The following is a 47228-nucleotide window of genomic DNA, read 5'->3' as shown; positions in this document are numbered from 1 at the left end:
TCTACCTGCTCGACTACGGACAGTTTAAAGGACAGTGGGTAATCACGTTGAGTGCGCTTACGCCTTGCTATTGTTGGCTTGCCCATAATAGGTCTCCAATGTGTAAACCTATTTCAGGACGGGACACACAGTCAGAAAAAAGGTTGGCCTCGGCCAACCTTTTTTTATGGCACTGGTTCAGTGCTCAAACGCCCTGAGCTTGAGCTGATAACGCTCCTTCTCGGTGCGTGGTGCCAACTTGATGGCATCGGTGAGGGCCCGCTGGCTGTCATCCAGCTGACCCAGTTGGAAATAGGCCCTGGAAAGCCCGAAATGAAACTCATGATGATAATCGGCGAGTTTTACCGCTTTACGGTACTGGCTTAGGGCCTGGCTAAAATTGCCTCGATTGTAGGACGCTTCCGCCATATCGAAGTAGTAAAAGGGGTTATCCAAACGACTCAACTCTATCTGGCGATGCAGCTTGGCCCACTCGGTGAGCCGCCCCTGAGAGGCGAGCAACACCGCCAGATTGTGCATGCTGTGCAGAGGATCGATGCCCAGCTCCATCACATAGCGATACACCTGCTCCGCTTCCTCCTCCATCCCCTGACGCTTGTAGAGCACCCCAAGGGTATTCCAGGCGGCGCTCATCTGCGGATCGAGCGTCAGAGCCTGCTTCAAATAGTGGTAAGCATGGTCCGGCTTCTCCTCCACCATATGCTCCGCCGCCAGGTTGCTGAAGAACCGGGCCAGAACCTCGGGTTCGGACAGTTTCACCACCCGGTAGCCACGCACCTGGCTGCTGGGCAGAAAATCGATCACCTTGCTGTTTCCCCCCAGGGGAGACCAGTCACCGGGCTGAGGCGGAGCCTCGAGCTTGATGTTGACGTGATCATTGACCAGGTAGATGCCACCACGACGATCCCAGATGGGGGGGGACTTGACCAATTGGTACTCAACCTCAAGGTGAAGCTCTTTGGCCAGTGCCGCAGTCATCACCACCAGCGACATGCAATTGCCCGAACGTAACTGGTAGGTCTGAGACGCAATCTGGGTGACGCTGTTGTCGTACTCAAACCCCCGATTGACGCTGACCAGCTCCGCCAACATGTCAATGCGCATCGCCTTGCTGCTTGAGGTGCGGCTGGCCTTACCCGTGAACCTGAGCATATCCCGGTCCAGGGCAAAGAGTTGCTCAGGGGTGATCACATCCACCACCTCGACAAAGGCGGCATCCGCCAGCACAGGCGCAGGCACCGTGGGTTGCGGCGTCGACATGCACCCACAAAACAGCACGGTAATGAGGCCGAGCATCAAAGATCTCATACCCCTAATGCTAGTCCGGCCCTGATGCGTTAACAAAACCGACCACAACTTTGTTACAAATTGGTGTCAGCAAGATTCAGTTACTCAATTGATTCAGCCAGTGCTAAAAAGCCTTTGTTCCAGCCCTGACGACCCCCTAGGATAGAGACCCTCCTCTTATTTTTGGATAAGGCCCGCGATTTTGACTCCCTCCCGCCCGCAACTGCTGCTGATGATGACCTTTATCATGTCCCTGGTGTTTGCCGTCTGGCAGGTGCTGCTGAACAACTTCGTGGTGGAGGTGGCATCATTTACCGGCAAAGAGATCGGCCTGCTGCAGTCTCTGCGAGAGGTCCCGGGTTTTTTGGCCTTCACCGCCATCCTGGTGTTGCTGGTGATCCGGGAGCAGAGGTTTGCCCTTATCTCCCTGCTGCTGCTCTGCGTTGGCGTGGCGCTGACCGGCTGGTTTCCCTCGGTAGTGGGGCTCTACTGCACCACGGTGCTGATGTCCGTCGGTTTTCACTACTATGAGACCTGCAACCAGTCCCTGACACTGCAGTGGCTGCCCAAGGGGGAAGCCGCCGCTTTCATGGGACAGGCGCTGTCGGTCAAAGCCGCTGGCGCTCTGCTTGGGTACGGCAGCATCTGGCTGTTGATGACCGGCCTGAATCTGCCCTACGAATGGGTCTACACCCTGGTGGGCGGGCTGGGGCTGTTGATGGTGCTGTTCTGCATGGCGCGCTTTCCCCAGTTCACCGAAGACGCCCCGCAGCAGAAGCGACTGCTGCTGCGCAAACGCTACAGCCTCTACTACCTGCTTACCTTCCTCTCCGGTGCCCGCCGGCAGATCTTCATGGTGTTTGCCGCCTTCATGATGGTGGAGAAGTTTGGCTACAGCGTCACCGAAATCACCGCCCTGTTTCTGATCAACTACCTGTTCAACCTGCTGTTTGCCAAGCGCATCGGTCAGTGGATTGGCCGAATCGGTGAACGGCGTACCCTGATGATTGAGTACATCGGCCTGATTCTGGTGTTTGTCAGCTACGCCAATGTGGAGCACCCCACCCTGGCCGCCGGCCTCTACGTCGTCGATCACCTGTTCTTCGCCATGGCCATCGCCATCAAGACCTACTTCCAGAAGATTGCCGATCCGGACGAGATCGCCGCAACCGCAGGAATCAGCTTTACCATCAACCACATCGCTGCCGTTGTCATCCCGGCTCTTCTGGGACTTGTGTGGCTACACTCTCCGGCTCTGGTGTTTTATATTGGGGCGGGGATCGGCCTGTGCTCCTTGCTGGCTGCCCTGAGCCTGCCGGCGACCCCTGCGCCGGGCAATGAGACACGCTGGGGTGCCCTGTTCCCCGCCACACAGACCAGAGCCTATGACTGACAAGATCATGGCCGCCCCGCCAAAGCGGGAAAGCAGCCGCACTGCAAGACAGCAAGCCGTTACCCTGGCACGGCGCATCGGCCTGACCGGCAATGACGCTGAGACCGCCGGCGCCCTGGCCCAACGCACAGAGCTCCGTCTGAAAAACTGGCAGGAACAACGTCAGCAAAACCTGGAAGCGGTGGTGAAACAGGCCATTGGCCTGGCAGGCAATGCGGTGAGCAACAAGGAGCTGGACCCGGACTGGCAGTTCCAGTTTTGTCAGATGGCGGAGCAGATCCATAACGGCAGCATGCAGAAACTGTGGGCTCAGATTCTTGCTACCGAACTCAGCCTTCCCGGCAGCTTTGGCCTGAGAACCCTGGAAACTCTGAAGGGGATGACCCAAAGAGAGGCGATCCAGTTTGCCCGAACCGTGGCCATCTCCTGCCAGCTCAATGGGGACGCGAGCCACAAGGTGATTCTGGGCTACCGTCGGGAAGCGGGCTTCGGCGGCTTCAGCTCTGCCCGACAGGAGACACTCAACCTCTCCGGTCAGGGGCTACCCTACTCCACAGTGCTCACATTGAAGGATCTTGGCCTGCTGTTTGCCACCGAACTGGAAACCGGGCCCCTGCCCGCGAAACAGCCTCTGCTGATCCGCTGTCAGGGACATGCGATGAAATTTCTGCCCAAGAGCGCCCGACTCAGGCTGAGGTACTACCGCTTTACTCAGGTGGGGGATGAGCTGGCCCGGCTGATCACCGAGCCTGCCAATGAGGAGTATTGCGAATCGTTAACCAAACTGCTGTTGGACGACTTCCTCCCCCAGTAGCTCGGCGCTGAACCACTCCAGTGAATGGTGCAAAGACACCACGTCACCCACGATCAATGCCGCCGGTGTCTGCACCCGGGGATCGGTGGCCAGTTGTTCCAGGGCGTCGAGACGGCCAGTGACCACAGTCTGCTGAGGCTGGCTGGCACGACTGACGATGGCCACCGGAGTGTCACCGGACAGGCCCCCCTCCATCAATCCCGTCGCTATGGTCCCGGCGCGGGCCACGCCCATGTAGATCACCAGAGTATGGTGGCTGAGCGCCAGCTTGTGCCAGTCGGAGATGGGCTCACCGCCCATGCCATGACCGGTGACGAAGGTCACCCCCCGGGACAGGGTCCGGTGGGTCAGGGGGATGGCGCCATAGGAGGCACACGCCGTGGCGGCGGTAACACCAGGCACCACCTCATAGTCGATGCCCGAAGCACGCAGGGCCTGCATCTCTTCACCGCCACGACCGAACATCAGCGGGTCGCCTCCTTTCAGGCGCACCACCGCACGGTCACCTGAGGCGGCTTTAGCCACCAACAGCCGGTTGATCTCCTCCTGAGACATGGAGTGACGGCCGCAGCGCTTACCCACGGCAATGCACTCCGCCTCCGGATTGATCAGCGCCAGAATCGGCTCACTCACCAGCGCATCGTAGAGCACCACGTCGGCCCCTTGAATGGCGCGCAGTGCTTTGACGGTCAACAGCTCAGGATCGCCGGGGCCGGCGCCCACGATGGACACCCTGCCGGTGCGGTTGGGTAAAGTTATCAGGCTCACCAGATTCTCCCTTTTCAGCATCGGAACAGCTTAGAGCCACTCTTAATAACCACAAAGAATCATTTTGGAACTTTTAATGCCATTATTGCATATAAAGTTAACCCTTTCAGAACATCGGCCTGTAAATTAGCCACTTGACCAAATTTCCTTAAAGAGCGCTTGCGCATCCTAAGAAAATCGCTATCATAGGCCGCCGTTGAGTTCGGTAACCGAGCGAAACGAAATCGGTGATTAGCGCAGCCTGGTAGCGCATCCCCGGTTTTGGGTAAGAGCAGGACCAGAGCTGGTCCGAAACAACTCAAGCTCAGAACGAAACAAAAATTTGTCGGTGATTAGCGCAGCCTGGTAGCGCATCTGGTTTGGGACCAGAGGGTCAGAGGTTCGAATCCTCTATCACCGACCACCTTACGAAGCCCTGCTCTCTGAGCGGGGCTTTTTCGTATCTGAAGCACAACTGCGTTGTGCGGGTCAGAGGCCTAGGCGCCCCCGTACTAATCCTCTATCACCGACCACCTTACGAAGCCCTGCTCTCTGAGCGGGGCTTTTTCGTATCTGAAGCACAACTACGTTGTGCGGGTCAGAGGACTAGGCGCCCCCGTACTAATCCTCTATCACCGACCACATTCAAGAGCCCTGTTCGCGAGAACAGGGCTTTTCTCGTTTTAGAGGTGCTGCGCACCTCGGGTCAGAGGCCTAGGCGGCCCCACCTGCGCGGCCCGGAACTAACTCCTCTATCACCGACCACCTTACGAAGCCCCGCTCTCTGAGCGGGGCTTTTTCGTATCTGAAGCACAACTGCGTTGTGCGGGTCAGAGGCCTGGAACCCCGCTTGGGCGAAACGTCCGCCGCCCAAAGGAAGAATGAGGCGACAGAGAGAAAACAGACTGAATTTCAGTTCTTTGGGTAAGAGCTATACTCTTGGTAAATCAGAGCTATACCCATCATTCAATCAAGGACAGACCATGATCGACTTTCAGGAATCCTCCGTCTTTAAGCTCAAGCCCATAGAGATCGCCGACGCCAGAGAAGACTTTCACAAGTTCATCATCGAAGGCGAGTCCATCTTCGCCGCCTTCAAGACCATTCGCGATCAGGTGGTGTTCACCAACAAACGCATCATTGCCGCCAATGTGCAGGGCCTCACCGGCTCCAAGGTGGACTACACCTCCCTGCCCTACAGTAAGATTCAGGCGTTTTCGGTGGAATCCTCCGGTACTCTGGATATGGATTGCGAAATTGAGGTCTATCTGAGCGGCCTGGGACGGGTACGCTTCGAGATCCGCGGCTCCTTCGATCTGATCGCATTCAACAGGTACATCAGTGAGTGCATCCTCACCTAGCAGGACTGACCTTCCCCCCGGCAACGCCGGGCAAAAAAAGAGGCTGCCTAACGCAGCCTCTCCCGGGCAGATCAGATATCGTAATGAAGTCCGCACTCCCGGCGGAAACCGGAGAAACGGCTGTCCTCTTCGCTCATTCCCAACTCCATGGGGCGGCTGGTGTGGATGTCCCCCACCGAGGCGTAGCCCTGATGCCACAGGGGGTGGTAGGGCAGGCCTTGCTCTTCCAGGTAGTAGTGCACATCTTTGTTGGTCCAATCCAGGATGGGCAGCAACTTGAACCGGCCCGAGCGGATCTCCAGAAACGGCAGATCCGCCCGGGAGCTGGCCTGCTGCCGACGCAGCCCGGCGAACCAGGTGCCCACATTCAGCTCGTTGAGCGCCCGCTGCATCGGCTCCACCTTGTTGAGGCGATTATAGTGGTTCAGTCCCTCCTGTCCCTGCTCCCACAGCTGGCCGAAACGGGCCTCCTGCCAGGCCGGGTTCATCTCAGACCGGTACACCTTGAGATTCAGTTTCAGCTTGTCGGTGAGCTCATCGATAAAGCGGTAGGTCTCAGGAAACAGATAGCCTGTGTCGGTGAGCACCACGGGGATGTCCGCCCTGGCCTGGGTCACCAGGTGCAGCATCACCGCCCCCTGAATGCCAAAGCTGGAGGAGAGGATCGCCTCCCCCGGCAGGTGTTTCAATCCCCAGGCGACCCGCTCCTGGGCGCTCAGCGCCGCCAGGGTGTCATTGGCCTGGGCCAGCCAGGCCTGATGCGCCTCTAGCTCTGGGTTAGCCGCCACGGCGGCCAGGTCGATGTCAGCCATGAAAGTCCACCTTCGCTTTGATCACCTCGGGCACCACCTGGGCACGGATCAGGAAGTCACCGAAACCCTCTCCCTGGTGACGTTCGCCCACCCAGCGGCCCACCAGTTGGTCCAGCTCGGCCAGGATGCTCTCTTCGTCCAGGTTTTCCTTGTACATCTTGGGTATCCGGGTGCCTTCACGGTTGCCCCCCAAGTGCAGGTTGTAGCGGCCCGGGCCCTTACCCACCAGGCCCACCTCCGCCAACATGGCACGGCCGCAGCCGTTGGGGCAGCCGGTGACACGGAAGATGATCGACTCATCACCAATGCCATGGCTCGCCAATACCCCCTCGATGCGGTCCACGAAGCCGGGCAGGAAGCGCTCCGCCTCCGCCATGGCCAGGGGACAGGTGGGCAGGGAGACACAGGCCATGGAGTCCTTGCGCTGATTGGAGACACTGTCATCCATCAGCCCATGCTCCCGCGCCAGGGTCTCAATCTGCGCCTTGTCCTGCTCCGCCACACCGGCCACCACCAGGTTCTGGTTGGCGGTCATGCGGAACTCTCCCTGGTGCACCTGGGCGATGGCCGCCATGCCGCTCTTCAGGGGCTTATCGGGGAAGTCGAGGATACGACCATTTTCGATAAACAGGGTCAGGTTGTGCTTACCGTCAATGCCGGCGGTCCAGCCAAAGCCGTCGCCTCGGTCGGTCAGCTCATAGGGGCGAATGGGCTCGAAGCGGATGCCGGCGCGACGCTCCACCTCCGCCTTGAAGGTGTCGACCCCCACCCTGTCCAGGGTGTACTTGGTCTTGGCGTTCTTACGGTTCACCCGGTTGCCCAGGTCCCGCTGGGTGGCCACCACCGCCTCAGCCACCGCCAGGGTGTGCTCCAGAGGCAGGTAGCCAAACTCATCCGCCTTGCGGGGATAGGTGCTGGTGTCGCCATGGGTCATCCCCAGGCCACCGCCCACCAGCAGGTTGAAGCCTACCAGCTTGCCGTTGTCGGCCACGGCGATGAAGTTCATGTCGTTGGCGTGGATGTCCACGTCATTATGAGGGGGCACCACCACGGTGGTCTTGAATTTACGGGGCAGGTAGGTGCGACCGAGGATCGGCTCCTCCTCCTGGGTGCTCTCCACCTTTTCACCATCGAGCCAGATCTCTGCATAGGCCCGGGTTTTGGGCAGCAGGTGCTCGGAGATCTTCTTCGCCCACTCGTAGGCTTCGGCATGCAGCTCCGACTGCTCCGGGTTGGAGGTGCACAGCACATTGCGGTTGACGTCGCCGGCGGTGGCGATGGAGTCGATGCCGATGCTGTTCAGCATCTGATGCATCGGCTTGATGTGACGCTTGAGCACGCCGTGAAACTGGAAGGTCTGACGGGTGGTCAGACGGATGCTGCCGGCGTGGGTGTTGCTGGCGGCAAACTCGTCGATGGCCAGCCACTGCTGCGGGCTGATCACCCCGCCGGGCATACGCGCCCGCAGCATCACGGTGTGCAGCGGTTCCAGCTTCTGCTCGTTACGCTCGGCGCGGATGTCACGGTCATCCTGCTGATACATGCCGTGGAAACGGATCAGCTGGAAGTTATCGGCGGTGAAGCCACCGGTGAGGGGATCGGCCAGATCCGCTTCGATGGTGCCCCGGAGCAGATTGCTCTCCCCCTTGAGGCGTTCGTTGTCCGCCAGCTTACCCTGCACCTGCAGTTCGCTGAGATCTGGGGTTTTCTGGTCACTCATCAGTACACATCCTTCTGGTATCTCTTGCTTGCACGCAGCGCCTCAAGATATTGCTCGGCCTGCTCGCGGCTCTTGCCACCATGTTCGGTCACCACTTCAATCAGGGCGGTTTCCACATCGACGGCCATGCGCTCGGCGTCACCACAGAGGTAGAGGTGAGCGCCCCGCTCCAGCCACTGGTACAGCTCGGCCCCGGCTTCCCGGACCCGGTCCTGGACATAGATCTTGTGCTCCTGATCCCGGGAAAACGCCAGGCTGATGCGGCTCAGCAACCCGCTCTTCACATACCCCTGCCACTCCACCTGATAGAGGAAGTCCTCGGTAAAGGTGGGGTTGCCGAAGAACAGCCAGTTGTCCCCTTCGGCGCCCTGGGCCTCCCGCTCCTGCATGAAACCGCGGAAGGGGGCGATGCCGGTTCCGGGACCGATCATGATCACCGGAGTGTCGCCGGATTCGGGCAGACGGAAGTTCTGGTTGGGCTCCACATAGACCTTCACCTCATCCCCCTCCTGCAGGCGACGGGCAAAGGCGCCGGAGACGGTGCCCAGTCGAGGTTCGCCGTCGCGCTCCGCTTCCACCAGGGCCACGGTCAGGTGCACCTCCTCCTCCACTTCCGCCTGACTGGAGGCGATGGAGTAGAGGCGGGGGGTCAGCTTGCGCAGCAGGCCAACCAGGGGCTCGGCGTCCGGTTTGGCCGGATAGCGTCTGGCCAGGTCCAGCAGCTGGTGCTGATGGATAAACTGCTTGAGTGCGTCGCCATCGTCGGCGATCTGGGCCAGTTCAGCGCTGCCCGCCAGTTCGGCCCAACCCTTCACCAGGGCTGGGTGCAGCAGGGTCAGCTCAAAGGTCTCGGTGAGTGCCTGGGACAGAGGCACGCTGACCTCCTTAACCTGAACACTCTCCTCACCACTGAGACCGACCGCTGCCAGAATCTCGGCCACCAGGGCAGGATCGTTGTCCATCCACACCCCCAGGGCGTCACCGGGCTGATAGCGGATGCCGGACTCCTCCAGGCTCAGCTCCACATGGCGGGTGTCCTTGATGGAATCGCGGCCGGTGATCTTCTGGCTGGCCAGGAGAGTGGCCTTGAATGGATTGCTGCGGCTGTAGCTGCTGACGCCGGTGGCCTGGGCTGGCGCTGCTACAGAGGCGGTGGCCGGAGCCAGATCCGCCAGCTTGACCAGAGCCTGGGCGATCCACGCCTCGGCGCTGTCTTCGAAGTCCACATCGCAGTCTGCTCGCTCGAGCAGGCGGCTGCCGCCCAGCTCCGCCAGCCGGTCATCGAACTCCTTGCCGGTCTGGCAGAAGTGCTCGTAGCTGGAGTCCCCCAGGGCCAGCACCCCAAAGTGGACCCCATCGAGCTTGGGCGCGCGATTGGAGAACAGGAATTTGTGCAGAGCAATGGCGTCATCGGGCGGCTCACCCTCGCCATGGGTGCTGACCACCACCAGCAGTTGCTGCTCCTCCTTGAGTCGCTTGGGCTTGTACTCAGACATGGAGACCAGTGCCACCTCCCTGCCCTGCCCCTTGGCAGCGTCCGCCAGTTGCTGAGCCACTGAGCGGCTGTTGCCGGTCTGGCTGCCGTAAAGGATGGTCAGTGAACTGGCGGCCGGTGCCACCGGCTGCGGCTGACCGCCGGCAAGATTGGCGGACGCGGCCAGGTAACCGCTGACCCAGGCCAGCTGAAGGGGGGAAAGATCGGAGGTCAGCTGCTGTAACTGGGACAGCTTGGCCGGTTCCAATACCCCGGCCCCTGCGTGTAACTCGGATAACTGCATGCTCTGCGCTCGTGACTGTGGACAATTGCAACAGGGTAGGCGCCGGGCTTCTTTATAAAAAAGAATTAAAAAATTTTTTTTATACGATAAATGAATATGCGGTGATCGACGAAAAACTGTTCACATTTCACAAAAAATGCATTAAATGTAATAAGGCCGGAATATTTGATAAAAATGTGACCAATAACAGAGAGGTTGGTGACGCCAGTGTGATGGAGGTCTTTTTGACACCAGCATACTCTGCCATAAATTCCGGCGGCAACGGCGCAATGACACAACGACCTCCATTCATTGAGACGATTGTGGTGATTCAATAAATCGACTTAGCATTGGATTTCTAATAGTCCACAATGCTCAGTGATTTACGCTTTGGTATCACCAAGATAGAACCGATAAACCTAATTCTGCTAGAGGATAGCGTTGTGAAGATCGCCGTGATCAAGGAGCATCTCGTCGGGGAGACCCGCGTGGCCCTGTTACCCGCCAACGTTGCCAGGCTCGCCAAAGCGGGCTGTGTGGTAACGATTGAAACCCAGGCCGGTTTTGAAGCCGGTTTTACCGATCAGGACTATCTCGACAGTGGAGCTCGAATCGGTGCTGACCGCGCCCAGACCATAGAGGGCGCCGAGCTGGTGCTGACTCTGCACGCCAAGGGCGAAGAGTTTGACCAACTGCTTAAAGATCTGAATCAGGGCCAGACCCTGATGGGGATGATGGATCCGCTGATGCACCCGGAGAACGCCCAGAGGGCGGCCGAGCTGGGCATCAACACCGTCGCCCTGGAACTGATTCCCCGCATCACCCGGGCCCAGAGCATGGATGTGCTCTCCTCCAACGCCACCATCGCCGGTTACAAGGCGGTGATTCAGGCCGCGGAACTGACCCCCAGACTGCTGCCGATGATGATGACCGCCGCAGGCACCCTGAAACCCTCCCGCACCTTTATCATGGGTGCCGGTGTGGCCGGCCTGCAGGCGTGCGCCACCGCCAAGCGCCTGGGCGCCGTGGTGGAAGCCTACGACATCCGTCCCGCCGCCCGGGAGCAGATCCTCTCTGTGGGCGCCCGTCCGGTTGAGCTGGAAATCGAAGATGCCGACACCGAATCCAGCGGCGGCTACGCCAAGGAGCAGTCCGCCGAATTCATCGCCAAGCAGCAACAGGCGATGGCCAATGTGCTGGCTCAACAGGATATCGTCATCACCACCGCCGCCATTCCCGGTCGCAAGGCCCCGACCCTGATCACCAAGGAGATGGTGGCTCAGATGAAGCCCGGCTCGGTGATCGTCGACCTAGCCGCGGAAACCGGCGGTAACTGCGAACTGACCCAGCTGGGTGAGGTGATCAACGTCAATGGCGTCATCATCTCCGGCCCGGCCAACATCGTGGCCTCCACCGCCAACCACGGCAGCCAGATGTTCGGCACCAACCTGGAAAACCTGATCCGTCACCTTATCGACGACGAAGGCAAGTTGGTGTTCGACTTCGAAGATGAGATTGTCCACGACACCGTCACCGCCTATCAGGGCGCCGTGGTGAACCCCCGCATCCGGGATCTGCTCGGACTCAACGCTGAAGTGAAGGAGGAGGCGTAAATGGAAACCCTGCTGTTACTGCTCACCCTGTTCGTGATCGCCATCTTCCTGGGCGTAGAGCTGATCACCAAGGTACCGCCCACACTGCACACCCCGCTGATGTCCGGCTCAAACGCCATCTCCGGCATCACCCTGGTAGGTGCCCTTCTGTCCGCGGGCAGCGGCTCCGGCATTCTGGTGAATGTTCTGGGCTTCATCGCCGTGACCCTGGCCACCATCAACGTGGTGGGCGGCTACATGGTCACCAACCGCATGCTGGGTATGTTCAAGAGGAAGTAACCGACCATGAATACTGCTGTAATTTATCTGGCCTACCTGGTGGCCGCGGTCTTCTTCGTGCTCGGCATCAAGAACATGACCAAGCCCCGTACTGCGGTACGCGGTAACCAGATCTCCTCCATCGGTATGCTGATCGCCGTGGTGGTGACCCTGCTGGATCAGGCGATCCTGAGCTTCGAATGGATCATCGCCGGCATGGTGCTCGGTGGCCTGATTGGCGCCACCCTGGCCAAGAAGGTACAGATGACCTCCATGCCCCAGATGGTGGCGGCCCTGAACGGCTTCGGTGGCGGTGCCTCCCTGTTCGTGGCCCTGGCCAACTTCATGGACCCGGCAGCGGCCACCTCCCTGGTGGCTCAGATCTCCGTGGGCGCGACCGTGCTGATCGGTGCCGTGACCCTGTCCGGCTCCTTTATCGCCTTCGGTAAGCTGCAGGAGATCATCTCCGGCAAGTCCATCGCCGTGCCCGGCAACACCATGGTCAACGCCCTGCTGGCCATCGTATCCGTGGCCCTGGTGATCGCCCTGGTGGTGAACCCCTCCCCGATGCTGATCTACGCCCTGGTGGCGGTTGCCCTGCTGCTGGGTATCCTGCTGGTGCTGCCCATCGGTGGCGCCGACATGCCGGTGGTGATCGCCCTGCTGAACTCCTACTCGGGCATTGCCGCGGCCACCGCAGGCTTTATCTCCAACAACACCGTGCTGATCGTCTCGGGCTCCCTGGTGGGCGCCTCCGGTCTCATCCTGACCCAGATCATGTGTAAGGCGATGAACCGCAGCCTGACCAACGTGTTATTCGGCGTGATGGCGGAAGGTGGCGAGATCATCGACGCCGACGAGGTGTACCAGGGCAAGGTGAAGTCCTCCTCCCCTGAAGAGGTGGCGATGATGCTGGAAACCGCCGAACGGGTGGTGATCGTCCCCGGCTTCGGCCTGGCCATGGCCCAAGCCCAGCACGCCGTACGCGAGCTGGCCGACGTGCTGGAAGGACGAGGCACCGACGTGAAGTACGCCATCCACCCGGTTGCCGGCCGTATGCCCGGCCACATGAACGTGCTGCTGGCGGAGGCGGAAGTGCCCTACGAGCAACTGGTGGAGATGGACGCCATCAACCCCCAGTTTGAGCAGACCGACGTGGCCATCGTCATCGGCGCCAACGACGTGACCAACCCCATGGCTCGTGAGGACAAGGGCAGCCCCATCTACGGCATGCCTATCCTCAACGTCGACAAGGCGCGCACCGTGGTGGTGGTGAAGCGCTCCCTGAGCCCTGGCTTTGCCGGCCTGCCCAACCCGCTGTTCGCCAGGGACAACACCTTGATGCTGTTCGGCGACGGTAAGAAGGCGATCATCGACCTGACCTCCAGCCTCAACGAAGCTGACTGATGATTTGCTAGCGCAGCAATACCCAAAACGGAGCCAGATGGCTCCGTTTTTTCTGAGCGGTTCCAGGCCGCCACACACCGTCCGAGTCACCGGGCAAATCATCTCAAAGGTGAAGCCCGTGCCATTTCATTAAGACAATCAAATACCCAAGAGCCCTCTCGCCATGGCAATTCGCCAGTCATCGACTAGGCTTTTTATCCGAGTCCTACTCACTATGGGTTAGTGCACAGTCGCAACCCCGGATTAAGATTGTCGATCTGCTTATCGAGGACCAGCCATGCTGAATACTCAACGCCTCCCTCCCCTGCTCTTGGTCCTGTTGCTGCTACCAGCCATACGCCAGGCCTTGGCCAGCGACACCAACTTTGGCAGCCCGGACGCCGTCGACAACCAGATCAGCGCCGACAAGGGGGATCGGCAGAAGCCCCTGCGGGAACAGTGGTCCGCCAAAGGGGTTGAGTTTGGCCTCGACTACTCGGCGGTAGGCCTGTACAGCGACACCGCTCTGCCCGGCTCTGACAAGGAGGCTTTTAGCGGCATGGTCCGCTTCTACGGATCCTGGCGCCCTCAAGGACAGCAGGAGAACGGGGGCGGCTCTCTGGTGTGGAAGGTGGAACACAGGCACAGCTTCACCGACACCTCGGTGAAGAACTTCGAGTTTGGCGTCGGTGGCCTGGGGCTGGTCACCCCTCCCTTCAGCGATGAGAAGGGCCGACTGACCAATCTTTACTGGAAACAGAAGCTGTCCGATGGCCAGGGCACCCTGATCGCCGGTTTCATGGATGTCACCGACTATGTGGATGTGTACGCCGCCGCCAGCCCCTGGACCGGCTTTATGAACTTCGCCTTCAGCACCGGCACCAACACCATTGCCCTGCCCAGTGATGCCACCTTCGGGGCCGCCATGGGCCATATGCTTACCGACAGTCTGTTTGTGATTGCCGGCATTAGCGATATGGAAGCGGATCCCACCAAGCCACTAGAAAGTGCCGACAACTTCTTCAGCGACAACCGCTATTTCAAGAGCCTCGAGCTTGGCTGGACCTCTTCCCAGGAGCAGATCTACCTCAATAATCTCCATCTGACCCTGTGGGAGTCGGACCGCAGCGACTTTCTCAACCAGGCGGCCGACAAGGGGTTTAATCTCTCTGCCTCGATGATGAAAGGCAGTTGGCTGCCCTTTGTCCGCTATGGTAACGCTCAGGATGGCAGCCTGCTGGGCATCAAGGAATCGGTCAGCCTGGGGTTCGTCTACTACGGTATGCTGGCCCCCCAGAACAACTTCGGCTTCGCCCTCAACTGGGCGGACGCAGGCAGCGATCAGTACACTGCCGAAGCCTTCTACTACATGAAGTTGGGCAAGCATGTCGAGCTGACCCCGGACATCCAGCTGATCGTCGATCCCGCCCTGAATCCAGGTAAGGACCAGATCTGGATCGCCGGCCTTCGCGCCCGCATCTTCTGGTAAGGTGCACAGATCTCCAGTCCGGCGAACAGGACTCGGCGGGCTCCGCTCCCTCCTGCGGAAGCCTGCCTAACACACCCGGCTGATGGACACCCGGTGACAGTGATTAAACGCGGCAAAGCGTGACAGCTCCTGTTCCAGGGCCGACATAAAGGCATCGCGACGACGAAGACCGGGTTCGAGGTGCAACGACATCACCTCCAGATGCTTCTGTTGTCGATGCGCCTTGCAGTCTGCCCGGGCCACCAGGCGACCATCCCAGAGTATGGGAAGGCAGAAGTAACCGTACTGGCGCTTGCCCCTGGGCAGGTAGCACTCCAGTTGGTAATCAAACCGGAACAGGGCACTGGCCCGCTTTCTCTGAATCAGCAGGTTATCGAAAGGCGATAGAATCCTGGCCTCCTTGCGGGGCAGACGCCGTTCAAGCAGCGTCAGCGCCTGGCCGGTAGTGCAGTAGCGGCTGCCTCCCACCTCCACCTGCCGAATCTCTCCCTCCTCCAGCATCCCGGCAATCGCCTGGGTAACCGAGGGCTTGACCCCCTTCAGCAGGTAGGTGAACTCCGCCACAGTGCCCAGCCCATGGGCGCGAAGATAACTGAGCACCAGAAACCGGGCGTGCTCCAGGCTATCCGGAGCTCGGGTGTCCACCTCACCAGGCAAGGCGCGCTCGGTCAGGTCATACACCTTGTGAAACTTCTCCCTGGCCACCACCATCAGATCCCCCTGCATAAACAGATTCTGCAGGGCGGCCTTAAACGGCGTGCCGCTCCACTCATGGCGCTGACTCCCTGGGGATTCAAAGTCCTTCGCCATCAGGGGGCCCTCGTCCCTGATCCTCTCCAAGACCCGGGTCATCAACCCGAGGTCTTTCTGGTGCCAGTGACGCTGTTCTCCGGCGCGCAGCGCCGCCTTTCTCGGCAAGGTAAAGCGGTATTGGGACATGGGCAGGTAGGCGGCGGCATGGGACCAGTACTCAAACACCTGCTTACGCTCGATCAGCGCATCCAGATGCTCCGAGCGGTAACCTGGATTGCGGCTCCACAGCAGATGATGGTGGGCCCGCTGGACCACGGACAGGGTATCGATCTGCACATACCCCAGCTGCTCGATGGCCGCCAGGGTCTTGTTGATTCCCGCCCCCTTGAAGGCACCCGCAGACAATCCCTGGCTCAGCAGGGCCAGCTTACGCGCTTCAGGAAGGGACAGTGAGGTCATACAAACTAAAATCAGAGAGTTGATTCTGAAAGATAGTGCGCTCTTGAGAACAAAGGTGTCAACGTCGCAGAGGTTACAGCCTGTCGCCAGGGCGAACCATTCACTTTCTGATGCCCAATCGACTTACTCTTTCGGCAACCCCTGAGGCAGTTCGTCGAAGATGCGATGGAACTGCTCCCGTTCCTCCGCCAGGGCGGCCTGTTTGATGGCAAAGGCGCGCTTGCACTCCTCCACCCAGGCGGCGCGGCTGGACTCGCCACTGCGTGAGAGGGCTTCCACCGCCTTACGATAAGCTTCACCGGCCTCCTTCGAGGCCTGGCGACACTCAATCAGGTTTTCAAAATCCGCAGGATTGATCTCAACTTTGCTCATGTCGCATGCCCCCAAACTCAGGTGTCTCTACACCTTATAGTCGAGGGACGCGACTTAGTCGAAACCCACCCTAGAGTTGTCGAAAGGCTTCCCGGGTCTGATAACCACTGCCGGAGATGAGACGCTCCAGGGTTTCGATCCGCTCCCGGTCCCGTTCAGCCTGAATCTTCAGCTGCTCCAGCTCTTTCTGAAGCGCCTCGAGGCGTCGATCGACACTGTCGCTGCCGGTATCGTCATCCATACCAGAATCATCGCCCACGCCGCCAAGATCCAGCGCCTTGTTGGCCTTGGCGACGTACTTGTCGTACAGGGCTTTGAGTTTGTTCTTGTTGCTGTCGTTGAGAATGACGCTGCCGACGCCCCATAACACCAGGCCGGCAAACACCAGAAATAGAATCAACGAGTCCATTGGGGCTCCTTATCCCAGTCGGGAGATCTCCTCACGCAAATCAAACCCAGAGTCGGTGACGATCTTCTCCAGTACAACCACCCTCTCCTCCAGGGCCTTGCACTGTGCCTGGGTGCTCTTCAGCTCGCCCTCCAGCTGCTTGAATTGCTCAAGGTTCGCCTGAGCCTCACTCTTATGCTTACTCCTAGTCATGGCAACCAGGCACCCCATCACAATGGCTACGATGGCTACGATGGATCCTGAGGTCAGCATCTAATTCTCCTTATGCTGTTGTTATTCTGGGGCGCCAACCGACACCGAACACTGAGCTCGGTGTCGGAGGGCAATGGGTGTCGTCAAAGTCTGGGTTTTCCCAGTCACCACCAGGGGTCAAGCCGATGGTTACTTCAATGTAGCAAGTTCCGAACCAACTAGCTAAGCCATTGATTTATATGAATAGCACAAAAAGACATTGGCTGAAATAAGGAGAATTGACCGCTAGTTAGCGGAATTCACCAACATCAGGTCATGGTGGTGCAGCCGATAGCCCCCGAAATCGTCCCCCATCAACAGGGTTAGACTTGGGGACAACATCTGCCACCAGCGCTCCACCAACCGGGGAGGCACATAGGGATAGGCACCACGACCCGGGCCAAACTGACGACGGCCCAGGGTGCGGAAATGGGGAAGCTCGGAGGTGGCAATGACACTCTGGATAAGAACCTGTTCAAAACTCAGTTGAGCCAGTTGAACGCGCCGCGCTGGCGACTCCAGCCAGGGCAGCAGCACCGGGGTGGTCCAGTGCGCCCAATCCGGCGCCGCCCCCATCAAATTGAAGTTGCGCAGATGCACCAGGTTCCACCCCAGTTGCACCCGACCTTCTTGGGCCAGCAACCAGAGGGCATGCAGGTCGGCAATCACCTCCTCTTCCCACAGGGAGGGCCAATAGGCGAAGCGGAAAGGCTGGCGAAGCGACTCAGAAATATCCAGAAGGTGTCCCCGCTCGTGCAGCAGAGCCAAAGAGAGGGAGTGCACAGAGGGCTGCTCATAGACCCGATGGCCCACCAGCAGAATATGGGGCTGAGTGAGGCGCCCGGCATCGGTGAGGATCAGCGACTGATTATTCAGGGTGAGGGTGACGGCTCCCTGTCCCGCCAACTGCTGGCTGAGTGCCTCTGCCAGATCCTCCGAGGCCAGTTGCCAGTGCTCAGAAAAGACAGACACCAGGGGCTTGGGCAGTCGCTGCAGGCACTGCGGCAGTTCACTGCGATCGCACACCGGCGCCCCGACACTCAGGCTCGCTGCCAGCAACAGGCTCAGCACTGCGGTCCCCAATGACCGTGACTAGCCGGCCGAAAGGCAAAATTCTTCAGGATCTGAGAGAAGTACATGGCGCCAAAGTGTATCACAGGGACCAATTCGGCTGTTAGAATAGCCGGCTCACTGATTGTTACGGAAACACCATGGTTACCTCAGCTGAATTCGACCGGGCCTTCTACCACCCCAGATACTGGCCAATGTGGCTGGGCCTCGCCTTGATGAAACTGCTGACCTTCCTGCCTCTTAAAGCGCAGTGGTGGCTGGGCAGTGGCCTGGGCAGATTGCTTCAGGCAGCGCTGAAGAAGCGGGTGCACGTGGCACGCACCAATTTACGCCTCTGTTTCCCTGAGAAGAGCGAGGCGGAGCGAGAAGCCCTGCTGCGGGATAACTTCAACCAGACCGGCATGGCCCTGTTTGACAGCGTCAACGCCTGGTGGTGGAGTGACGAACGCATCCAGAAGCACATGACCATCAAGGGCATCGAGCACATCGAACAGGCCAAGGCCGACGGTCAGGGGGTGATTCTCTTTGCCGCCCACTGCCTGATGCTGGAAGCCGGAGCCCGGGTTTTTGGCCAGAAGTGCCCGGGAGTCGGCGTCTACCGCCCCCACAACAACAAATTTATGGAGTACCTGCAGGTACAGGGCCGGCTGCGTTCCAATAAGGGACTGATCCCCAAGCGGGAAGTGCGCCAGATGGTCAAGGCGCTGCGCAATGGTGATGTGATCTGGTACACCGCCGATCAGGATGCCGGTCGCAAGGGCGCGGTGTTTGCCCCCTTCTTTGCCGTGGATGACGCGGTGACGGTGACCGGGGCGACCACCCTGGCGAAGCTGGGTAAGGCCAAGGTGATGCCCTTCTTTGTCGAGCGCAACAAAGACAACTCAGGCTACACCATCGAGATCCTGCCGCCCCTGGAAAATTTCCCCGGCGAGGATGAAATGACCGATGCGGTAAGAGGCAACCAGATCCTGGAACAGCTGATCCGCCGCCGCCCCGAACAGTACATGTGGCTGCACCGCCGCTTTAAGACCCGACCCCAGAAGAGCGATCCCAGCCTCTACTGAACCCCGTGTAAAAAAATAGAAAAAGAGGGCTGAGCACCAAGGTGCTCAGCCCTTTTGTTATCTTGCCCAAGCCAGAGCTGTTCAGGCACCGCGTCACCCTCGGGTTAATGACCCACACACCTCACTGACTTGGCGGTCCGATGGTCAGCTCGGTAAACCTCGTCTGCGGGTCCGGTTCTCGGTTGAAGATGAGGTTGTGGTAATGGTGAATGATCAGTTCAGCGGTGGTGTCTATGGTGCAGCCCTCCAGCAGGTGCCCGCCGACGACCTCGCCACTCTGCCTAGCAACGGAGAGGTGCACATGCTGATGATCCGGCGTGAGCGTCCCCATCACGGACACCAACTCAACAGGCTCATTGAGCAGCAGCGTCTCTGTTGCCCCTGCCAAGCGAACATGGAGGTGGGTCAAACACCCGACACAGGAGGCGATGCTGCCTGCCTGGATGCCATGGTCGGTTACCAGCTGTTGAATGGCATTTTTCAGGTCATCGCCTCGGGTTAAGCGGACCGCTATGGGAGTGATCAATGTGTACCTTTCTTGTCAGAGGAAGCGCTTGGCTCAACCAGCATCATGTTACTGGCTTGACGCTTCCCAAGCCATAGCAGCTGAATGCTCATCCACTGGGACTCACTCAGTGCTTCTTGGGCTTTTCCGACAGCCACAGATTGATGGTGCCCTTGACCACCACGGTGCCCTGATCGTCGTAGGCGGTCACCCTCACCGGCAGATCCCCGGGCTGCCAGGCATCCGGGTCGGTCTCTGCCACGCAGCGAATGTCACTGCCCGCCTTGGCGGTGTACTGCACGTCCATCCCTTTGGGGATCCAGCGCAGGTGTTTGGGGATGGAGGCCTCGGCCATCATCCCCATCGCCAGTTCCAGGCCGTTACAGATGGCAATCACATGGACGGTGCCAATGTGATTCTCCACCTTACGTTTCTTGCTGATGACGCAGCTGACATGATTCGGGCGCAGTGCCTCCAGTCGCGTCGGTATGGTTTTAAAGTAGGGGGCCTTGTTGGCCACAATGCGCGTCATCAACCAATCACTGAAGGGCAGCTTCTGCACCCTCTTGTGAATGTTCAGCAGGTAGTTATCGGACATCCTCTTCCTCACAACTGGTCAGATCAGTTACAGGGCGATTATTCCCCCTTTGTGTGATCGTTGTCAAAAAATCGTGACCACAGCACTGCCACCGCCTCGCAGCCTGAGGGCTTGTGCTCCTGCGGCAGAAGGCCACTCAAGCCCGCCAGCACCCGGTGATGGTTGGTGTCCCGGATCTCTGTGTAGGTATGCACCAGCAGATCCGCCTCCTCGGCACTGAGCAGCTCCTGCTGCAGCGCCACCTCCAGAATGCGAACGTTATCGGACCAACGGGTCATCTGCGGTATCGCCTCGCTGTGGGCCAGCACCAGATACTGGGTGATGAACTCGATGTCGGTGATGCCACCCGGCCCCTGCTTGAGATCGAACTGGGTGTCATCGCCCTTATGCAGGTGATTGCGCATCTTCTCCCGCATCTCACTCACCTGAGTGTTGAGCTCGGCCTCCTCCCTGTGGAGCGCCAGCACCGACTCACGAATTTCATTGAACCGCTTGACCATGGCCGGTTCGCCGTAGACCACCCTGGCCCGCACCAGAGCCTGATGCTCCCAGGTCCAGGCTTCCTGAAGCTGGTATTCGTGGTAGCGATCGATGTGGCTCACCAATAGGCCGGAAGCGCCCGAGGGGCGCAGTCGCATATCCACCTCATAGAGGATCCCCGACAGGGTCCGGGTGGAGAACAGGTGCAGCACCCGCTGGGCCAGCTTCAGGTAGAAGTGATTGTTGTCGATCGCCTTGTCGCCATCGGTGTAACCGCTGTCGGCCCGATGGAGGAACACCAGGTCCAGGTCAGAACCATAGCCGAGCTCCAGCCCCCCCATCTTGCCGTAGGCGACCACGGCAAATCCCTTATGCTCTCCAGCGCAGGAGGGCATCCCATGACGGGCAACCAGTTGATTCCAAGCCAGTTGCACCACCTGGTCCACTATGGCTTCCGCCAGCCAGGTCAGGTGATCGCTGACCTTCATCACCGGCAACACCCCGGTGACGTCGGCGGCGGCAATGTGCAGCTGACTGATCTGCTTGAACTGCCGCAGCGCCTCCATCTGCTGCTCCAGATCCTCCTCGGGCACCCGCATCAGGAACTCCCGCAACCCGGCGGCGTAGCCGTCCGGCGGCAACACCTGATAGAGGGACATGGGATCGATAAGCTCATCCAGCAAAATGGGATAAGCCGCCAGCTGATCCGCAATCCAGGGGCTGGCGGAGCACAGGCGCACCAGTTGCTGACGCGCAGCCGGATTCTCCAGCAGCAACTCCAGGTAGGTGGTGCGGGTCAAAATGGTGCCCACCACCTTCATCACCCGACTCAGCAGCTCAGGTTGATTCTGCTTGCCCGCCAGCTCGCCAAGAAGCCTGGGCATCAGCTTATCCAGGGTATCCCGGCCACGGGGCCCGATGGTGCGCCGGGCAAATTCACTGCGACACTGCATCAGCGGCTCAGCCAGGGCGGCGTCCAGGCCGCTCTCCTGAAGGATCTCCTCCACATCCGGGTCCGGATGCTGCCACAGGGCAGGCAACTCTCCCAGCTCCTCCTCCTCCTGCTCATCACCGCCAATGGTCTCCTTGAACACCAGGTGGATGTTCTCCATGTGTTCGGCCAGGGCCTGGCGCAGGCTGCCCCACTCCTCGAACCCCATGCTCAATGCCAGGCGCAGCTGGTCATCGTTGCTGTCGGGCAGAGTCTGGGTCTGCTTGTCATCCAGGGCCTGCAACAGGTTCTCCAGGCGGCGCAGGAATCGGTACCCCTCCAGCAATCGCTTGTGATCTCTGCCATTGATGCAGTTGCTTCGGGCCAACTCAGCCAACACCGGCATCAGGGGCTGACGACGCAGCGCCGGCTGACGACCACCACGGATCAGCTGGTGGGTTTGCACCACAAACTCCACCTCGCGGATGCCGCCCCGGCCCAGTTTGATGTTATTGGTGAGGCTGCTGCGGCGCAGCTGGGATTCGATCAGTGCCTTCATCCGTCTCAGGGCATCGATGGCGGAGAAGTCGAGGTAGCGGCGGTAGATAAAGGGGCGAAGCAGACTGTGGAGGTCGACGGCATCGTCGCACTCCCCCATCACCCTGGCCTTGACCATGGCGTAGCGCTCCCACTCCCGCCCCTGCTCCTGGTAATAGTCCTCGACCGCATCGAAGCTCACCGCCAGGGGACCGGCTTCGCCAAAGGGGCGCAATCGCATATCCACCCGGAAACAGAACCCTTCCGGGTCCACATCCGCCAGCAAGCCGATCAGCTTCTGACCCATGCGGATAAAGTACTGCTGATTGTCCAGCTGTTTGTTGCCGTCGGTGCTGCCGTTTTCCGGGTAGGTAAAGATCAGGTCGATGTCAGAGGAGAAATTCAGCTCACCGCCGCCCAGCTTGCCCATCCCCAGGATCAACAAGGGCTGCTGCTCACCCGTGGGGCTTCTGGGGTAGCCAAAGCGCGGCGCCAGATGTTCACACAGCCAGTCCCGGGCAGCCAGAATCAGGGTTTCTGCCATCTGGGACAGGTGCGCCAGGGATTCATCCAGAGGCGCCAGGTTGAGAAAGTCTCGGGCCGCGATAAGAATCATCTGTCGATGACGGAAGCGGCGCAGCACCCGCTTGGCCGAGGCTTCATCCTGACAGGCCGAGAGCGCCTCATCCAGGGCGGTCCGAAACTGGGGATGACGCAGATGCTGAGACAGCTGCTGGAAAAACTCAGGCAACCACTCCTGGTCTCGGCTCAGGCGGCCCCCAATAAACTGGGACATGGCAAACAGGTAGTTAAGCCTCTGCTGCTGCTGCTCATCCAGGGCGTTCCAGGGCGCCTCTCCCAACACCTCTCTATAGTGATCGGCCTGCTGACGCAGGCTGGCTGGGAGGTTGTCGAACAGGGGCGGCAGGCTCATAATAACTTCCTGTGTATGCGGATTTTTCTCGGATTACCTTAGCAGAAAGCGGTTAAGAAGGCAGCGGTCGGATATGGCAGAGTGGTTGCAATGGGATTGGATTCACCTGGCCCTGGAGATGGGAGGCAGCCTGCTGCTGTTTACCCTGCTTCGCTTCAGTCAGGGCTGGTGGGAAGGGGTCAGCAGTCAAAAGGAGCTGGCAGAGAGGGATAACGTCGCCTTCGGCATCAGCACCGCGGGCTCGTTGCTGGCCATGGCTCTGGTGATCAGCTCGGTGATGCCCCGCCAGGGACACCTCAGCTACACCCAGCAGGGGATCAACCTGGTGGTCTTCGGCCTCATCGGCCTGCTGCTGATTCGAATCAGCCTGTGGGCCAATGACCGCTTTGCCATCAACCGTATCGATAAGAAGCAGCACATCCTCAGTGGCAACGTGGCCATGGCCCTCACCGATGCCAGCGCCGCCCTCAGTGCCGCCTTCATCATCCAGGCTCTGCTCAGCAAGCTGCATCAGACGCCCTCGCTGATGGGTGTCGTCAGCTACGGCCTGATCTATATCGCCAGCCTGGTGATGCTCACCGGCATCAGCCACTGGATGCAGCGTCTCCATGACCGCAAAGGTTATGGACCCTTCCAGCAGGCGATCGAGCAGGATCAGCGCTCGGTAGCCCTGAACCATTCCGGGGTAGTGATCGCCTGTGCGCTGATTATGGCGGCATCCGTATACCTGCCCGATGTGGGCGTAAACCAGCCCCTGACCCTGCTCTGGAGCTGGTTTGGGTTTGCCCTGGGGGGACTGCTGCTGCTGACCCTGTGGCAGAGGCTGCTCAGCGCCTGGGTGATGATAAAAATAAATCCGGACAGGGAGATCGCCCTGCAGGACAACAGCGGCATTGCCGCTCTGGAAGCGGCTCAGTGGGTGGGGGTGGCCCTGCTGCTGAGCGCCATGATTGATTGAGAGAACTATGCCAAAAGAGTCTTTAAGCCCCAGGGAAACAGGGATGATGCTGCTGTCGGTGCTGTCGGTGATCGTCGTGCTGATCATCGCCTTCAACGACGAAACCAAGGAGGCGATTCGCCTGCTGCTCTACATCGATTTCGCCATCTGCATGGTGTTTATCACCAACTTCTTCTGGGGGCTGGCCAAGTCAGACAGCCGCAAGCTCTACTTCACCCAGCACTGGATCGATCTGGTGGCCTCCATACCGGTGATAGAACCCCTGCGTTTCGCGCGGATCTTCCAGGTGCTGCGGGTCATCCGCCTCATGCGCATGAGCCGCTCCCTGCTCAAGGCATACAGCCACCACAAGCGGGAAACCACCGCCACCAGCCTGCTGGTGGCCCTTATCACCGTACTCACCTTCTCCTCGGTGATGATCCTGCTGTTTGAGGACGGGGTCCCCGGGTCCAACATCAACGACGCCGAATCCGCCATCTGGTGGGCGCTGGTGACCATCTCAACCGTGGGGTACGGCGATTACTATCCGGTAACCACCGAGGGGCGGGTGATTGGTGCCATGGTGATCATCTGTGGCGTGAGCTTCTTCGGTATCGTGGCGGGCTACCTGGCCTCCATCTTCGTCTCCCCCGAGGAGCAGGAGAAACTGGATGAGCAGAACAAGCAGTTGCAGAAGCGCTCCGACGCCCTGGAAGCCAAGTTGGCGGCCCTGACAGAGCAGAACCGCCAAATTCTCGCCAAGCTGGATGCCCTTACTCCCCCTGGAACTCCGGCAGCAGAGCCAGAAGGGCCAACTGAGTCTGACCATAAGCGGTCGTCGCCATAACCTGAGCCAGCCGCTCCCTGGGATCCGGGGCGTCCATCAGCCCCTGGCCCAGGGCCGCCAGGCGCACTGCCAGAGCGGGCTCACGGTCAAACAGCTGCTGTGACAACCCGCTGAACTGTGCCACCAGCGCCTCCAGAGCGCCCTGTGTGCCCAGCATCAGGTGATGCTCATTGCACTGCCAACCAGCAAGGCCGCTGGCCAGGTCTTGGGGCTGCTCAGCCTGAAGCGGAGGCTGAGGCGACAAGCCGGCCAGCCGATATCCGCGAGCCGCTTTGGAGGCCTGCCCCAGACGCAGGTTGAACCGTTCGGCCAATCTGCTGGCCAGTTGCAGCGCCTCGCCAAGGTCGCCGCGGATCAACTCCAGCTCCAACTCATCGATCACCTCGCTCTTGCCCGAGGCCAGGACTTCGCCACAATCCAGCGCCACCTCCAGCAGGGTGCCGCCGGCCAGTTCCAGCTCCAGAGCATGACGACGGAAGTTGGTGGCAAACTGCTCCGTCAGCGCCTGCTGCAGGGCAGCCACCTCCTCCCCCTGCCATACTTCCACAGGAAACAGCGCCAGATCCGGCCAGTCGCCGTCGATATCCACGTTGTACTCGGGACGGCGGTGGACACCGGTATCACTGCTGCCGGCGGTCTTCACCGTCTGCTCCCGGTGTTCCCCCTTCTGACGGACCCGTAAACCGACGTCCAGATGACGCAGCGTCAACTCCGGGGTATCGAAGTAGCGATTCACCAGAAAGTGAGTTTGATCACTTTTTGTTCGGCCCGCCTGTTTTAGCGCCGAAACCAGTTCATTCCTGTCTACCTGGGTGAGCAACAGTTTCAGTTCGATTTCCATAAGCCTATAAGTTTCTTTAAAAATTCATACCGTTGTCAGTAAAGTGAAATAATGTCATATAAGTGTCACATTACTGGCATAGGATGCTCTCGGCCTTGATACGTCGGGATTTTTATAGCCAGCGGTTATAATTACTCCACAGAAGGCTGGATTTTTGATGTTGCTTATATTGGTGCATAGGGTAACATGCGCCCGCCAATGCTACTCAGAGCAAAGCAGAAGGTTATTTGGCTATGCCAGTAAATTCGATCTTAGGTGTCTTCGCAAAGTCACCCATTAAACCGCTTCAAGAGCACATGCATAAGGTGCACGAAGCGTCCAAGATGCTGATTCCCTTTATGGAAGCAGTTATTGACCAAGAGTGGGAACGTGCCCGCGAACTCCAGGGCGAAGTAAGCCGTCTGGAGCGTGAAGCGGACGTTCTCAAACGTGAGATTCGTCTGACCCTGCCTGGTGGCCTGTTTATGCCGGTGGAACGCACCGACATGCTCGAGCTGCTGACTCAGCAGGATAAGATCGCCAACAAGGCGAAGGACATCGCCGGCCGCATCATCGGTCGTGAAATGGTGATGCCTGCCGATCTTCAGGACGATCTCAAATCCTACCTGCAGCGCTGCGTTGATGCAGTGTCTCAAGCCTCCAAGGCCATCAACGAGCTGGATGACCTTCTGGAAACCGGTTTCCGGGGACGAGAAGTGAACCTGGTTGCCGAGATGATCCAGCAACTGGACCGCATCGAAGACGACACCGACCACATGCAGATCAGTCTGCGCCGTCGTCTGTTCAGCATTGAGAAAGACCTCAATCCTGTGGATGTGATGTTCCTGTACAAGATTCTCGAGTGGGCCGGTGATCTGGCCGACCAGGCAGAGCGGGTTGGCTCACGTCTGGAACTCATGTTAGCTCGCGCTTAAGTCGAGATAAAATAAAAGTTAAGGGTTTACCATGGTAGAAGTACTGGTAAATTACGGCCCCATTCTGATTGTGGTGGCCGCATTATTCGGTTTTCTTATGGCTTACGGTATTGGCGCAAACGACGTTGCCAATGCCATGGGGACTTCGGTAGGTTCAGGCGCACTGACCATCAAACAGGCGATCGTCATTGCGATGATCTTCGAGTTTGCCGGCGCTTACCTGGCCGGGGGAGAGGTAACCTCCACCATTCGTAAAGGGATCATCGATTCCGCCTTCTTTGTCGACCAGCCTGAGTTGCTGGTGTACGGCATGATCTCCGCCCTGTTGGCTGCAGGTGTCTGGCTGGTCGCTGCCTCCATCCTGGGCTGGCCCGTGTCCACCACCCACTCCATCATCGGTGCCATCATTGGTTTCGCCGCTGTCGGCGTGGGCGTAGACAGCGTCAACTGGGGCAAGGTTGCCGGCATTGTGGGCTCCTGGATTGTGACCCCGGCCATCGCCGGTTTCATCGCCTATATCATCTTCCAGAGTGCGCAGAAGCTGATCTTCGATACCGAAGACCCGCTGAAGAACGCCAAGCGCTACGTCCCCTTCTACATGGGTCTGGCGGGCATGGTGCTCTCCCTGGTGACCATCAAGAAGGGCCTGAAACACGTAGGTCTGCACTTTGACAACGCCGAAGCCTGGGGCCTGGCCATCGCCATCTCCATCACCGTCGCCCTGATTGGTAAGTTCTTCATCAGCAGACTGAAGCTGGACCCCAGCGCCGACCGTGACATGCACTTTGCCAACGTGGAAAAGGTGTTCGCCCTGCTGATGGTGGTGACCGCCTGTGGCATGGCCTTCGCACACGGCTCCAACGACGTGGCCAACGCCATTGGTCCCCTGGCTGCGGTAGTCTCTATCGTTCACGCTCAGGGTGAGATTGTGGCCAAGGCACCTCTGGTGTGGTGGATTCTGCCTCTGGGCGGTGTGGGTATCGTTATCGGTCTGGCCACCCTGGGTAGCCGGGTGATCATGACCATTGGTAAGAACATCACCCACCTGACCCCAAGCCGCGGCTTCGCCGCCGAGCTGGCTGCGGCCTCCACTGTGGTAATCGCCTCCGGCACCGGTCTGCCCATCTCCACCACTCAGACCCTGGTTGGTGCGGTTCTGGGTGTAGGTATGGCTCGCGGCATCGCCGCACTGAACCTGGGTGTTGTTCGCAACATCGTGGTTTCCTGGGTCATCACCCTGCCTGCAGGCGCCGGTCTGTCCATTGTGATTTTCTACTTGATTCGCGCCGTGCTGGGTTAATATCCTTAGCTGATATCACCCGCTGTCTTCACGGGCAGCGGGTTTTCTGTATTAAGGGTTCTGATATGTCGCACAAACCTCTGGCCATCGCCGCGCTGCTCAGCGCCGCCCTGCTGGCCCCGCACATCACCGCCGCTGAGAGCAACTACAGCATCTCAGAGGATATCTACATCTACCTGCACTCAGGACCGGGCAATCAGTTTCGCATCCTGGGGTCGGTAAAGGCAGGTATGCCGGTGGCGCTGACCGGGGAAAATCAGGGTGACTATGTTCAGATCATCGATGACAAAGAGCGCACCGGCTGGATCAAGCGCGACCAGCTGAATCAGCAGGAAAGCTTCCGCCTGGCCGTGCCACGCCTCAATGATGAGGTCGCTGCACTCAAGCAACAGCTGGAAACGGAACAGGCGCGCACAGCCGGACTGCAGGACGAGCTGACCCAGCTCAACAGCGAACTGGAATCGACCCGGCGCGACGCCATCAAGGTTGAAGCGGATCTGCAGACCACTCTGGACTCCCTCTCTGCCGAAAATGAGCAGCTTAAGGAGGAGAATCAGAGCATGCTGAACAGCGAACGCTGGCAGTGGCTGCAGCAGGGCGGCATGGTGGCCGGTGCTGGCCTGGTGCTGGGCTTGATCATCGCCTATCTGCCCAGGCCCCAGCGACGTCGCCGCAACCAGAGTGGTTGGGTTTAACAGCCAGCCCCAGGCACAGCCATAAAAAAAGATACTAAGCCGATAATTTTTATCGGCTTTTTTTATTCTGTCATCCTCACCCCCCCTTAGCCTTTCCATTTGAACCCCAGGTGCACAAAACAGCAGCAAACCCTGTTTCACCTCACAATTTAAGGGTATACTGTGCGCGCCGTTGGCGCGGATTGTATACAAAAACAAAATTGATCACAGAGTGCCGCGCCGCCCCATGGATTACGAGGGACACGCGATGTTTAAAGCAAGCCAAGTACTGGCTAATGGAGTATCCACCGATCTTGCAAGCCTGAAAGAGGCGATCAGCGTCAGCCATGGCGCAGACGAGTCGGATTATCTCAACGAGTTGCTGCAACTGGTTCCGCAAGACCAGCCAAGCATCGACCGAATCACCAAGAAAGCCGCCAACCTGGTTACCGAAGTCCGCAGTGTTGAGAAACGGGGACTGGCGGTGGGTATCGATGCCTTCTTGCAGCAGTACAGCCTGGAAACCCAGGAAGGGATCATCCTGATGTGCCTGGCGGAAGCCCTGCTGCGTATCCCCGACGCGGCCACCGCCGACGCCCTGATCGAAGACAAGCTTTCCGGCGCCGACTGGGCCAGTCACCTCAAGGGATCCGACTCGGTACTGGTCAACGCCTCCACCTGGGGCCTGATGCTCACCGGCAAGGTGGTCACCCTGGACAGGGCCCTCGACGGCAACCCCAATAACCTGCTGGCCCGCCTGGTCAACCGGGTAGGCGAACCCATCATCCGTAAAGCGATGTATGCGGCCATGAAGATCATGGGTAAGCAGTTTGTTCTGGGCCGCAGCATCAGCGAAGCCCTGAAGAACAGCGAAGACAATCGCGGCCTGGGCTACACCCACTCCTATGACATGCTCGGGGAGGGTGCCCTGACCATGGATGACGCCAAACGCCACTTTCAAGAGTACCTGGACGCCATTCATAACCTGGGCAACCATCAGTACAAAAACAGCGACGCCCCCCTTCCCACCATCTCGGTCAAGCTCACCGCCATCCACCCCAAGTTTGAGGCGGCACACCGCGAACTGGTACTGGACGAACTGTACAGCTGGGTGGTTGAACTGATTCGCCAGGGTCGCAAATTCGGCGTCGGCATCACCATGGACGCAGAGGAAGCCGACCGACTGGAACTCTACCTCGAACTGTTCGAGAAGCTCTATCGCAGCGAAGACGCCAAGGGCTGGGGCAACTTCGGCGTGGTGGTTCAGGCCTACGCCAAAACCGCTCTGCCGGTACTGTGCTGGCTCAACGCCCTGGCCGATGAGCAGGGTGATCGCATTCCTGTGCGTCTGGTTAAGGGGGCTTACTGGGACAGTGAGATCAAGCATTGCCAGCAACTGGGCGTGGACAACTACCCGGTATTTACCCGCAAGTCCGCCACAGATGTCTCCTATCTGGCCTGCGCCCGTTATCTGCTGTCCGACCTGACCAAGGGCAACATCTACCCTCAGTTCGCCAGCCACAACGCCCACACCGTTGCGGCGGTGATGGACATGGCCGGTGATCGGGAGATTGAGTTCCAGCGACTGCACGGCATGGGCCAGGAACTGTACGATCCCGTGCTGTCCAAACACCATCAGTCAGTGCGCATCTACGCCCCGGTGGGTGCCCACGAAGATCTGCTGCCCTATCTGGTACGCCGACTGCTGGAGAATGGCGCCAACTCCTCCTTCGTCCACAAGGTGGTGGACCCCAACACTCCGGTGGAGAGCCTGATCGAGCATCCAGTCACGACCCTGACCGCCTGCCCGACCCTGCATAACAACAAGATCGTACTGCCAGAAGCCATCTTTGGCAGCGAGCGACGCAACTCGAAAGGAATCAACATGAACATTGCTGCCGAATCCCGCACTTTCTTCGCCAAGCTGGACAGCTTCAAGGAGAACCAGTGGCACGCCGCCCCGCTGATCGGGGGTGAGAACATCCGCAGCGGCGACCCTATCGCCGTGACCAGTCCCCAGGACCGCAGTCGCAGTGTTGGCCAGGTGCATTTCGCCGACGCCGCAACCATCGAGCAGGCAGTGAAGGTCACCAACGCAGCCTTCCCGCGATGGAACCGCACCGACGTCGAAGTGCGGGCGGCAGCCATCGATAAGCTGGCCGACCTGCTGGAAACGCACCGGGAGGAGCTGATCGTCCTGTGCACCCGCGAAGCGGGCAAAACCCTGCAGGATGGCATCGACGAAGTGCGTGAAGCGGTGGACTTCTGTCGCTACTACGCCGTGCAGGCCCGCAAGATGCAAGGCGAAGCCACGGTGCTCCCGGGGCCCACCGGCGAGCTGAACGAACTCTTCGTTCAGGGCCGCGGCACCTTCCTGTGCATCAGCCCCTGGAACTTCCCCCTGGCGATCTTCCTCGGTCAGGTGGTGGCCGCCCTGGTCACCGGCAACACCGTCATCGCCAAGCCTGCCGAGCAAACCAGCCTGGTGGCCTATCGTGCCGTTCAGTTGGCTCATGAAGCCGGAGTACCCGGCGACGCCCTGGCCCTGTTGCCGGGCACCGGCGCCCTGGTCGGCGGCACCCTGACTGCCGATGACCGCATCGGCGGCGTCTGCTTTACCGGCTCCACCCAAACGGCCAAGGTGATCAACCGCGCCCTGGCAGGACGCGACGGTGCCATCGTGCCCCTGGTGGCTGAGACCGGCGGCCAGAACGCCATGGTGGTGGACTCCACCTCCCTGCCTGAGCAGGTGGTCAAGGATGTGGTCCAGTCCGCCTTCGCCAGTGCCGGCCAGCGCTGCTCGGCCCTGCGAGTACTCTATGTTCAGGATGACATCGCCGATAAGGTGATTGAATTGCTCAAGGGTGCCGTGGCTCAACTGCATGTGGGCAACCCGGCTCTGCATAAGACCGATCTGGGTCCGGTCATTGACGAAACCGCCCAAAATAACCTACTGGCCCACATCGAGCGCATCTCCAAGGAGGGTAAGCTGATCTGCCAAGCCCCCCTCTCCTCCGAGTGCGCCAACGGCACCTTTATCCAGCCGACCGCCATCGAGATCCGTCACATCGGTCAGTTGGAGAAGGAGCATTTCGGCCCCATCCTCCACCTGATTCGCTATAAGAGCAGCGATCTGAACCAGGTGGTGGAGGAGATCAACAGCACCGGCTTCGGTCTGACCCTGGGGATCCACAGTCGCAACGAGTCCCATGCGCTGAATATCGCCGACCAGGTGAATGTGGGTAACGCATATATCAACCGTAACCAGATCGGCGCGGTGGTGGGCGTTCAGCCCTTCGGCGGACAGGGCCTGTCAGGCACCGGCCCCAAGGCGGGGGGGCCCCACTACCTGACCCGTTTCGTCACCGAGAAGACCCGCACCAACAACATCACCGCCATCGGCGGTAATGCCACCTTGCTGACCCTGGGTGACGGCTAGAAAGCCTAGAGATAGCCCTAAAAAACAGGCCGCCCATCGGGCGGCCTGTCTGTTTCTGACGGAAAGCCAAATTGCTTTAGAGTGCTTCCAGGGACATCACCACCTTGGGGCCACTCTGATTCAGCTCCACCCTGCTCTCCTGGATGAACACCCGCTCGGCACCAATACCAAACTGGGCGATCAGCACCTGTTTCACCGCCTGAGCCCGGCTGGCGGCCAGCTCAGGCAGGGCATCCAGAGGCAAATTGACCCTTGCCAGCAACTGGTTGTACAACCCCTGCTGCCAGGCCTGGGGAGGTTGCCCCTCTGGAGGCGGCGGTGCCGAGCCTACTCCGAACCGTCGCTCATAGGCGCTGACCAGCAGCGTCTGCTGTTCCTCCGTCAGCCCCTGCTCCGGGGTCGCCTCAAAGCCCAATTCGGCGGAGAGTGCCCGTGACGCCAAGGCGCTGCGATCCGCCCCGACGGACACCGCCCCCTGAACCGACAGGCTGAGTCCAGGACGCTGTGACAGGCCATCGGCCAGACGCTGAAGCTGCGCCTGGGCACCGGGAGACACCGACGCGCCCCCAGGCTCAAACAGCACCTCCGAGGCAGGCTCCTCCCCACCAAGCAGAGAGCCCAGCAGGGTAAAGGGGGAGGTCACCACCTTGGTGATGGCATTAAACAGTGCCTTACCGACCAGGGGGCCGATGGCAAACTCAGGGTCATCCACATCACCCTGCACCTCCAGGCCGAGGTCAATGACCCCATTGCTGTCCTGCAACAGAGCCACCGCCAGGGCCACAGGCAGGCTGGTGGCCTTATCAGAATCACTGCGCTTACCCAGTTTCAGCTTGTCTACCACCGCCCGGTTGCTGCCCACCATCTTACGGTTATCCAACTTGTAGTTGAGGTAGAGGTCCAGTTGCCCCTGGTCGATGAAGTAGCCGGCATAGGTGCCTGAGTAGGCGTTCAACGAGGTCAGGTCCACATTGTCAAAGGTGAGCGCCATATCCAGGTAACTCTCCGCAGCCAGGGGCTGCAGCTCACCGGTCAGGCTGACGGGGGCATACCTGTCCACCTGCCCCTGAATGTCCACCTTGGCACGGGAGTCTGGCTTCGAACTGAGCCCACTGATGCTGCCCGCCAGGGTCTCAATACCTGTGGCAAATTTGGGCGTCAGGCTGTTGTCGGCAAAGAAAGCGCCGCCATCGCTCAACTCGATGCGATTGATGCTGAGCTGAAGTGGCTCGGCCGCACCGCTCTCTTCGTCCGTGACCGTGGCCTCTGGCTGTTGGGCCTGAGTCTCGGCTCCCAACAGCTGCTGAATGTTGGTGCTGCCATCCTCGTCGATGATCACCCGGGCATAGGGCTGAGTAACGGAGACGGTGTCTAGGGCGACCGACATAGGCGCGGTGCGCACAGTCATGCTGTTCACTTGCAGTTGCTGCCACTTGATGAAGTCCCGGCCCTGACCGGGGTCCTGGGTCACCAGCTCCTGAATCGCCAACTGCCCCTGGTAACTCAGATCCAGAGGATCGACACCGGAGAGGGTCAGGGTGCCGCCGCTGCTCAGGCTGCCGGAGGTCATCTTCAGTGGCACCAGCGCCTGCCAGTATGGAATGGTCGCCGTCAGGGGGAAGCTCTCCAAATTCAAGTCAAACTGTGCCTTCAGCGTTCCCGGCACCAGCTCCCCTTTGGCACTGAAAGCCGCATCATCGTTGATTCGGCTCAGTAGCTCGAGGGCGATGGGCTGACTCAGATCGTTAGAGGCCGGGCCGGCAATCACCCGATCCAGGTCCAGGATCCAGGTTGTCGCCTCGGCCGGAGTCTGATCCTCCAGAGTCAGCCGGAACTGCTCAATACTGCTTCCAGCCAAGGTCACCTGCCAGGGAGCCTCAGGCTCATCACCGGGCGCCGGCGCAGCGTCAGCCTCCGCGACGGTGACCGGCTGAAACAGGGTCACCCAATCCAGTCCCTGCTCACCGTTCACACCGAAGATCTGCCCCTGCTCCAGGGACAACTTAGCTAGCTCCAGGGTGCGGTCAGTGAGGTTCAGGTCAATTCCCTCCACCCGGGTTTTCGCCAGGGTCAGCAGAGGCCCCTGCTCGCTGGAGAGATTCAGACCCGACAGCTCAATGGCGCCATCATCCAGCGTCAACGAGGAATCGTCGCCATCCCGCTGGAATCTTAACGAGGTGTGCATATCCAGCCGCCCCTGATCCAACTGAAAATGGAACAGGTCTTTGATGAAGGGCCAATAGCGAGTCAGATCCAGATCATCCAGGGCCAGTTGCATCTGTATGTCTGCTGGCGCCAACGACGCGGTTGCCTCAACCATCAGGCGACCGCCGCCAGAGCCAGACAGAGCCAACGCCACCTTGTTGTCCACACCCGCCAGGGCCAGGTCCTGAGCATTGAGCTCCAGATCGGTGAACTGGGTGCTCGCCCCATCCGGACGGCGATAACTCACCACGCCGCCCTCGAGTTTGAGGTCGGCGATAAACAGTTGGGGAACCGTGGGCTCCTGAGGCTCTGCCTCAGAGGTGGCACTGGATTCGGTCAAAGGTTTAAGTAGGAACCCCAGGTTACTGCGTCCCTGCCCCAACTCCCTGACCGCCAATTCCGGCCCCTTCAACGACAGGGTTTTGATGCGACCGCTGAAGGTGAACAGAGAATGCAGGGGATCGAGGTCCAGCACCAATTGATTCAGGCCCATCACCGGCTCGCCATCGTCCCCATCCAGGTGGGCACCATCGATCTGCAATCGCCAGGCAAAGGGGTGGAACGCCACCTTTTCCAGGGTCAACTGGCCATTGAGGTTGTCGGCCACCCACTTGGGGGCCTGGCTCTGAATCAACCGGGGCAGTCCCCAGCCGGTGAGCAGAAGATAGATAAGCAGGGCCAGCAGGCCCCAGGTACCCCGACGAATCCAGGGGTTACTCCATAGGGTTTTGATATTCACGGGACTCCCTACTCCGGGCTTTAAGTGACTCTCCCCGAGAGACAGCGAACGCAATAATCATAGACACTCCCGCCGGATGACGCGGAGGCAAGATACAGCAACTGCGGGCCAGTATATCAGGAATACCTGGCCCAACCCGCTGTTTTAACGTGTGAAGATAAAAGAGAGGGGGAGCAGTGCTCCCCCTCTGGGTATTGTTGATCTTTGTGGGTATCGCTCAGCGGGTGATCAGAGCTGGCCCAGGGCGGGCACACTGAAGGCCTGGCCCGACATCTCCAGGATCACCTCATTGGGACGGATCTCACGCAGCATCACCCCGGGGGCCACGCTGTCTCCCTCCTGCAGCTCGCGACCATTGGCTCTGAGCCAACGATTCTCCACTTCCGAAGAGTAGACATGGGCGGTGATGTTGATGTCGGGCAATCGCTTCTGGAAATTCCACGGCAGGGTGCCCAGCTTAGGCACTTCGGCCGGTGCCGCCGCCACGCTGGCCTGGGGGTTGAGCAGAGACTCGGCACTGACCTCAGGCTCTGGAGCCGGTTCCGGTTCAGGCTCAGTCACCACTTCTGGCTCCAGCTCAAGATCGGCCACCGCACGCTCGAAGGCCGCCAGCAGCTTGGCATTGGCAGGCTGGGCCTGCTGCGCAGGGGCCTGTGGTGACACCCCGGCAGCCTGTGGTGCAGCTTCAGGCTTGGTGTCGGCATCAACCAACAGATGATCCTCAGTGAGCACCTCAGCCTTGAATTCGGCCGCAGTGATCTCAGGCTCTATCTGATCGCCCTCAGATTTGTAGACATACTGAGGTTCAGGCTTCGGGGCAGGTTGCTCCCAGGCTACGGGAATGGGCATCACCACCTGTTTCACCACTTGCAGCTCCGGTGCGTCGGCAGCCACAGGCTCGGGATGAGGCTGCAGGCTGACCGCCAGCCAGCCAAGGCCCACACCAAGGACAGTGCCAACGAGAGGCCAGCCATAGTGCCAGGGCAGAGCGCGTTTCGGAGCCAGAGGCGCCGCCATGGCAGGATCCAACTGACCCTGCTGCTGCTTCTCGCGGCCTACCGCATCCAACAAATAGGACATCAGGCATCTCCTCCCTGGCTGAGTCTGGGTCCCTGTTCACTGCTCATCAAGCTGAGCAGCTCCAGGGTTTGTCGTCCGGCAATGCCATCCACCTCCAGGCCGAAGCGGCGCTGGAAGTTCATCACCTGCTGTTTCAGCTCCAGGTCATAGCTGCCAAGCATTCGGGCCGGGCGGTGCTGCAACCGACTCAGGGTATTCTCCAGCCACTGAACCTGTCCCTGGGGGCTGCCTTCACCCACCAGTCGAGGCAGTTGTCCGGAGGGCTGCCAAATCAGGCTATAGTGGCCATCAAAATGGCTGATGAACCAAGACTTACTGGCCGAAATCCACTGATCACCAAACTGCAGGGTCAGAGCGACGTCGGCACCACCGTCCGTGTTCAGCAAGGCGCCATAGAAGAGGGAACCGTCATCTCCCCGCAGGCTGACCACCGCCGGGTAATCCATCTCCAGCAGCTGCTGCCAGCTGCTGACGCCATCCAGGCAGGCCAGGCCCCGGGACTGGGCAAACTCACAGGGCGCGGAGGCCGGCACAGGTTGCTGCCAGTGATGAAGCAGGGCCTGATAGGCTTGCAGGTCGTCGGCGAAGCGGCTCAACTGGGGGAGCGGTGCCGATGGCTGGACTTGAGCTTGAGGCGCAGGCTCCGGCTTAGGCATCAGGGCATAGACCACAGCGGCACCGGCGAGACCGGCAGCCAGCGCACCTGCCATCCAGGGCCAGCGCCCCTTGGCTTTGGCCTTGATGCCCAACACCTCAGCGGCGGCGGACTCCACCTCGCGGCGACCCAGGTAGATCTTCTGGTGGGCATAGCCCCCCATCAGGGCCCGCTCACACAGCAGGTTGATCACCCTGGGCACCCCGCCACTGTACTGGTGCAGGGCCTTGATGGCACCGGATTTAAACAGGGGCTGGGCCCTGCCCGCCACCTGCAGCCGGTGCTGCACATAGTGAGACACCTCCTCCTTGGTCAAGGGCAGCAGATGGTACCGGGCGGTAATGCGTTGAGCCAGCTGGCGCAGCTCACGGCGCTGCAGTAACTCCTGCAGCTCTGGCTGACCGATAAGGATCACCTGCAACAGCTTGCGGGTGTCGGTCTCCAGGTTGGTCAGTAATCGCAGCTGCTCCAGCACCTCAGGCTTAAGATGCTGGGCCTCATCGATGATCATCACCGTGTTACGGCCTGCCTTATGGTTGGCCAGCAGGAAGGCACTGATCTTGTCCGTCAGCTGCTTGAGCGTTGGGTTGGGATCATAGGGGATCTTCAGCTCATCGCACAGGGTCGCCAACAGCTCCAGCTCCGTCAGGGCCGGATTGAGGATAAACGCGGTGTCGGTATTGTCCGGCAGCTGCTTAAGCAGACTGCGGGACACTGTGGTCTTGCCGGTTCCAACCTCTCCGGTCAGCAGCACGAAGCCACCATTCTCTCCCAGACCATAGGTCAGGTGAGCCAGGGCCTCACGATGTCGGCCGCTGAGAAACAGGAAGGCTGGGTTGGGGGCGATGGAGAAAGGGCTCTCCGCTAGCCCATAAAATCCCTTATACATAGCTTTTGCGCGGTTCTTGGTCGAATTCGCCCAAGGTAAGGTGTGTCATCTGGCTTGTCAAAGCCACCAGGCCATATAATGACGAAACAGCGATTTTTAGGAGAAAAAGGTGGAGATCTACCTGGTAGGCGGCGCGGTGCGCGACCAGCTGTTGGGGCTGGAGGTAAAGGACAGGGATCATCTGGTGGTCGGTGCCACCCCGGAACAGATGCTGGCGCTGGGTTACCAGAGCGTGGGCAAGAGCTTCCCGGTCTTTCTGCACCCACAGACCCATGAGGAGTACGCCCTGGCCCGCACCGAGACCAAATCCGGCCATGGCTACACAGGCTTCGACGTCTGCTCCGATCCTGAGGTGACCCTGGAGCAGGATCTGCTGCGCCGAGACCTGACCGTCAACGCCATCGCCATGGACAGCGAAGGACAGCTTCACGACCCCTATCATGGCCAGAAGGATCTGAACGCCAGAGTGCTGCGCCATGTCTCCCCTGCCTTTGCCGAGGATCCATTGCGGGTACTGCGAGTGGCCCGCTTTGCCGCTCGCTTCCACCCCCAGGGCTTTGCGGTGGCCGATGACACCCTGGCCCTGATGGCGGCGCTCGCCCAGTCCGGGGAGCTGTCTCACCTGACCCCGGAGCGGGTATGGAGTGAAACGGAGCGAGCCCTGGCCGGCCCCTGTCCCTGGGTCTTCTTCGAGGTGCTCCATCGTTGCGGCGCCCTCAAAGTACTGATGCCTGAGTTGGCCGCCCTGGACGGGGTGCCTCAGCCTGAGGCCCACCACCCGGAGATCGACTCCCTGGTCCACACCCTGATGGTGCTCAAGCGCGCCGCCGAGCTGTCCGATTCCGTCGCAGTGCGTTTTGCGGCACTGACTCATGATCTGGGTAAGGCGCTCACCCCCCAGGCGGAGTGGCCCAGACACATCGCCCACGAAACTCGGGGGCTGGCGCCCCTGACCGCCCTTTGCCAACGCCTCAAGGTACCCAACACCCCCAGAGAGCTGGCGGAGATTGGCTGTCGATGGCACCTGCACGGCCATCGGGCTCTGGAGCTGAAGCCCGCCACCATGCTCAAGCTGTTCGATGGTGTTGACGCCTGGCGCAAGCCGGAGCGGTTCGAGCAGTTCATCCTGGTGTGTCAGGCAGACGCCCAGGGCAGACTGGGCCTGGAGCACACCCCCTACCCTCAGGCAGGGTGGCTGAGGGAGGCACTCTCCCTGGCCAACCAGATTGAGGTGAAACCCATAGTCCAGGCAGGCTTCAAGGGCGGTGACATCAAGAAAGAGCTGACCCGAAGACGGCTACTGATGCTGCTGGACGCCCGCTGATCGCCTCAGCATGATGTAAGCGCTTCGCCCGGGATGACGGACGCCCGGGCTGAAATCTCCCAGCCCACTAAGCCATTGACATAGACTGGAAAGACCCCTTCCAATCAGGAGCCCATAATGCCCAGGCAGCTGCTCAAGCAACACTTCGGATTTGACCAATTTCGCCCCGGCCAGGAGCCGGTGATTCAGCGACTGCTTGATGGCAACAGCGCCGTGGCGATCTTCCCCACAGGCTCAGGCAAATCCCTGTGTTACCAGTTGCCAGCCCTGACTCTGCCCCACCTGACCCTGGTGATCTCACCACTGCTGGCCTTGATGCAGGACCAGCTGGCCTTCCTGCGTCGCCGGGGTATTCCCGCTGCCGCCATCGACTCCAGTCAGAGCTTTGAGGAGAGCCGGGATGTGATGCAACAGGCTCAGCGGGGGGAACTGAAGATCCTGATGGTGTCGGTGGAGCGCCTCAAGAATGAACGCTTTCGCCGCTTTATCAGCCAGGTACCCCTGTCGATGCTGGTGGTGGATGAAGCCCACTGCATCTCCGAGTGGGGGCATAACTTCCGCCCCGATTACCTGAAACTGCCCCACTATCGGCGCTGGCTTAAGATACCCCAGGTGCTGCTGCTCACGGCCACTGCCACCCCCAGGGTCATTGAGGACATGTGTGCCCGGTTTGAGATCCCCGAAACCGGGGTGGAGACGACCGGTTTCTATCGACCCAACCTGGACCTGACGGTAAAAGCGGTCGGCGGCGCCCATAAGCGCACTGCCCTGCTCGATGCGGTTGCCGGAGCCCCCGAGTCCCCCACCATCATCTATGTAACTCAGCAGGCCAGTGCCGATGAGTTGGCCCAATGGCTGAGTCAGCAGGGCATTACTGCCCGGGCGTACCATGCAGGCATGGACCATGAGAAGCGCAGCGCCTGTCAACAGGCCTTTATGGCGGGCGAACTCCCGGTGGTGGTGGCCACCATCGCCTTTGGCATGGGCGTGGATAAGGCCGACATCCGGCGGGTCATCCACTTCGACCTCCCCAAGTCGGTGGAAAACTACTCTCAGGAGATCGGTCGGGCGGGCCGTGATGGCCAGTTGTCCCACTGCCTGCTCCTGGCAGACACCAGCAACCGTACCCTGCTGGAGAACTTTGTCTTCGGTGATACCCCGGAGCTGTCCGGAATCCAGATGGTACTGCGCTCTCTGGCAGAGGCGGGCTCCCAGTGGGAGCTGCTGCCCAACTCCCTGTCGACCCTAAGCAACATCCGACAGCTGCCACTGCGTACCCTGCTGGTCTATCTGGAGATGGCGGGCGTCATTGAGCCTCAGTACAGCTACTTTGCCGAGATCAAGTTCAAGCTGCTGGTCGAGGAGGCCAGCCTGCTGACCCGGTTTGAGGGCGAACGGCAGCAGTTCCTGCGCGCCCTGTTGCAGCACAGCCACAAGGCTCGCACCTGGTATCAACCGGATTTTGACGCCCTGCATGCCCAGTACGGCTCCGACCGCAACCGCGCCATGACCGCACTGGAGTACCTGGCCCAGCAGCGGCTGATTGAGCTGCAAACCCGGCAGATGACTGAGGTGTTCAGAGTGCGTTCTCCCCTGCCGGAGCTGGATTCGCTGGCAGCACAACTGCATCAGCAGTTTCTCGACAAACAACAGCAGGAAGTAACCCGCATCGACCAGATGCTGCAACTGCTGCAGGAGCCCGGTTGCCTGAGTCGTGCCCTGGCCCGCTATTTCGGCGACAGCCAGGCCCCTGAGCGCTGTGGCCACTGCTCCGCCTGCCGGGGTGAGGCTGCCACCCTGCCACAACCTCAATCTGTGACCATGCCGGAGACCGATCAACTGCAGCGCTGGCTCACCCCGCTGGCCGAGAAGCTGCAACAGGGGCTGCAGCAACCCCTGACTGCAGAGTTGGCTGCCCGGTTTCTGTCGGGCCTGCCCACGCCCTGGCTGACCAAGGTGCGCGCCAGACAATTGGCCGGTTTTGGTGCCCTGGAGAACCACCCATTCCGAGAGCTGCTCACCCTGTGTCAGGCCGCCCTGGCACCGGAGTTAACCCAGCAGGACTGAATCGGCACCACGAAGCCAAATCGACTTGGAATCGAAGGGGGATGCTACTTAAACAGCTGACATTAATATGAATTATGTCGGATGACACATAGGCAATACTGTGTTGAGTGGCTAGTATGAATTCATGCTTTACCACTCATATAAAATGCGCGGATGAAATCCTTCAACTGGAACAAAAACTTCGTTACCGGCTTCGACAGCGTGGACAACCAGCACCAGGAACTGGTCAGCCTGATCAATGAACTGGGCAACCTTCTCACCGAGAACAGGTTCGATGAACAGCGAGCCCGGGAGCTGATTCAGAAACTGGCGGAATATGCCCACGACCACTTCCAGGATGAAGAGGCCCTGATGGCGGCCCAGGGGATCGATTGTCGCCATCTGAAGCATCATATCGACGACCATCGCCATTTCCTCCAGGAGGTGGCCATGCTGCAGCAATCGGTGAACACGGAAACCTCCGCCACCTACATGCTGGAGTTTCTGATCCACTGGCTGGCCTACCATATCCTCGGCCAGGATCAGAATATGGCCCGCCAGCTGGAGCAGATCGAGGCTGGCGTCTCCGCAGCCGACGCCTTCGACGCGCAGCAGCGCAGCCAGGATCCCGCCACCAGCACCCTGCTCGACGCCATCGGCCAATTGTTTAAACAGGTCTCCGCCCGCAACCTGGAGCTGCAGGAGCTCAACCTCACCCTGGAGGAGAAGGTGGCCAAACGTACCCAGGAGCTCAGGGAAGCCAATCGACATCTGGAGGTGCTTTCCCTCACCGACACCCTGACCCAGCTGCCCAACCGGCGTCACGCCATGCAGACCCTGGAGGCGCTATGGCAGGAGGGACAGGAGAGGAAATTGCCGGTTGCGGTCATGCTAGTGGATGCGGATTACTTCAAACAGGTCAATGATACCTATGGTCATGACGCAGGAGACCAGGTACTCATCGAGCTGGCCCGAGCCCTCAAAGGAGCGGTGCGTACCGATGATCTGGTGTGCCGCCTCGGTGGCGACGAGTTCCTGGTGCTCTGTCCCAATACCGATCTGGCCGGAGCCCGGACCCTGGCGGAGCAACTGGTGGCCGAGGTGGCGGCACTCAGGGTAGCCACAGGCAACGCTCACTGGCAGGGCAGCATCAGCCTGGGCTTCGCCAGCCAGACCCCAACAACAGTCGGCCACGAAGCCCTGATCAAAGCCGCCGATCTGGGGGTCTACGCCGCCAAACAGGCGGGAAGAGGCTGCGCCCATCAGGCAACGACTCCCTAGCCACTCTGCCCGCTAACGTCCTGACGTCCAGACGATAAGCCCCCAGCAGCAGGTGGCGTCGACTATACTCCAGAGCTCTGCATCCAGGCTCTGGAGGGTCACTATGACCACGGCACCACGTTTGCTCGCCCCACTCATCCTATTGGGACTGCTCAGCGCCGCCTCCCTCGCCGCCGAACGTCAGCATCTGAGTCGTGACCCCCAGGCACTGCACGCAGCCAGGTCCCAGATGGACCTGGCCGAAGCACTCCGCCTGGGTCCGGAGGAGAGGCTGGAGATGGTCCGCTCCCTGACAGACCTTCAAGGCTTCAGCCACCAACGCTACCGTCAGTTGTATCGGGGCGTCCCCATCTGGGGAGAGTCGATTACCGTCAGCCGGCCCCCCGAGGGCCACATCTCTCACCTCAATGGTCGGCTGATACGGGGCTTGCAGCGGCATAACCTAGACACTCAACCCCAGATCACGGCCTCGGCGGCCCTGACCCAGGCCAAGGGATATCTGCAGGGAAAGAGCGCCACCCCTCTGCAGTTCCGCAATGAAACCCACGAACTGGTGATCTACCTGGCGGGGGAGTCTCCCAGGCTCAGCTACGCCATTCAGATGGTCACCGACATCAGTGGCGGAGGCCAGCCTTCCCGCCCCACCCTGCTGTTGGATGCCCACAGCGGCGACCTGCTGCTGGAGTATGACGGCCTGGCGCATGAACGGGTCGGCACAGGTCCAGGTGGCAACGAAAAGCAGGCCTTTGTTTATGAAACCGGCGGCAACTTGCTGGATATAACCGTCTCCGGCGACCGGTGCATCATGAATACCCCCCGGGTTAAATCGGTGGATCTCAACCATAGCACCCAGGGTTCCACTGCCTTCGGCTATCCCTGCTTCGAAAACACCCACAAGGCGATCAACGGCGCTTTCAGCCCCATCAACGATGCCCACTTCTTCGGCGATGTGGTGTTTGATCTGTACGACCAGTGGATTGGCGTTGCCCCTCTGACCAGCCAGCTGGTGATGCGGGTGCACTACGGCACCAACTATGAGAACGCCTTCTGGGATGGCACCGCCATGACCTTCGGCGATGGCTTTACCCGCTTCTACCCTTTGGTGAGCCTGGACGTGGTCTCCCACGAAGTCAGCCATGGCTTCACCGAACAGCACTCCAACCTAATCTACTCCGGCCAATCCGGTGGCATCAACGAAGCCTTCTCAGACATGGCCGGAGAGGCCGCCGAGTATTTCCTGTGGGGTGGCGCCGACTTCCTCGTCGGCGCTCAGATCTTTAAGGCCGACGGTGCCCTACGCTACATGGCGGATCCAACCCTGGACGGCCGTTCCATCGGCCATGCTTCAGACTACGTCAGTGGCATGGATGTGCACTACTCCAGTGGCGTCTACAACCGTGCCTTCTACCTGCTGGCGAACACCCAGGGCTGGGACATAAGGCAAGCCTTCACCCTGTTCGCCCACGCCAACCGCTACCTGTGGGGCGCCAGTGAGAGCTTTGATAGCGCTTTCTACAAACTGCTGGATGCCGCCGATCAACTCTACAGCACCGACCTCGAGCTGAAGCGCAATGACATCACGTCCGCTTTTGCTCAGGTGGGCGTCCCCAAGCCACCACCGTCGCCCGCCTGCAGCAGCGTCGAGGCCACCCACAGTCAAAGCTTCTCTGAGGGTAATCTGAGCGCTCCTGCTGGCCAGTGGCACTGCTGGCTGCTGACTGTAGCGGACAACACCCAGCAGTTGGGAGTGACCCTGAGTGGTGCCACTAAAGGGCGCAACCGCAGCAGCGGCGACGCGGATCTCTACCTGCGAGCCGGCCAGCCCCCCCAGGTCGACCCGACGGTCCCCGAAGGGCTGTTTGATTGCGCTTCCTACAACAGCAACAACAACGAGCAGTGTGTTGTGACCGATCCCCGGTCGGGCAACTGGTACCTGGCGGTATACGCCTACCAGGACTACTCTGGCGTGCGGCTGGAGGCCAATGTGGATGAGGTCTCCTCCCCTCCTTCCAGTAACATCAGCCTGACCGCCCAGGTTAAAGGAGGCCGCAACGCCTTTGTCTCCCTCAACTGGAGCGGCGCTTCGGGCAACACAGTCTATATCCTCAGGGATACGGGGGGGCCTGAGGACCGTATCTACACCGTAGACAACGACGGCAACTATAAGGACAACGACGGCAGGGAAGGCTACAAATACCAGGTCTGTCAGACCTTGGATGGCCCCTGTTCAGAGCAGGTCGAAGCCCGCTAGAAGGCTCAAACAGGAGGGCCACCCTCGGGTGGCTCCTCCTTTCAATGAAGGGCTCAGGCTTCCATCGCGGGTTTCTTCTCCGTCGCCCTCTCAACCAGCCTCCTGCTGCTCTGCTGAGCATCAATATTCACCAGCTCCACCCTAGCCCCCTCCACTTCGTGCCACTGGCCGCGGGCAAAGAAGCAGAAGTTGGCCACACCAGACTGCCAGTCTTCGTTCATCACCATCCTCAGTTTGGCGTTCTTATGCTCAATGGGGTGACCGCCCACCAGCAGCGGGCTGATGTCGAACCCTTCCGCCACCACCAGGATGTGGCAATCCTTCATGGTGCACATGTAGGACCACTCTCCGGTGAACTGGGACACCAGATTGATCGGGGGGCTGACAGGCTGAAAGATGTGGCCCACACCGGACACACTCTTATTGACGGTGTCCACCAGCAACTTCAGGGTCAGGGATGCCCCACCGAGAATGGGCCTCTCCTTGGTGCCCAGGGCAATCTGATAGGAAACGGGAAACAGGCCGGTTTGAATATCCTTGGAAGTGCTCATAGTTCAGTCCTTTGTATACCTTGAGGGAAAATCTGAGGTCGGTTGCTGACCCCAGGCATCGCAAGTCTAGAAGCGCCTGCCTGCCCTCGCCACGTCCCGGGAAAAAACCAGAGATCCCCGCAGGTTACCGGCGCCTTTTTCCTACAAAGATTGCAACGACGAATCCTCCACAGGGTGATAAGGCACCGGGAAATACCGGCCCAAGCGTATAAAAACTCCTAAAAAAACCTCACCAGAGATAACGACTTATCAACGGCTGCGACCGATTGTCGCACTTTGCCCCATGACCGTTGCCGAACTCGGCTCAGGGCGAAAATAATGCGCGGCAACAGGCTTATAGAAGTAAAAAAATCAGGATAATAATCATGAAAGCGACTCTCCTTCCCAGCGCCGTGGCCGTCGCAGCCGCGCTCACTGCCCCCGTTCAGGCACAAGGGGCGGACAACCACTGCGACCAAACCCGTTGCGACGAAGTGATCGTGGTGACCGCCGAGCCCATGCAGTCTCCCCTGACCGTGGTCATAGACCCCAAGAAGCCCAGACAGCCCATTCCCGCCTTTGACGGTTCCGGCTACCTGCGCACCATTCCCGGCTTTGCTGTGACTCGAAAAGGGGGCTCAGGTGGCGACATCAGTTTGCGGGGCATGGCGGGCTCACGGGTCAACGTGGTCAACAACGGCCAGCACATGCAGGGCACCTGTGGCGGACGCATGGATCCCCCCACCAACTACATCTCTCCGGAAACCTATGAAGAGGTCAGGGTGATCAAGGGGCCTCAAACGGTGAAATATGGCCCGGTGGGCAGCGCCGGCACCGTGGTGTTCTCCCGGGACAGCTATGGGCTCAGTGAAGCGGGCACCCAAGGGCGGGCCAGCATCACCGGCGGCAGTTTCGACCGCAAAGACTATCTGATGGAGCTGCTCACCGGCACCGAGGACTACTACTGGCAGTTGGACATCAACGGCGCCCAGAGCGACGACTATGAAGATGGCAATGGCGAAAAGATGCAGTCTGAGTACGACCGCCAGAGCGTCAACACCGCCTTTGGCTGGGCCCCGAGTCAGGGACAGGTAGTGGAGCTGAGCTATGGCTACAGCCAGGGCAGCGCCGAATACGCCGACCGTGCCAACAAGGCCAGGCAGATAGACAACGAGAACCTGTCGCTGCTGATGCGCAGCGACCTGGAGAGCGACTGGGCCAAGTCCATCGAGTTCCAGGTCTACGCCAATGAAAACGATCACATCATGGATCAGTTCGACCGCCCCATCAGCGATCCGGACAACCTGCCCATGGGGATGAACCCCAGACGCACCACCTATGGCGGCCACCTCTGGCTGGATCTGGCCCCGACGGAGCAATGGCTGCTGACCCTGGGCCTGGATGCCCTGGACAGCACCCAGGAGATGCGCGGCGGCAAGAGCCTGAACCAGCTGGAAGCGGCGCCTTTCAAGGAGGTGTTTAACCAGCAGAGTATCGGCCTGTTTATCGAGTCGGACTACCAGCTGAGTCAGGGAGTGGTCAAGGCCGGTGCCCGTCTGGATCAGTGGACCACCGAACTGAGTGGCAGCTGGGCCGACGACAACAAGGACAACAGCCGGGATGACACCCTGTTCTCCGGTTTCGCCCGTTACGAGCTGGCCCGGGGCCAGCAGCAATGGTATGCCGGCTTCGGCCACGCCGAACGCATCGCCGACTACTGGGAGGTGATGAAGGCAGGAACAACGCTGACGCTGGATCCCGAAACCACCGACCAGGTGGATCTCGGCTGGATCTATCAGGGCCCGGTGGAGCTGTCCCTGTCTCTGTTCTACGCCGATCTGAGGGATTACATCCTGATCGACAACACCAGCATGCCGTCGGCCCGCAACATCGACGCCACCCTGTGGGGTGGGGAAGCCGGGCTGACCTGGGCCTTCGCCGATCACTGGCAGTGGGTCACCACCCTGGCTTACAGCCGCGGGGAGAACGACAGCGAGGATCGCCCCCTGGGCCAGATCTCCCCTCTGGAGGGCAAACTGGCCCTGAACTATGAGCGGGAGAATTGGAGCTTCGGCGCCCTGTGGCGACTGGTGGCCAGGCAGGACAGAGTGGCCGTCGGCCAGGGCAACATTGTTGGCCAGGATCTGGGGGAAACCGCCGGCTTCGGGGTGGTCTCCCTCAATGGCGCCTGGCGCTTCGCCGACGACTTTACCCTGAGCATGGGCATCGACAACCTGCTGGATAAGGCTTACGCCGAGCACATCAGCAAAAGCGGTGCCGGCAACGACCTGCTTC

Annotated in this window: 37 protein-coding genes and 1 tRNA gene (1 of these 38 running past the window's edge); 20 read left to right on the top strand and 18 right to left on the bottom strand. The window is 60.0% G+C overall.

The features are described 5' to 3' along the window. Positions 1-177: 177 nt before the first annotated feature. Positions 178-1296, bottom strand: coding sequence for a tetratricopeptide repeat protein (locus ACN0RV_RS02905; protein ID WP_417345363.1), 1119 nt, complete (start codon positions 1294-1296; stop codon positions 178-180). A 223-nt stretch (positions 1297-1519) separates the two neighbouring features. Here ACN0RV_RS02905 and ACN0RV_RS02900 point away from each other — a divergent pair, with 223 nt between their 5' ends. Together ACN0RV_RS02900 and ACN0RV_RS02895 are read left to right on the top strand one after the other, a co-directional pair. Continuing rightward, complete coding sequence (locus tag ACN0RV_RS02900; protein WP_417345412.1) at positions 1520-2680, top strand: MFS transporter; 1161 nt, start codon at positions 1520-1522, stop codon at positions 2678-2680. Continuing rightward, positions 2673-3494, top strand: coding sequence for a TIGR03899 family protein (locus ACN0RV_RS02895; RefSeq protein ID WP_417345362.1), 822 nt, complete (start codon positions 2673-2675; stop codon positions 3492-3494). The genes ACN0RV_RS02900 and ACN0RV_RS02895 overlap by 8 nt, the downstream gene beginning before the upstream one ends. Here ACN0RV_RS02895 and cobA read toward each other — a convergent pair. Further along, positions 3456-4262: a uroporphyrinogen-III C-methyltransferase gene (cobA, locus tag ACN0RV_RS02890; protein ID WP_417345360.1), complete on the bottom strand. Its 807-nt coding sequence runs from the start codon at positions 4260-4262 to the stop codon at positions 3456-3458. The genes ACN0RV_RS02895 and cobA overlap by 39 nt on opposite strands. A 326-nt stretch (positions 4263-4588) precedes the next feature. On the opposite strand from cobA, the gene ACN0RV_RS02885 reads away from it, so the two are divergent. Continuing rightward, positions 4589-4665: transfer RNA gene (locus tag ACN0RV_RS02885), tRNA-Pro, on the top strand. Positions 4666-5224: 559 nt separating this feature from the next. Then, positions 5225-5602: a PH domain-containing protein gene (locus ACN0RV_RS02880; RefSeq protein WP_417345358.1), complete on the top strand. Its 378-nt coding sequence runs from the start codon at positions 5225-5227 to the stop codon at positions 5600-5602. A 71-nt stretch (positions 5603-5673) separates the two neighbouring features. Here ACN0RV_RS02880 and ACN0RV_RS02875 read toward each other — a convergent pair whose 3' ends face one another. From ACN0RV_RS02875 to ACN0RV_RS02865, 3 genes are read right to left on the bottom strand one after another with little or no spacing between them, the layout of a single operon-like run. Continuing rightward, positions 5674-6414 carry a phosphoadenylyl-sulfate reductase gene (locus tag ACN0RV_RS02875; RefSeq protein WP_417345357.1) on the bottom strand — a complete coding sequence of 247 codons (741 nt, stop codon included), beginning with the start codon at positions 6412-6414 and terminating at the stop codon, positions 5674-5676. Beyond that, complete coding sequence (gene cysI, locus ACN0RV_RS02870; protein WP_417345355.1) at positions 6407-8134, bottom strand: assimilatory sulfite reductase (NADPH) hemoprotein subunit; 1728 nt, start codon at positions 8132-8134, stop codon at positions 6407-6409. The genes ACN0RV_RS02875 and cysI overlap by 8 nt, the downstream gene beginning before the upstream one ends. After that, positions 8134-9912 (bottom strand): assimilatory sulfite reductase (NADPH) flavoprotein subunit, encoded by a 1779-nt coding sequence (locus tag ACN0RV_RS02865; RefSeq protein WP_417345353.1) that lies wholly within the window; start codon positions 9910-9912, stop codon positions 8134-8136. Before ACN0RV_RS02865 ends, cysI begins: the two co-directional genes overlap by 1 nt. A gap of 422 nt (positions 9913-10334) precedes the next feature. Between ACN0RV_RS02865 and ACN0RV_RS02860 the strand changes: the two genes are divergently transcribed. The 4 genes from ACN0RV_RS02860 to ACN0RV_RS02845 all read left to right on the top strand — a co-directional run bounded on the left by ACN0RV_RS02860 (position 10335) and on the right by ACN0RV_RS02845 (position 14637). Next, positions 10335-11504 (top strand): NAD(P) transhydrogenase subunit alpha, encoded by a 1170-nt coding sequence (locus tag ACN0RV_RS02860; protein ID WP_417345351.1) that lies wholly within the window; start codon positions 10335-10337, stop codon positions 11502-11504. After that, positions 11505-11783, top strand: coding sequence for an NAD(P) transhydrogenase subunit alpha (locus ACN0RV_RS02855; protein ID WP_028110007.1), 279 nt, complete (start codon positions 11505-11507; stop codon positions 11781-11783). It abuts the gene before it with no gap. A gap of 6 nt (positions 11784-11789) precedes the next feature. Beyond that, positions 11790-13169 (top strand): NAD(P)(+) transhydrogenase (Re/Si-specific) subunit beta, encoded by a 1380-nt coding sequence (locus tag ACN0RV_RS02850; protein ID WP_417345349.1) that lies wholly within the window; start codon positions 11790-11792, stop codon positions 13167-13169. Positions 13170-13446: 277 nt separating this feature from the next. Further along, complete coding sequence (locus tag ACN0RV_RS02845) at positions 13447-14637, top strand: carbohydrate porin (RefSeq protein WP_417345347.1); 1191 nt, start codon at positions 13447-13449, stop codon at positions 14635-14637. 66 nt (positions 14638-14703) lie between these two features. On the opposite strand, the gene ACN0RV_RS02840 is transcribed toward ACN0RV_RS02845, so the two are convergent. The 5 genes from ACN0RV_RS02840 to ACN0RV_RS02820 form a co-directional block, all read right to left on the bottom strand. Then, positions 14704-15849, bottom strand: a complete 1146-nt coding sequence (locus tag ACN0RV_RS02840) for a winged helix-turn-helix domain-containing protein (protein WP_417345345.1) — start codon at positions 15847-15849, stop codon at positions 14704-14706. A gap of 123 nt (positions 15850-15972) precedes the next feature. Next, positions 15973-16221 carry a hypothetical protein gene (locus ACN0RV_RS02835; protein WP_417345343.1) on the bottom strand — a complete coding sequence of 83 codons (249 nt, stop codon included), beginning with the start codon at positions 16219-16221 and terminating at the stop codon, positions 15973-15975. A gap of 70 nt (positions 16222-16291) precedes the next feature. Beyond that, a complete protein-coding gene (locus tag ACN0RV_RS02830; protein WP_417345341.1) occupies positions 16292-16630 on the bottom strand; it encodes a hypothetical protein in 339 nt (112 codons plus the stop codon). A gap of 9 nt (positions 16631-16639) precedes the next feature. After that, positions 16640-16882, bottom strand: a complete 243-nt coding sequence (locus tag ACN0RV_RS02825; RefSeq protein WP_286340387.1) for a hypothetical protein — start codon at positions 16880-16882, stop codon at positions 16640-16642. A gap of 225 nt (positions 16883-17107) precedes the next feature. Beyond that, positions 17108-17932 carry a hypothetical protein gene (locus ACN0RV_RS02820; RefSeq protein ID WP_417345339.1) on the bottom strand — a complete coding sequence of 275 codons (825 nt, stop codon included), beginning with the start codon at positions 17930-17932 and terminating at the stop codon, positions 17108-17110. Positions 17933-18072: 140 nt separating this feature from the next. Between ACN0RV_RS02820 and lpxL the strand changes: the two genes are divergently transcribed. Continuing rightward, positions 18073-18996: an LpxL/LpxP family Kdo(2)-lipid IV(A) lauroyl/palmitoleoyl acyltransferase gene (gene lpxL, locus ACN0RV_RS02815; protein ID WP_417345337.1), complete on the top strand. Its 924-nt coding sequence runs from the start codon at positions 18073-18075 to the stop codon at positions 18994-18996. Positions 18997-19117: 121 nt separating this feature from the next. On the opposite strand, the gene ACN0RV_RS02810 is transcribed toward lpxL, so the two are convergent. The 3 genes from ACN0RV_RS02810 to glnE form a co-directional block, all read right to left on the bottom strand. Beyond that, positions 19118-19522, bottom strand: a complete 405-nt coding sequence (locus ACN0RV_RS02810; protein ID WP_417345335.1) for a PPC domain-containing DNA-binding protein — start codon at positions 19520-19522, stop codon at positions 19118-19120. Positions 19523-19628: 106 nt separating this feature from the next. Further along, complete coding sequence (locus ACN0RV_RS02805; RefSeq protein WP_417345333.1) at positions 19629-20099, bottom strand: hotdog fold domain-containing protein; 471 nt, start codon at positions 20097-20099, stop codon at positions 19629-19631. Between the two features lie 38 nt (positions 20100-20137). Then, positions 20138-22981 carry a bifunctional [glutamate--ammonia ligase]-adenylyl-L-tyrosine phosphorylase/[glutamate--ammonia-ligase] adenylyltransferase gene (gene glnE, locus ACN0RV_RS02800; RefSeq protein ID WP_417345331.1) on the bottom strand — a complete coding sequence of 948 codons (2844 nt, stop codon included), beginning with the start codon at positions 22979-22981 and terminating at the stop codon, positions 20138-20140. Positions 22982-23054: 73 nt separating this feature from the next. On the opposite strand from glnE, the gene ACN0RV_RS02795 reads away from it, so the two are divergent. Both ACN0RV_RS02795 and ACN0RV_RS02790 read left to right on the top strand, forming a co-directional pair. Then, positions 23055-23939 carry a DUF350 domain-containing protein gene (locus tag ACN0RV_RS02795; RefSeq protein WP_417345330.1) on the top strand — a complete coding sequence of 295 codons (885 nt, stop codon included), beginning with the start codon at positions 23055-23057 and terminating at the stop codon, positions 23937-23939. Positions 23940-23982: 43 nt separating this feature from the next. Then, entirely contained in the window at positions 23983-24765 is a 783-nt protein-coding gene (locus ACN0RV_RS02790) for a potassium channel family protein (protein ID WP_417345329.1), read from the top strand. Here the strand turns inward: ACN0RV_RS02790 and ACN0RV_RS02785 are convergent. Further along, positions 24692-25606 carry an inorganic triphosphatase gene (locus ACN0RV_RS02785; protein WP_417345327.1) on the bottom strand — a complete coding sequence of 305 codons (915 nt, stop codon included), beginning with the start codon at positions 25604-25606 and terminating at the stop codon, positions 24692-24694. The genes ACN0RV_RS02790 and ACN0RV_RS02785 overlap by 74 nt on opposite strands. 233 nt (positions 25607-25839) lie before the next feature. On the opposite strand from ACN0RV_RS02785, the gene ACN0RV_RS02780 reads away from it, so the two are divergent. The 4 genes from ACN0RV_RS02780 to putA all read left to right on the top strand — a co-directional run bounded on the left by ACN0RV_RS02780 (position 25840) and on the right by putA (position 31933). Continuing rightward, positions 25840-26520 (top strand): TIGR00153 family protein, encoded by a 681-nt coding sequence (locus tag ACN0RV_RS02780; RefSeq protein WP_417345326.1) that lies wholly within the window; start codon positions 25840-25842, stop codon positions 26518-26520. Between the two features lie 31 nt (positions 26521-26551). Further along, positions 26552-27820, top strand: a complete 1269-nt coding sequence (locus ACN0RV_RS02775) for an inorganic phosphate transporter (protein ID WP_417345324.1) — start codon at positions 26552-26554, stop codon at positions 27818-27820. Positions 27821-27885: 65 nt separating this feature from the next. Beyond that, positions 27886-28515, top strand: a complete 630-nt coding sequence (locus ACN0RV_RS02770) for a TIGR04211 family SH3 domain-containing protein (protein ID WP_417345322.1) — start codon at positions 27886-27888, stop codon at positions 28513-28515. 247 nt (positions 28516-28762) lie between these two features. Further along, complete coding sequence (putA, locus tag ACN0RV_RS02765; protein WP_417345320.1) at positions 28763-31933, top strand: bifunctional proline dehydrogenase/L-glutamate gamma-semialdehyde dehydrogenase PutA; 3171 nt, start codon at positions 28763-28765, stop codon at positions 31931-31933. A 76-nt stretch (positions 31934-32009) separates the two neighbouring features. Here the strand turns inward: putA and ACN0RV_RS02760 are convergent, their stop codons facing one another. From ACN0RV_RS02760 to ACN0RV_RS02750, 3 genes are all read right to left on the bottom strand, one after another. Continuing rightward, entirely contained in the window at positions 32010-34877 is a 2868-nt protein-coding gene (locus ACN0RV_RS02760; RefSeq protein ID WP_417345319.1) for a DUF748 domain-containing protein, read from the bottom strand. A 228-nt stretch (positions 34878-35105) separates the two neighbouring features. Then, positions 35106-35957: a general secretion pathway protein GspB gene (locus ACN0RV_RS02755; RefSeq protein WP_417345317.1), complete on the bottom strand. Its 852-nt coding sequence runs from the start codon at positions 35955-35957 to the stop codon at positions 35106-35108. After that, positions 35957-37501, bottom strand: coding sequence for an ExeA family protein (locus tag ACN0RV_RS02750; protein ID WP_417345315.1), 1545 nt, complete (start codon positions 37499-37501; stop codon positions 35957-35959). The genes ACN0RV_RS02755 and ACN0RV_RS02750 overlap by 1 nt, the downstream gene beginning before the upstream one ends. 109 nt (positions 37502-37610) lie before the next feature. Between ACN0RV_RS02750 and ACN0RV_RS02745 the strand changes: the two genes are divergently transcribed. From ACN0RV_RS02745 to ACN0RV_RS02730, 4 genes are all read left to right on the top strand, one after another. Continuing rightward, positions 37611-38825: a multifunctional CCA addition/repair protein gene (locus ACN0RV_RS02745; protein WP_417345313.1), complete on the top strand. Its 1215-nt coding sequence runs from the start codon at positions 37611-37613 to the stop codon at positions 38823-38825. A gap of 117 nt (positions 38826-38942) precedes the next feature. Beyond that, complete coding sequence (locus ACN0RV_RS02740; protein ID WP_417345311.1) at positions 38943-40892, top strand: RecQ family ATP-dependent DNA helicase; 1950 nt, start codon at positions 38943-38945, stop codon at positions 40890-40892. A gap of 153 nt (positions 40893-41045) precedes the next feature. Then, the gene (locus ACN0RV_RS02735) at positions 41046-42152 is read left to right on the top strand and encodes a bacteriohemerythrin (protein ID WP_417345310.1); all 1107 of its coding nucleotides are present in this window, start codon (positions 41046-41048) and stop codon (positions 42150-42152) included. A gap of 103 nt (positions 42153-42255) precedes the next feature. Continuing rightward, complete coding sequence (locus ACN0RV_RS02730) at positions 42256-44403, top strand: M4 family metallopeptidase (protein ID WP_417345308.1); 2148 nt, start codon at positions 42256-42258, stop codon at positions 44401-44403. Positions 44404-44456: 53 nt separating this feature from the next. Here ACN0RV_RS02730 and ACN0RV_RS02725 read toward each other — a convergent pair whose 3' ends face one another. Further along, the gene (locus ACN0RV_RS02725; RefSeq protein ID WP_417345306.1) at positions 44457-44954 is read right to left on the bottom strand and encodes a DUF1842 domain-containing protein; all 498 of its coding nucleotides are present in this window, start codon (positions 44952-44954) and stop codon (positions 44457-44459) included. 365 nt (positions 44955-45319) lie between these two features. Here ACN0RV_RS02725 and ACN0RV_RS02720 point away from each other — a divergent pair, with 365 nt between their 5' ends. Next, a protein-coding gene (locus ACN0RV_RS02720) for a TonB-dependent copper receptor (RefSeq protein ID WP_417345304.1) crosses the window boundary here: on the top strand, positions 45320-47228 show its 5' portion. It continues 74 nt past the right edge of the window; 1909 of the gene's 1983 nt are visible here — the first part of the coding sequence; its start codon is at positions 45320-45322; its stop codon lies beyond the right edge, outside the window.

Origin of the sequence: Ferrimonas sp. (genome assembly GCF_048263965.1) — a bacterium.
In the GTDB taxonomy this organism is placed as follows: domain Bacteria; phylum Pseudomonadota; class Gammaproteobacteria; order Enterobacterales; family Shewanellaceae; genus Ferrimonas.
Note: the sequence above shows the minus strand (reverse complement) of the source record. Positions and strands in the feature narration are given on the sequence as shown.

What these genes read in the sequence shown, in the direction of transcription:
- ACN0RV_RS02905 (WP_417345363.1), bottom strand. Translation starts at nt 1,296, where the DNA reads ATGCTCGGCCTCATTACCGTGCTGTTTTGTGGGTGCATGTCGACGCCG.
- ACN0RV_RS02900 (WP_417345412.1), top strand. Translation starts at nt 1,520, where the DNA reads ATGATGACCTTTATCATGTCCCTGGTGTTTGCCGTCTGGCAGGTGCTG.
- ACN0RV_RS02895 (WP_417345362.1), top strand. Translation starts at nt 2,673, where the DNA reads ATGACTGACAAGATCATGGCCGCCCCGCCAAAGCGGGAAAGCAGCCGC.
- ACN0RV_RS02880 (WP_417345358.1), top strand. Translation starts at nt 5,225, where the DNA reads ATGATCGACTTTCAGGAATCCTCCGTCTTTAAGCTCAAGCCCATAGAG.
- ACN0RV_RS02875 (WP_417345357.1), bottom strand. Translation starts at nt 6,414, where the DNA reads ATGGCTGACATCGACCTGGCCGCCGTGGCGGCTAACCCAGAGCTAGAG.
- cysI (WP_417345355.1), bottom strand. Translation starts at nt 8,134, where the DNA reads ATGAGTGACCAGAAAACCCCAGATCTCAGCGAACTGCAGGTGCAGGGT.
- ACN0RV_RS02865 (WP_417345353.1), bottom strand. Translation starts at nt 9,912, where the DNA reads ATGCAGTTATCCGAGTTACACGCAGGGGCCGGGGTATTGGAACCGGCC.
- ACN0RV_RS02855 (WP_028110007.1), top strand. Translation starts at nt 11,505, where the DNA reads ATGGAAACCCTGCTGTTACTGCTCACCCTGTTCGTGATCGCCATCTTC.
- ACN0RV_RS02850 (WP_417345349.1), top strand. Translation starts at nt 11,790, where the DNA reads ATGAATACTGCTGTAATTTATCTGGCCTACCTGGTGGCCGCGGTCTTC.
- ACN0RV_RS02845 (WP_417345347.1), top strand. Translation starts at nt 13,447, where the DNA reads ATGCTGAATACTCAACGCCTCCCTCCCCTGCTCTTGGTCCTGTTGCTG.
- ACN0RV_RS02840 (WP_417345345.1), bottom strand. Translation starts at nt 15,849, where the DNA reads ATGACCTCACTGTCCCTTCCTGAAGCGCGTAAGCTGGCCCTGCTGAGC.
- ACN0RV_RS02835 (WP_417345343.1), bottom strand. Translation starts at nt 16,221, where the DNA reads ATGAGCAAAGTTGAGATCAATCCTGCGGATTTTGAAAACCTGATTGAG.
- ACN0RV_RS02830 (WP_417345341.1), bottom strand. Translation starts at nt 16,630, where the DNA reads ATGGACTCGTTGATTCTATTTCTGGTGTTTGCCGGCCTGGTGTTATGG.
- ACN0RV_RS02825 (WP_286340387.1), bottom strand. Translation starts at nt 16,882, where the DNA reads ATGCTGACCTCAGGATCCATCGTAGCCATCGTAGCCATTGTGATGGGG.
- lpxL (WP_417345337.1), top strand. Translation starts at nt 18,073, where the DNA reads ATGGTTACCTCAGCTGAATTCGACCGGGCCTTCTACCACCCCAGATAC.
- ACN0RV_RS02805 (WP_417345333.1), bottom strand. Translation starts at nt 20,099, where the DNA reads ATGTCCGATAACTACCTGCTGAACATTCACAAGAGGGTGCAGAAGCTG.
- glnE (WP_417345331.1), bottom strand. Translation starts at nt 22,981, where the DNA reads ATGAGCCTGCCGCCCCTGTTCGACAACCTCCCAGCCAGCCTGCGTCAG.
- ACN0RV_RS02795 (WP_417345330.1), top strand. Translation starts at nt 23,055, where the DNA reads ATGGCAGAGTGGTTGCAATGGGATTGGATTCACCTGGCCCTGGAGATG.
- ACN0RV_RS02790 (WP_417345329.1), top strand. Translation starts at nt 23,983, where the DNA reads ATGATGCTGCTGTCGGTGCTGTCGGTGATCGTCGTGCTGATCATCGCC.
- ACN0RV_RS02785 (WP_417345327.1), bottom strand. Translation starts at nt 25,606, where the DNA reads ATGGAAATCGAACTGAAACTGTTGCTCACCCAGGTAGACAGGAATGAA.
- ACN0RV_RS02780 (WP_417345326.1), top strand. Translation starts at nt 25,840, where the DNA reads ATGCCAGTAAATTCGATCTTAGGTGTCTTCGCAAAGTCACCCATTAAA.
- ACN0RV_RS02775 (WP_417345324.1), top strand. Translation starts at nt 26,552, where the DNA reads ATGGTAGAAGTACTGGTAAATTACGGCCCCATTCTGATTGTGGTGGCC.
- ACN0RV_RS02770 (WP_417345322.1), top strand. Translation starts at nt 27,886, where the DNA reads ATGTCGCACAAACCTCTGGCCATCGCCGCGCTGCTCAGCGCCGCCCTG.
- putA (WP_417345320.1), top strand. Translation starts at nt 28,763, where the DNA reads ATGTTTAAAGCAAGCCAAGTACTGGCTAATGGAGTATCCACCGATCTT.
- ACN0RV_RS02755 (WP_417345317.1), bottom strand. Translation starts at nt 35,957, where the DNA reads ATGTCCTATTTGTTGGATGCGGTAGGCCGCGAGAAGCAGCAGCAGGGT.
- ACN0RV_RS02750 (WP_417345315.1), bottom strand. Translation starts at nt 37,501, where the DNA reads ATGTATAAGGGATTTTATGGGCTAGCGGAGAGCCCTTTCTCCATCGCC.
- ACN0RV_RS02740 (WP_417345311.1), top strand. Translation starts at nt 38,943, where the DNA reads ATGCCCAGGCAGCTGCTCAAGCAACACTTCGGATTTGACCAATTTCGC.
- ACN0RV_RS02735 (WP_417345310.1), top strand. Translation starts at nt 41,046, where the DNA reads ATGAAATCCTTCAACTGGAACAAAAACTTCGTTACCGGCTTCGACAGC.
- ACN0RV_RS02730 (WP_417345308.1), top strand. Translation starts at nt 42,256, where the DNA reads ATGACCACGGCACCACGTTTGCTCGCCCCACTCATCCTATTGGGACTG.
- ACN0RV_RS02725 (WP_417345306.1), bottom strand. Translation starts at nt 44,954, where the DNA reads ATGAGCACTTCCAAGGATATTCAAACCGGCCTGTTTCCCGTTTCCTAT.